This is a genomic window from Streptomyces sp. NPDC057438 (genome assembly GCF_042802995.1).
Lineage (GTDB): Bacteria > Actinomycetota > Actinomycetes > Streptomycetales > Streptomycetaceae > Streptomyces.
The window spans coordinates 1-51,608 of record NZ_JBHVDD010000075.1; the positions used below are offsets into that span (position 1 = coordinate 1).

General features: G+C 73.7%; 45 protein-coding genes and 1 pseudogene. 27 read left to right on the plus strand and 19 right to left on the minus strand.

The window, feature by feature from the left end; translation table 11 throughout:
- Positions 1-93: 93 nt before the first annotated feature.
- Positions 94-909 carry an SAM-dependent methyltransferase gene (locus tag ACFU5F_RS31450; protein WP_383894551.1) on the minus strand — a complete coding sequence of 272 codons (816 nt, stop codon included), beginning with the start codon at positions 907-909 and terminating at the stop codon, positions 94-96.
- A 254-nt stretch (positions 910-1,163) separates the two neighbouring features.
- On the opposite strand from ACFU5F_RS31450, the gene ACFU5F_RS31455 reads away from it, so the two are divergent.
- The 4 genes from ACFU5F_RS31455 to ACFU5F_RS31470 all read left to right on the plus strand — a co-directional run bounded on the left by ACFU5F_RS31455 (position 1,164) and on the right by ACFU5F_RS31470 (position 4,218).
- Complete coding sequence (locus ACFU5F_RS31455) at positions 1,164-1,382, plus strand: hypothetical protein (protein ID WP_383894554.1); 219 nt, start codon at positions 1,164-1,166, stop codon at positions 1,380-1,382.
- A 41-nt stretch (positions 1,383-1,423) separates the two neighbouring features.
- Positions 1,424-2,278 (plus strand): class I SAM-dependent methyltransferase, encoded by an 855-nt coding sequence (locus ACFU5F_RS31460; RefSeq protein ID WP_383894557.1) that lies wholly within the window; start codon positions 1,424-1,426, stop codon positions 2,276-2,278.
- 219 nt (positions 2,279-2,497) lie between these two features.
- Positions 2,498-3,550, plus strand: coding sequence for an enoyl-CoA hydratase/isomerase family protein (locus ACFU5F_RS31465; protein WP_383894559.1), 1,053 nt, complete (start codon positions 2,498-2,500; stop codon positions 3,548-3,550).
- 137 nt (positions 3,551-3,687) lie between these two features.
- A complete protein-coding gene (locus ACFU5F_RS31470) occupies positions 3,688-4,218 on the plus strand; it encodes a GNAT family N-acetyltransferase (RefSeq protein WP_383894561.1) in 531 nt (176 codons plus the stop codon).
- Positions 4,219-4,252: 34 nt separating this feature from the next.
- Here the strand turns inward: ACFU5F_RS31470 and hemC are convergent, their stop codons facing one another.
- The 3 genes from hemC to ACFU5F_RS31485 all read right to left on the minus strand — a co-directional run bounded on the left by hemC (position 4,253) and on the right by ACFU5F_RS31485 (position 6,033).
- Positions 4,253-5,185: a hydroxymethylbilane synthase gene (hemC, locus tag ACFU5F_RS31475; RefSeq protein WP_383894563.1), complete on the minus strand. Its 933-nt coding sequence runs from the start codon at positions 5,183-5,185 to the stop codon at positions 4,253-4,255.
- A 201-nt stretch (positions 5,186-5,386) separates the two neighbouring features.
- Entirely contained in the window at positions 5,387-5,752 is a 366-nt protein-coding gene (locus tag ACFU5F_RS31480; RefSeq protein WP_383894566.1) for an ABC transporter substrate-binding protein, read from the minus strand.
- Positions 5,731-6,033, minus strand: a complete 303-nt coding sequence (locus ACFU5F_RS31485) for a hypothetical protein (RefSeq protein ID WP_383894569.1) — start codon at positions 6,031-6,033, stop codon at positions 5,731-5,733. Before ACFU5F_RS31485 ends, ACFU5F_RS31480 begins: the two co-directional genes overlap by 22 nt.
- Positions 6,034-6,044: 11 nt before the next feature.
- On the opposite strand from ACFU5F_RS31485, the gene ACFU5F_RS31490 reads away from it, so the two are divergent.
- The 3 genes from ACFU5F_RS31490 to ACFU5F_RS31500 all read left to right on the plus strand — a co-directional run bounded on the left by ACFU5F_RS31490 (position 6,045) and on the right by ACFU5F_RS31500 (position 7,111).
- The gene (locus tag ACFU5F_RS31490; RefSeq protein ID WP_383894572.1) at positions 6,045-6,341 is read left to right on the plus strand and encodes a hypothetical protein; all 297 of its coding nucleotides are present in this window, start codon (positions 6,045-6,047) and stop codon (positions 6,339-6,341) included.
- 316 nt (positions 6,342-6,657) lie between these two features.
- Positions 6,658-6,813: a hypothetical protein gene (locus ACFU5F_RS31495; protein WP_383894575.1), complete on the plus strand. Its 156-nt coding sequence runs from the start codon at positions 6,658-6,660 to the stop codon at positions 6,811-6,813.
- 169 nt (positions 6,814-6,982) lie between these two features.
- Entirely contained in the window at positions 6,983-7,111 is a 129-nt protein-coding gene (locus tag ACFU5F_RS31500) for a hypothetical protein (protein WP_383894577.1), read from the plus strand.
- Between the two features lie 25 nt (positions 7,112-7,136).
- Here ACFU5F_RS31500 and ACFU5F_RS31505 read toward each other — a convergent pair whose 3' ends face one another.
- From ACFU5F_RS31505 to ACFU5F_RS31525, 5 genes are all read right to left on the minus strand, one after another.
- Entirely contained in the window at positions 7,137-7,583 is a 447-nt protein-coding gene (locus ACFU5F_RS31505; RefSeq protein ID WP_383894579.1) for a hypothetical protein, read from the minus strand.
- A 105-nt stretch (positions 7,584-7,688) separates the two neighbouring features.
- Positions 7,689-9,884 carry a SpoIIE family protein phosphatase gene (locus ACFU5F_RS31510; RefSeq protein WP_383894581.1) on the minus strand — a complete coding sequence of 732 codons (2,196 nt, stop codon included), beginning with the start codon at positions 9,882-9,884 and terminating at the stop codon, positions 7,689-7,691.
- Positions 9,885-10,002: 118 nt separating this feature from the next.
- A complete protein-coding gene (locus tag ACFU5F_RS31515) occupies positions 10,003-10,344 on the minus strand; it encodes a VOC family protein (RefSeq protein ID WP_383894583.1) in 342 nt (113 codons plus the stop codon).
- 71 nt (positions 10,345-10,415) lie between these two features.
- Positions 10,416-10,892 (minus strand): iron chaperone, encoded by a 477-nt coding sequence (locus ACFU5F_RS31520; RefSeq protein WP_383894586.1) that lies wholly within the window; start codon positions 10,890-10,892, stop codon positions 10,416-10,418.
- Between the two features lie 105 nt (positions 10,893-10,997).
- Entirely contained in the window at positions 10,998-11,465 is a 468-nt protein-coding gene (locus ACFU5F_RS31525; RefSeq protein WP_383894589.1) for a pyridoxamine 5'-phosphate oxidase family protein, read from the minus strand.
- Between the two features lie 163 nt (positions 11,466-11,628).
- Between ACFU5F_RS31525 and ACFU5F_RS31530 the strand changes: the two genes are divergently transcribed.
- Positions 11,629-14,658 (plus strand): ATP-binding protein, encoded by a 3,030-nt coding sequence (locus ACFU5F_RS31530; RefSeq protein WP_383894592.1) that lies wholly within the window; start codon positions 11,629-11,631, stop codon positions 14,656-14,658.
- Between the two features lie 16 nt (positions 14,659-14,674).
- Here ACFU5F_RS31530 and ACFU5F_RS31535 read toward each other — a convergent pair whose 3' ends face one another.
- From ACFU5F_RS31535 to ACFU5F_RS31560, 6 genes are all read right to left on the minus strand, one after another.
- Positions 14,675-16,093, minus strand: coding sequence for a DEAD/DEAH box helicase (locus tag ACFU5F_RS31535; RefSeq protein ID WP_383894595.1), 1,419 nt, complete (start codon positions 16,091-16,093; stop codon positions 14,675-14,677).
- Between the two features lie 213 nt (positions 16,094-16,306).
- Entirely contained in the window at positions 16,307-17,233 is a 927-nt protein-coding gene (locus ACFU5F_RS31540) for an AAA family ATPase (RefSeq protein ID WP_383894598.1), read from the minus strand.
- Positions 17,234-17,235: 2 nt separating this feature from the next.
- Positions 17,236-18,444, minus strand: coding sequence for a T4 RnlA family RNA ligase (locus tag ACFU5F_RS31545; protein WP_383894601.1), 1,209 nt, complete (start codon positions 18,442-18,444; stop codon positions 17,236-17,238).
- A 114-nt stretch (positions 18,445-18,558) separates the two neighbouring features.
- On the minus strand, positions 18,559-20,220 hold the full coding sequence (locus ACFU5F_RS31550) for an ATP-binding cassette domain-containing protein (protein ID WP_383894604.1): 1,662 nt from the start codon (positions 20,218-20,220) through the stop codon (positions 18,559-18,561).
- 278 nt (positions 20,221-20,498) lie between these two features.
- The gene (locus tag ACFU5F_RS31555) at positions 20,499-21,590 is read right to left on the minus strand and encodes a DUF5937 family protein (RefSeq protein ID WP_383894607.1); all 1,092 of its coding nucleotides are present in this window, start codon (positions 21,588-21,590) and stop codon (positions 20,499-20,501) included.
- A gap of 21 nt (positions 21,591-21,611) precedes the next feature.
- Complete coding sequence (locus ACFU5F_RS31560) at positions 21,612-23,186, minus strand: AbgT family transporter (RefSeq protein WP_383894610.1); 1,575 nt, start codon at positions 23,184-23,186, stop codon at positions 21,612-21,614.
- Between the two features lie 255 nt (positions 23,187-23,441).
- On the opposite strand from ACFU5F_RS31560, the gene ACFU5F_RS31565 reads away from it, so the two are divergent.
- Complete coding sequence (locus ACFU5F_RS31565; RefSeq protein WP_383894613.1) at positions 23,442-25,379, plus strand: CocE/NonD family hydrolase; 1,938 nt, start codon at positions 23,442-23,444, stop codon at positions 25,377-25,379.
- Positions 25,380-25,394: 15 nt separating this feature from the next.
- Here the strand turns inward: ACFU5F_RS31565 and ACFU5F_RS31570 are convergent, their stop codons facing one another.
- Both ACFU5F_RS31570 and ACFU5F_RS31575 read right to left on the minus strand, forming a co-directional pair.
- A complete protein-coding gene (locus ACFU5F_RS31570; protein WP_383894616.1) occupies positions 25,395-26,057 on the minus strand; it encodes a lysophospholipid acyltransferase family protein in 663 nt (220 codons plus the stop codon).
- 74 nt (positions 26,058-26,131) lie between these two features.
- A pseudogene (locus ACFU5F_RS31575) lies at positions 26,132-26,386 on the minus strand (SAM-dependent methyltransferase); the annotation flags it as partial.
- Between the two features lie 693 nt (positions 26,387-27,079).
- Between ACFU5F_RS31575 and ACFU5F_RS31580 the strand changes: the two are divergent.
- The 3 genes from ACFU5F_RS31580 to ACFU5F_RS31590 are packed head-to-tail and all read left to right on the plus strand — an operon-like array spanning position 27,080 to position 28,280.
- On the plus strand, positions 27,080-27,577 hold the full coding sequence (locus ACFU5F_RS31580) for a DUF2975 domain-containing protein (protein ID WP_383894618.1): 498 nt from the start codon (positions 27,080-27,082) through the stop codon (positions 27,575-27,577).
- Positions 27,577-27,780, plus strand: a complete 204-nt coding sequence (locus ACFU5F_RS31585; protein WP_383894621.1) for a helix-turn-helix domain-containing protein — start codon at positions 27,577-27,579, stop codon at positions 27,778-27,780. Before ACFU5F_RS31580 ends, ACFU5F_RS31585 begins: the two co-directional genes overlap by 1 nt.
- Entirely contained in the window at positions 27,777-28,280 is a 504-nt protein-coding gene (locus tag ACFU5F_RS31590) for a hypothetical protein (protein WP_383894624.1), read from the plus strand. The genes ACFU5F_RS31585 and ACFU5F_RS31590 overlap by 4 nt, the downstream gene beginning before the upstream one ends.
- Positions 28,281-28,447: 167 nt before the next feature.
- Here ACFU5F_RS31590 and ACFU5F_RS31595 read toward each other — a convergent pair whose 3' ends face one another.
- Positions 28,448-28,741 (minus strand): RICIN domain-containing protein, encoded by a 294-nt coding sequence (locus ACFU5F_RS31595; RefSeq protein ID WP_383894627.1) that lies wholly within the window; start codon positions 28,739-28,741, stop codon positions 28,448-28,450.
- A 364-nt stretch (positions 28,742-29,105) separates the two neighbouring features.
- On the opposite strand from ACFU5F_RS31595, the gene ACFU5F_RS31600 reads away from it, so the two are divergent.
- The 13 genes from ACFU5F_RS31600 (at position 29,106) to ACFU5F_RS31660 (ending at position 47,323) form a co-directional block, all read left to right on the plus strand.
- Entirely contained in the window at positions 29,106-30,803 is a 1,698-nt protein-coding gene (locus ACFU5F_RS31600) for a TIGR02677 family protein (RefSeq protein ID WP_383894666.1), read from the plus strand.
- Entirely contained in the window at positions 30,800-32,125 is a 1,326-nt protein-coding gene (locus ACFU5F_RS31605) for a TIGR02678 family protein (RefSeq protein WP_383894630.1), read from the plus strand. Before ACFU5F_RS31600 ends, ACFU5F_RS31605 begins: the two co-directional genes overlap by 4 nt.
- Positions 32,122-36,333: a TIGR02680 family protein gene (locus ACFU5F_RS31610; protein ID WP_383894633.1), complete on the plus strand. Its 4,212-nt coding sequence runs from the start codon at positions 32,122-32,124 to the stop codon at positions 36,331-36,333. The genes ACFU5F_RS31605 and ACFU5F_RS31610 overlap by 4 nt, the downstream gene beginning before the upstream one ends.
- 636 nt (positions 36,334-36,969) lie before the next feature.
- Positions 36,970-37,059 carry a K(+)-transporting ATPase subunit F gene (gene kdpF, locus ACFU5F_RS31615; RefSeq protein WP_032746149.1) on the plus strand — a complete coding sequence of 30 codons (90 nt, stop codon included), beginning with the start codon at positions 36,970-36,972 and terminating at the stop codon, positions 37,057-37,059.
- A 7-nt stretch (positions 37,060-37,066) separates the two neighbouring features.
- Positions 37,067-38,731, plus strand: coding sequence for a potassium-transporting ATPase subunit KdpA (kdpA, locus tag ACFU5F_RS31620; protein WP_383894636.1), 1,665 nt, complete (start codon positions 37,067-37,069; stop codon positions 38,729-38,731).
- The gene (gene kdpB, locus ACFU5F_RS31625; protein ID WP_383894640.1) at positions 38,728-40,848 is read left to right on the plus strand and encodes a potassium-transporting ATPase subunit KdpB; all 2,121 of its coding nucleotides are present in this window, start codon (positions 38,728-38,730) and stop codon (positions 40,846-40,848) included. The genes kdpA and kdpB overlap by 4 nt, the downstream gene beginning before the upstream one ends.
- Before the next feature lie 5 nt (positions 40,849-40,853).
- A complete protein-coding gene (locus ACFU5F_RS31630; protein ID WP_383894643.1) occupies positions 40,854-41,486 on the plus strand; it encodes a potassium-transporting ATPase subunit C in 633 nt (210 codons plus the stop codon).
- 88 nt (positions 41,487-41,574) lie between these two features.
- Complete coding sequence (locus ACFU5F_RS31635; RefSeq protein ID WP_383894669.1) at positions 41,575-42,117, plus strand: RNA polymerase sigma factor; 543 nt, start codon at positions 41,575-41,577, stop codon at positions 42,115-42,117.
- Positions 42,114-42,968 carry a zf-HC2 domain-containing protein gene (locus tag ACFU5F_RS31640; RefSeq protein WP_383894646.1) on the plus strand — a complete coding sequence of 285 codons (855 nt, stop codon included), beginning with the start codon at positions 42,114-42,116 and terminating at the stop codon, positions 42,966-42,968. Before ACFU5F_RS31635 ends, ACFU5F_RS31640 begins: the two co-directional genes overlap by 4 nt.
- Positions 42,965-43,831 carry an ABC transporter ATP-binding protein gene (locus ACFU5F_RS31645; protein WP_383894649.1) on the plus strand — a complete coding sequence of 289 codons (867 nt, stop codon included), beginning with the start codon at positions 42,965-42,967 and terminating at the stop codon, positions 43,829-43,831. Before ACFU5F_RS31640 ends, ACFU5F_RS31645 begins: the two co-directional genes overlap by 4 nt.
- Positions 43,828-45,360, plus strand: coding sequence for an ABC transporter permease (locus ACFU5F_RS31650; RefSeq protein WP_383894652.1), 1,533 nt, complete (start codon positions 43,828-43,830; stop codon positions 45,358-45,360). The genes ACFU5F_RS31645 and ACFU5F_RS31650 overlap by 4 nt, the downstream gene beginning before the upstream one ends.
- The gene (locus ACFU5F_RS31655) at positions 45,357-46,043 is read left to right on the plus strand and encodes an ABC transporter (RefSeq protein WP_383894654.1); all 687 of its coding nucleotides are present in this window, start codon (positions 45,357-45,359) and stop codon (positions 46,041-46,043) included. The genes ACFU5F_RS31650 and ACFU5F_RS31655 overlap by 4 nt, the downstream gene beginning before the upstream one ends.
- 353 nt (positions 46,044-46,396) lie before the next feature.
- Positions 46,397-47,323 carry an alpha/beta hydrolase gene (locus ACFU5F_RS31660; protein WP_383894657.1) on the plus strand — a complete coding sequence of 309 codons (927 nt, stop codon included), beginning with the start codon at positions 46,397-46,399 and terminating at the stop codon, positions 47,321-47,323.
- A 150-nt stretch (positions 47,324-47,473) separates the two neighbouring features.
- Here ACFU5F_RS31660 and ACFU5F_RS31665 read toward each other — a convergent pair whose 3' ends face one another.
- Positions 47,474-48,397 (minus strand): PfkB family carbohydrate kinase, encoded by a 924-nt coding sequence (locus tag ACFU5F_RS31665; protein ID WP_383894659.1) that lies wholly within the window; start codon positions 48,395-48,397, stop codon positions 47,474-47,476.
- A 345-nt stretch (positions 48,398-48,742) separates the two neighbouring features.
- Here ACFU5F_RS31665 and ACFU5F_RS31670 point away from each other — a divergent pair, with 345 nt between their 5' ends.
- Both ACFU5F_RS31670 and ACFU5F_RS31675 read left to right on the plus strand, forming a co-directional pair.
- A complete protein-coding gene (locus ACFU5F_RS31670) occupies positions 48,743-51,130 on the plus strand; it encodes a SpoIIE family protein phosphatase (protein ID WP_383894662.1) in 2,388 nt (795 codons plus the stop codon).
- Between the two features lie 230 nt (positions 51,131-51,360).
- The coding region (locus ACFU5F_RS31675; protein WP_319666862.1) for an alcohol dehydrogenase catalytic domain-containing protein at positions 51,361-51,608 on the plus strand (248 nt) is incomplete at its 3' end.

The following is a 51,608-nucleotide window of genomic DNA, read 5'->3' on the forward strand; positions in this document are numbered from 1 at the left end:
CCCCCGACGGGGACGGGCGCCCGGTGCTGTGGGGCCGCAGGCGTTACGCGGGCGGCGCCACGACGGGTGACATCACGGCGTGTACGACGCTCGTCACGGCTTGCGGGCGAGGCCGCCGTGCTCGGCGATGACCTCCGGGGCGGGGTCGGTGGCGTCCGGGCGCCAGAGGGGGACCGAGACCACGCCGGGGTCCAGCAGTTCCAGGCCGTCGAAGAACGAGGTGATCTCCTCGACCGTGCGCAGGTTGTAGGGCACGGCGCCGCTCTCGTTGTACCCGTCCTGGGCCCGCTCGAAGACCGGGTCGATGCCCCGGGAGCCGTCGTTGATGGACAGGTAGCTGCCGGACGGCAGCGCCCCCAGCAACCGGTCGATGATGGAACGGGCCTGGTCGTGGTCGGCGACGTGGCCCAGGATGTTGCTGAGGATCAGGGCGGTGGGCCGGCTCAGGTCGAGGGTCTCGGCGGCCGCCGCGAGGATGTCGTCCGGGTCGAGCACGTTCGACTCGACGTAGGCGGTCGCCCCCTGCGGGGTTGAGTGGAGGAGGGCCCGGGCGTGGGCCAGGACCAGCGGATCGTTGTCCACGTAGACGATGCGCGTCTCGGGGGCGATCCGCTGGGCGACCTCATGGGTGTTGTCCGCGGTCGGCAGGCCCGTTCCGACGTCGAGGAACTGGCGGATGCCCGCCTCGGCGACCAGGTAGGTGATGTTGCGGCGCAGGAACGCGCGGCTGCTGCGGGCGATGGTCACGATGCCGGGGAACACGGCGGTGTACGCGTCGCCGGCCTGCTCGTCGACGGGGTAGTTGTCCTTCCCGCCCAGCCAGTAGTTCCAGATACGGGCCGAGTGCGGCACCGAGGTGTCGATCTTCTGTTGCGCCGCCGGTCCGGGGGTGGTCGCGTGGTCGGTCATGTCTACCGTCCGTCTTTCAGCCGAAGCGAGGAGTTCCGGACACAATTTACGTCCCGACACCCTTTCCCCGTACGCCAGTTCAGATTTCTGGCGGACCTGGGCGGAAAGACCGGGCGGGGGCGGACCGGTCGGCGGGGGCTCGGGGCGGTCCGGGGTGGGGCGGCCTCGCGCGGGCGTGGGAACTTCTCGGCCCGAACAGGCGTCCCTACTGGTGAGGCTGGACCGCACCCGGTGCGCGACGGAAGTGGGTTGCCATGACGACGATCGACCCGACCACGTTCGAGACCACGCTGGCCGACGGCCGCCGTATGACCCTGTCGCTGCCTCCGACGGACGCGGGATGGGCCACCGAGGGCATCAAGACCCTCCGCCCCGTCCCGCCCACTCACACCGGACGGGGCCAGGACCCGCCCGCCCTCCCCGAGCGCCCCGCGCTTCCTCTCGAAGTCGCCCTGCTGGGGTTCGCGCTCTAGCGGGCGCCGCTCACCGAAGTCGGCGCGGGAGCGGGGACGGCATGCCTGACGGATGGCAGTGGGACCGGACGCTCTTCCGGGGCAGCGCGGCCCACTACGCGCGAGGCCGGCTCCCGTACGCCCCGGGCTTTCCCGAGACGCTCGCCGGTGCCCTCGGTCTGGACGGCCGGGGCAGACTCCTCGACGTCGGCTGTGGTCCCGGCACCGTGCTGTTGCCGATGGCGCGGTTCTTCGCCGAGGTGGTCGGTGTCGATCCGGACGAGGACATGCTGGCCGAGGCCCGGCGGCAGGCCGGACGGCGCGGGGTGACCCATGCGCGCTGGGTGGCCGCCCGCGCCGAGGACCTGCCCGCGGGCCTGGGGGAGTTCCGGGCCGTGGTGTTCGCGCAGTCCTTCCACTGGACGCACCGTGACCGGGTCGCGGCCGTCGTGCGGGAGATGCTGGAACCGGGCGGCGCGTTCGTCCACGTGAGCGAACTGCAGGACCCGCCCCCCGCCCCCGCGCCGCCACCGTCGCCCGCGCCGCCGTACGAACGCATCCGTGAGCTGGTGCGCCGGTACCTGGGCCCCGTGCGCCGCGCGGGGCAGGGTGTGCTGGTCGACGGCACGCCGGGCGGGGAGGAACTGGTCGTCGCGCGCGCCGGCTTCGTGCACTTCGCCCGCCATGTGGTGCCGGGCGGCGATGTCGTCACCCGCACCACGGACGACCTCGTCGCGTGGACGTTCTCCCGGTCCGACGCGGCGCCGCACCTGTTCGGCGACAGGCGGGAGGAGTTCGAGCGGGACCTGCGGGCGCTGCTGGAGGAGACGGCTCCCGGCCTGCACCCGTTCGCGGAGCGTCTTCCGGCCACCGAGATCAGGATCTGGCGGAAACCCCCGGAGCGGGGACGGGCGTAGGCGGCGGCCGGCGGCGCCGTCGGGACGCCCCCGTAAGGCGAAGGACCGGCCCCGGCTCGTCCGCCAGGGCCCTTACGTCGTCCACGGGGCCCTGGGGTCGGCAGGGGTGTGCGGGAAGAGGTCGGGTACGCTCGGCGGGCTCAGCGGCGGCGACCCGAAAGGAACCGGCGAGATCATGCGCGTCAGCGTGGCCCGAGGTCCGACGACGGGGGCCTGCCGGTGACCGGCGGCGGGGAGGAGCCCGTCCTGCTGCGCACCGCCGGCCGGGCCGCCCACATCGTCCTCAACCGCCCGAGGGCCCTCAACGCCCTCAACCACACCATGGTGCGGCGCATCGACGAGGCGCTGACCGCCTGGGAGCACGACCCGGCCGTGGACACCGTCGTCATCACCGGCGCGGGGGAGCGGGGCCTGTGCGCGGGCGGCGACATCCGGGTCGTCCACGACGACGCCCGCGACGGGGACGGGTCCGCCTCGGCCGCGTTCTGGCGCGACGAGTACCGCCTCAACGCCCGCATCGCCCGCTGCCCCAAGCCGTACGTCGCCGTCATGGACGGCATCGTGATGGGCGGCGGAGTCGGCGTCTCCGCGCACGGCAGCGTCCGCGTCGTCACCGAGCGGTCGAGGATCGCCATGCCCGAGACCGGCATCGGCTTCGTACCGGACGTCGGCGGCACCCGCCTGCTGGCTCTCGCGCCGGGTGAACTCGGCACCCTCCTCGCCCTGACGGGCGCACCCGTCGGCGCCGGGGACGCCCTGCTGTGCGGCCTCGCCGACCACTACGTACCCTCCGCCTCCCTCGGTCACCTCCTCGACGACCTGGCCGAACTGCCCGCGGAGGAAGCGGTCTCCCGGCATGTGCGGCGGCCACCGCCCGGCGAGCTGGCCGCCCGCCGGGAGTGGATCGACTCCTGCTTCGCCGCCGGCACGGCCGAGGAGATCGTCGACCGGCTCCTCGCCCACGGCGACCCGGCGGCGAAGGAGACCGCCGAGACGCTGCTCGCCAAGTCGCCCACCGCCGTCAAGGTCACGCTCACCGCCGTGCGCCGCGCCCGGCGGCTGGACTCCCTGGAACGCGTGCTGGAGCAGGAGTACCGCGTCTCCTGCGCGGCCCTGGCCACCGCCGACCTCGTCGAGGGCATCCGCGCCCAGGTCATCGACAAGGACCGCGCTCCGCGCTGGTCCCCGGCCACCCTCGCCGACGTCACCGACGACGCCGTGGAGCGCTACTTCCAGCCGCTCGGTGACCGCGAACTCGACCTCCGCCCGTAGGACACCCTCACGCAGGACATCTTCACCCGGGACATCTTCACCCGGGACATCTTCGCGCGGGACGCCCCCGGGCAAGATGCCCCCAGGTGCACGACACCCCCACGCAGGTCACGCCGCACCCCCACTAGACTTCCACCGTGACCCACACCCCCCACGGCATACGCATCCGCCCCGGCGGGCCGGACGACGCCCCGGCCGTCCTCGCCATGCTCGACGGGGCGGTGGCCTGGATGAACGAGAACGGCAACACCGAGCAGTGGGGCACGATCCCGTACTCGCGGCGAGCCGACGGTCCGGCACGGGTCGAGCGGTACACCACCGAGAACACCCCGTACATCGCCGAGCTGGGCGGAACTCCCGTCGGAGCGCTGATCCTGGACACGGGCCCCAGCCCGCAGCTGCCGATCGCCCCGGCGGGAGAACCCGAGCGGTACGTCCGCCTGCTGGTCTCCGACCGACGGCAGGCCGGCCGGGGCATCGGCGCGGCCCTGCTGGCCCATGCCGCCGAGGAGACCCGCCGGGCGGGCGTCCGGCTCCTCCGGGTCGACTGCTGGGCGGGCGGCGGCGGCCGGCTCGTCAGGTTCTACGAACGCAACGGCTTCACCGCCACCGAGCCCTTCCGCTCCGGCACCTGGCCGGGCCAGGTACTGACCCGGCGCGTCGCCTGACGTGACGTACGCACCGCCCTCGCGGACGCGAGGTTCAGTGCGCGATGCCGTCGATGAGGTCGCGGGCACCCTGGCGGAGCAGGGCGACGGCGACCGAGGTGCCCAGGGTGGCGGGGTCGAGGCGGCCGGCCCATTCGTGGGCGTTGAGGACCGTCTTGCCGTCGGGGGTGAACACGGAGGCGCGCAGGGAGAGTTCGCCGCCGCGGTCCGTGCGGGCGAAACCGGCGATGGGGCTGTTGCAGTGGCCCTGGAGGACGTGCAGGAACATCCGTTCGGCGAGGGTCTCGCGATGGGTGTCCGGGTCACCGAGCCCGCTGACGGTGTCGATCGTGAGCGCGTCGCCCTCCTGGCACTGCAGTGCCAGGACACCCGCGCCGATCGGCGGCATCATCGTCTCCACGGACAGGATCTCGCTGATCACGTCCGCCCGGCCGATCCGCTCCAGCCCGGACACGGCCAGCAGCAGCGCGTCCGCCTCGCCCGCGGCGAGCTTCTCCAGCCGGCGGTTGGCGTTGCCGCGGAACGGTACGCACTCCAGGTGCGGGTGCGACGCGGCGAGTTGAGCGGTGCGCCGTACGGAGGAGGTGCCGATCCGGGTTCCCGCGGGCAGCTCGTCGAGGGTGCGGCCGGCGGGGTCAACGAGCGCGTCGCGGATGTCGTCCCGCTTCAGGAACGCAGCGAACATGGTGCCCGCCGGGAGGGGCCGGTCGGCGGGAATGTCCTTCACGCAGTGCACGGCGAGATCCGCCTCGCCGGCGACGAGCGCGGCGTCGACCTCCTTGGTGAACGCCCCCTTGCCCTCGACCTGGGAGAGATCGCCCATCCACTTGTCCCCGGTCGTCTTCACGGGAACCACTTCGGTGCGCAGCGCCGGGTGCAGCACGGCGAGTTCGGCGCGTACACGCTCCACCTGGGCCAGGGCCATGGGCGAGTCTCGGGAAACGATACGAATCAGGTCCTGCGACATGAAGGCACGATAGCCCCTCGGACCCGGCGCCGTTGACCACCCGCGGCCCCGGCCCCCGCCCCGCCGCTGACCCTGTCCGTGCCCGCACCCCCGACGACCGGCCCGGACGCACCCGTCCCACACGTCCGCCCGCTGGTACTGCCCGTGAAAGTCGAACTCCCGGCCGACCACGCGGAACAGGTACAGCGCGTCGTGGTGGCATCACGGGTCCGCGGTGTGGGCGACGGTCCGGCTGACACCCTTGTAGGTCACTTCACGCATCCGGCGTACGATCGCGCCCCGTTCCGTCAACACCGCGCCCCCGCTGACACACGCCTCGGCCAGGAACAGCACCGCGTCGTACGCCTCCGCCGCGTACCAGCCGGGACGCTCCCCGTACCGCGCCTCGTACGCCTCGCTGAAACCGCGGGCCGCGGGGTGGCCGTCTCGGACGCGATGCTTGACTCCCTCCCGGAGCGGCCCGGCGCCCGCTCCATGAAGGTGCGGAGCGACCAGGCGAAGTCGCCCGCGGCGCGGTCGTCGACCAGGAAGCCAGCGACGTATTCTCAGTGGCCAGGTCCGGGCCAATTCTTGCGCGCTGCGATTTTAGCTGTGGATACTCCCTTGCTTATTGCTTCGTTCATGACGATCGAGGTCGTGATGAGAACTAGAGAATTGCATTCTGCCTTTTTCATCTGCTGCACGGGCGTGCGGTCGGGCAGTGACCTGCAGTAGGCCTCAGATTTTTCGACATGCCAATTCAAGCTTTTGGGTGCGGCTGCCGCCGGAGTTGTTGCCGATACGGTTGCCGCAAGGATGGTCACCCCCATCGATAGCCCGGCGGAAAGCGTCCTTACGTGCTTCTTCACTTGATGCCTCCGTGGTCAATGTGTATTCGCTCGGTTTCCTTGTGCTTGACCTGGGCATCATTGCATGCCGGTTCCGTTTGCTTCGGATTGGATTGAGCCATTCAATGTATGAGATCCAGTCGCGACTTGGAGGTTTGCGGAGCTTTGTCCTGTTGATCGAAAGGCCATTAGGTCAATCTCTCTCGCGTGCCGTAGTGGAACTCGGCGCTCCGGAAACTGTGAAGTTTTTCACTTCGACGCTTATTCTTTCCCATATTCTCATCGGCCTGGTCTTTTCTCTGGTGATTGGACTTGGTGAGTTCAGGTGATACCTGGGTCGAGGTGTAGCCTCTATCGGCACAAGCTGGCGATTCGGGTTCGTTGCAGTGATCTGCTCATTTGTTTCTGTCCTCGGGAGCTGGGTGTACCTTCCCCGGCAAGTTCGAATCGAAGGCCCACTTCGCTGCCCGCGGGTCAGGTCCGGGCGCTGCCTCCCGACACACCCGCGACCGCGTCATGCAGGGCGCTCTCGACTGTCTCGTCCGCAACCGCCACGGCGCGACCACCGCGCGGGCGATGAGAGCCCGGGCTGGCGACTTCCGCACGGAGTGATCTACTGCTTCGCGGACTTGGACGAGGTTTCTGGTGGCGGCGCTGGAACGGACCAGCGGAGCCCGGATCGACCGGTTCCGGGCCGAGCGGGCCGGCCTCGACCGCGCGGTGCCCACGATCGCGTGCCTGCGCGAGCTGTACGACGAGGACACTGCGACCGGCCACATCGCCGCGGTCCAGGAGCTGTAGGCGGGCGCGCGCTCCGGAACGCGCCTGGCCGCCCAACTGGCCCTCGAGACAAGGAAGTGGGAGGACCTGGCCGAAGGGCGGCTCGTGATCCTGCTGCGCGGCAAACCCCTCGGGTCGGTGGTCCGGGTCCGTTGCACTCGCCGGCGCGGCGGTCGCCCTCTACCTCGGCATGAAGACCCTCACTCACCTCGACGCCGACCGCTCCCGCCCGGCCACCCTCTTCACCCAGGCGGCCCGCCTCGCCGCGGTCTTCGACCGCGTACCGCGCCTGAAGAGACGGGCGCCCGGGGGGAGCTGAACGAGCCGGCCTGCCGCGGGCGGGCTCAGGCCGTCTCGATCCTGCCCTGCTTCACCAGGAAGTGGGCGGGATCGGAGCAGCCGAGCGACGGAGTGAGCAGCAGGCTCACCGTCAGGGGGGCGGGCTCGGTACTAGCCGTCGAGAGCTGACAGACCGCGCCCTTGCCGGTGAGGGGGTACCAGAACCAGCCGTTGACGTCCCCGACGGTCACCCGGTCCGACTCCTTCCAGGCGTCGCCGGACCGGGTGAAGACCCGCAGGCGCACGGAGGCGGCGTACTCGTCCTCCGTCGAGCGCAGCGCGGTCAGCGTGATCCGGTAGTCGGAGCCCAGGGTGGACGAGGCGATCTCGCGGGTCTGCTGCCGCGGGGCGGTGTCCGCGCTCGACGCGCCGGCTCCGGCGGCGCCGAGCGTGGCCGCCAGCAGGACGGTGAGAACCGCGGTGATGCCGCGGCGGGTGCGATGGGCGTTCATGTGCTCCCCCGTTGGAACGAGTCGGTACAAAGGGTCGGTTTGTTCCGTTCGGTGAGGAAGACCGGTCGAACGCCGCACAGGTTGTACGGCGACCGCGGCCTTCTCTCACGTCGGGTGGATGAGCAGCAGCGCGATGTCGTCGCTGCGCGGCGCGGAGCGACGGGCATGCTGGACGAGGGTGTCGGCGACGGCGTCCAGGGAGCGGGGCCCGGCCGGATCGGCACGGGCGAGTGCGCGGGCCAGGCCGTCGACCGCGTCGTCGATGTCGACGCCAGGGGCCTCCACGAGCCCGTCCGTGTAGAGCGCCAGGACGGAGCCGGGCGGCAGCGGGATCTCGGTGGACGCGTAGCCTGCGTCGGGGTCGATACCGAGCAGGAGGCCCGGCGGCAGACGGAGGGCCTCGGTGCGGCCGTCGGGGTGGCGCAGCAGCGGGGGCGGGTGCCCGGCGGTGGCCAGACAGGCGGTGTGCGCGCCCAGGTCGAGGTGGGCGTAGAGGCAGCTGGTGAACAGGTCCGGGTCGAGGTCGGTGAGCAGCCGGTTGGTCCGGGTCAGGACCTCGTCGGGGGCCGCGCCCGCGGTCGCGTGGACGGCGGTGCGGACCTGCCCCATCAGGGCGGCGGCGTTCACGTTGTGCCCCTGCACGTCGCCGATGGCGGCGGCGGCCGTGGTGGAGTCGAGACGGATGAGGTCGTAGAAGTCGCCGCCGATCTCCATGCCGAGGGTGGCCGGGAGATAGCGGGCGGCCACGTCCAGACCGACGACCCGGGGCAGTGTGTGGGGGAGCAGCCCGGCCTGGAGGTTGCGGGCGAGCTGGTGCTTGGCGTCGTACAGCCGGGCCCGGTCCAGGGCCTGCGCGATCAGCCCGGCGGCGGAGATGAGGACGCCGCGCTCCTCCGCGGTGAAGGGGTGGGGCCGGTCGTAGGCGAGGACGAGGGAGCCGACCGGGCGCCCCGAGGTGATCAGCGGGAGGAAGGCCCAGGCGGCCCGGGCGTCCTGGTGCACCGCGGGCGGGTACGCGCGCTTGAGGTCGGCGAAGGTGGCGAAGAACGCCGGCACACCGGTGGTCAGCGCGCGTACGGCCGGGGTGTCCGAGGTGAGCGGGGCCGCGTCGAAGCGTTCTATCAGCTCGGCGGTGTAGCCGCGGTAGCCGATGATCCGCAGCCGGCCGTCCTCCGCCGTCATCAGTGCCAGGGCCGAGGCGCCGAAGGCGGGCAGCACCTGGTCGGCGACCTGGTCGACCACGTCCCGCACACCGACGGCCTCGGTGAGCGTGGCGGCCAGATGCATGAGCTGGTAGAGCGTGGTGGCGCGTCCCGGTGCGGCGGGGGAGGAGGGACGCGACACGCCGGGGGCCGTCACCGGGGCGTGGGCGTGGGCCGAGTGGGTCGGTGCGATGTGGACGCTGATGCCGGAGGCGTCCGGCACGAGACTGAAGGACAGCCACCGGTCGGGCGGGCGCAGGGCGAGGTAGGACACGGGTTCCTGGCTGAGCACGGCCGCCCGGTAGCTGTCCTCGGCGGTCGGCTCGTCGAGCCAGCGCAACGCCTCCCACGGCTTGGCCCCGAGCAGGTCCTCGATGCCGGCGCCGAGCAGTTCGGCGGCCGTGGTGCTGACGAAGGAGATCCGTCCGTCGACCCCGAGGGAGCAGCAGCCGCCCGGCAGGCGTTCGGCGAAGTCCACCGCGGCCTGCGCCTCCTCGGGGCCGGCGGTCCGCTTCCGGGGCGGGGGCAGCATCACCGGCTCGGCGGCGGGAAGTACCGGGTGGCCGTCCTCGGCCGCCGTCCGCAGGAGCCGTCCCAGTCGGTGACAGGCTTCGGTGATCTTCTCCCGTTCCCGCGGGCTCGGTCGCGGGGGATGCGCGGCCGGCCACTGCAGCACCAGGCCACCCCAGACGTCCTGGCCCGTGGTGATCGGTACGGCGACCAGGGTGAAGCGGTACGGCACGACCAGCGCCAGCCGGGGATACCGCCGCGCCAGCTCCTCCTGCCCGCTCACCGAGACCAACCGGCGCTCCCGGACGGCGTCGGACACCGGGGAGGACGCCTTCAGCGCCACCCGCGCCCAGGGCATGGAGATCTCCCAGGGGATCCCGCCCAGCACGGCCAGCTGCAGCACCGGCTCGTCCGGTGCCGGCAGATACGCCGCCGTGGCCGACGTGCCGCACTCCCGGGCGACCTCGGTCAGCACGGACTCCAGCGTCTCCGGACCGACGGCGCCGGCACCGGGCACGCCCTCACCCGCCCCGGACCGGCGGCGCGACCGTGCCCCGAACACCCCGAACGTCACCCATATGCGGACCATACGCCTCCGCCGTGACGCCGGCACGCCGATCCGGACCAGCTGCCGTGCACGGGGCCTGCGCGGGGCCGGCGCATCCGGCCGGGGTCGGGCCCGGCAGGTCCGGGGTCCGGAGGGCCGGTCAGCCCGGGCCGCCGCCGAAGCCGATCTCGTTCCCGTCCGGGTCCTCGTACGTGACCTTGCGTACACCGTTCGCGTACGTCTCGCGGGTGCGGGGTTCCAGACCCCGGCCGGAGATCCCGGCGACGCGGGCGTCCAGGTCGTCGACGAAGACGGTCTGCAGGGCGTGGCCGCCGCGCCCCGGGCGGTGCTCGATGTACACATAGCGGTGCTCGGCCAGCTCCCACACCGCCTCCGCGTCGTTCGGGAAGAACGTCGGCGGGGAACCGAACAGCCGCTCGTACCAGGAGAGCGCCGCTGTGTAGTCGTTCACCGGGATACCTGCGAAGAGGACGACGGGCATGGTCCCATCGTAGGTGCGGCGAGGGAGCCGGACACCGGTCCCGGCGACGACGGCCGCGTCTCGGCCCCGTCTCAGCCGGCGGCCCGCCCGATCAGCTCGCCGATCCGGGCCTCCGTCTCGGCGGTCGGTTCGGTGAGGGCGTACGTGGTGGGCCACAGCGTGCCCTCGTCGAGACGTGCCTGGTCGCTGAAACCGAGCGTGGCGTACCGTGACTTGAACTTCTGCGCGCTCTGGAAGAAGCAGACGACCTTGCCGTCCCGGGCGTACGCGGGCATGCCGTACCAGAGCCTCGGCGCGAGATCCGGCGCGACGGTCCGTACGATCTCGTGCACCCGTTCGGCGAGAACGCGGTCCGCGTCCGCCATCGCGGCGATCTTCGCGAGCACGTCGCCCTCCCCGTCCGCCGCGGCCTTGCGCGGGCCGCGCCGGGCGGACGTCTTCAGCTCCTGGGCGTGCTCCTTCATCGCCTCGCGTTCCTCGGCGGTGAACCCCTCGAACTTCGCCTCGGCCGTGCCGGCGCTCCTGGTGGGCTTGCGTGCGGTGGTCATGGTGGGTTTCCTTCCTCGCGCTGTCGGTGTGTCAGTTCGTCGGTTCATCGGTTCGTCGGTTTGTTCTGCCGGGCGTGGCCCGGGGGGACGTGCCCGACAGATGGCTCAGCCGAGCCAGCGGCCGTCGCGCATCAGCTCACGCCCCGGCAATTCGTCCGCCTCGCGCCACGCCTGGACGCGGCGCGGGGTGATGCGGAACCAGAGGTACGACGTGGCCGACATCCGGGGGTCGAAGCCGGTGCGCGCGGCGAACCGGTCCCCGCGTTCCCGCGGCGGCGCGTCGATCGGGAGCACCTCGACCCGGCCCTCAATCATGGACACGTCACGGGTCGCGCCCAGTCCCAGCCGTGTGGTCCGGTTCGCGGCCAGGTTCCGGCCGGTCGGGCTGTCGGCCGGGGTGGCCACCAGCAGGGTCTCGCCGTCCCAGTCGAAGGACAGCGGCACCAGATACGGCACACCGTCCGCCGAGGCGCTGGCCACCCAGACGTCGACGTCGTGGGCGAGCCGGTGCTCGGTGTCCGTGCGCCGCCGCGTACGGGGGCGTGGGGCGGTGGACGAACCCGTCTTCGTCACTGTCTGCTCCTCGGTTCGGTGGGGCGGGCCGCGACCCTCCCGGCGGTGTCCGCCCGGTGCGATCGCCGTGGTCAACAGCTTGTCCCCGGGGGGCCGTCGCCCGCCTCCGTGGTGAGCACGGAATCCACCACGGAGACGCCACGGAGCAGCGGATAATGGTGCGATGTCCAGTCCGGCGGTCTCGGCCCGGGAAGCCGAAGTGCTCGCGTTGCTCGGTGAGCACCTCAGCAACGCGGAGATCTCCGCGCGGCTGTTCATCTCCGTACGCACGGTCGAGTCGCACGTCTCCGCCCTGCTGCGCAAGCTCGGCGAGCCGGACCGGCGGGCGCTCTCCCGCCGCGCGGCCGACATGGCGCGTGCGGAGCGGCCCCGCCCGGCACCCGCCCTCCCGGCCCCGCTGACCGCGTTCATCGGCCGGGCCCGCGAGCGCGCCGAGCTGGCGGAGGCGGTGAAGACGCGCCGTCAGGTGACCGCGGTCGGTCCCGGCGGAGTGGGCAAGACCCGTCTCGCGCTGGCGGTGGCGGCCGACGCGGCGGGCGACTTCGCCGACGGGGTGTGGTTCGTCGACCTGGCCCCGGTCACCGACCCGGCGCGGGTGGGGGCCGCGATCGCGGCGGCCGTGGGGGTGGGCGAACAGCCCGGGCGCGGCGTCGACGAGTCGGTGCTGACCGCCCTGGCGGACCGTCAGGTGCTCCTGGTGCTGGACAACTGCGAGCAGATACGCGACGGGGTCGCGCCGTTCCTGGAACGGCTGTTGGTCGCCTGCCCGCGACTACGGGTCCTCGCGACGAGCCGCGCCCGGATGCTGGTGCCCTTCGAGTGGGTGTTCCCCGTGCCGCCGCTGTCCTGGGACGGCGGCGCCGAGTCGGACGCCGTGACCCTGTTCCTGGAACGGGCCGCGGCGTTCGGCCGGCCACCGGAACCGGCCGAACGGAACCGGATCGCGGCCGTCTGCGAACGGCTCGACGGTATGGCGCTCGCCATCGAACTCGCGGCCGCGCGGTGGCCCACCCTCGGCCTGGACGGTCTCACCGCCGGCCTCTCCGACCAGCTGCGGATCCTCTCCGGAGGGCCCCGCGCGGAGGACCGGCACCGGTCGGTGCGGGCGGCGCTGGACTGGAGCCACGAGCTGCTGGAGCCGCCGGACCGGGCGCTGCTGCGCCGGATCTCGGTCTTCGTCGTGCCGTTCACCGCCGAGGCGGCCGCGGCCGTCGCCGGATTCGCCCCGCTGGACGCGGCCGAGGTCACCGACGGGCTCGGCCGGCTCGCCGAACAGAGCCTGCTGACCGCGACACCGACCGCGACCGGCACCCGCTACCAGGCGCTGGAGACCATCCGCCAGTACGGCACCGAGCGGCTCGCCGCCGCCGCCGAGCTGACGGACGTCCGGTCCCGTCACCTGGACCGGTGTCTGGCCGAAGCGGCCGCGCTCACCGGCACCGGGGGCGCGGACTGGCGCGCCCGTTTCGACGCCGTGGCCGACGACCTGCGCGCCGCCCTCGCCCTGGCCGCCGACCGCCCGGAGCACCGCCCGAAGGCCCACCGCCTGGCCCTCTCCCTGGCCGGACTTGCCTTCACCCGCAACCTGCCGGGCGAGTCCCAGCAGCGGTACGAGCAGGCGGCGGCGCTCGCGAGTGCTGTCGGCGCGGAGGGTGGGGTGGGCTCGGCCGGTGACGCGGCCGGTGCCGCCGCCGCTGCCGAGGCGCTGCGGGAGGCCGCCGCGGTGGCCGGTTGCCGCAGGCTCGGCGACGACATGTTCCGCCTCCACCGCGCTGCCGCCGAGGCCGCAGGGCGGGCCGGTGACACCGCCGGTGCGGCGTGCGACCTGGCGGCGGCCGCCACCGTCGCCTACCGCTTCTCCAGCGAGTTCGCCCGGCTCCCGTCCGTGGACGAGGTCACCGCCCTGCTCACGCGGGCCCGCCGCCGGTCGTCCGCCACCGACCCTGCGCCGGACGCGAAGGCGTACCTGCCGCCGGACGCTGGAACCGGCCTGCCGGTCGTGGCCCCCGCCGGCGGGGGCGAGCCGTCGGCTGCGGTTGCCGCGGATGCTTCCGGCACGGTCCGTGGGGAGGCTGATCCGTCGCTCGTGACCCCGGGGTTCGTCTCGCCCGCCGCCGCCCCGCGACGAGCTGCCGCCGCAGCCACGGCCGCCCTCGCCCTCGCCGAGGCAGCGGTCGTCGCGGATGCCTTCGGCGCGGTGCAGGGGGATGTGGACAACACCGCGCAGGAGACGGTCGGTTACGCGGAACGCGCCGTCGATCTCGCCCGACGGGTGGGTGACCCGGTGGCCGAGTCCGCCGCCCTCGACGCGCTCTCCGGCGCCCGCACCTGGGCCGGTGACTCCTTCGGCGCGGCGGCCGCCGCCCGGCGCCGGATCGAGGTCCTCGCCCCGGTGCCACCCACCCCCGCCCGCACGCACGAGAGGATGGACGCCCTGGCCATGGCCGCCGGGACCGCCCTCGGCGTGGGCCGGCTGCCGCAGGCCCGCGGCTGGGCCCGGCAGCTCGCCGACCAGCACCTGTTCGCCGAGGTGCAGCACCACGCCACGTCCTGGCTGCTGGTCGTGGACGCCTTCGCGGGCAACGCCGCCGACGTCCTCACCGGCAGCGAGCGCTTCCTCGACGCCTGGCGGCGCAGCGACCGTAAACGCTCCTTCTCGCTCGGCCCGGCCGCCGCGTCGGTCGCCCTGATCCACGGCCTGCGCGGCGACCACGACGCCCGGGAGACGTGGCTGGGCATCGTCACGGAGGCGGGCACCGCGGCGGAGCACCACCACGGCTACGGCGCGGTCTTCGACGCCATGGTCCTGCTCCACCACGGCGACGCGGAGGCGGCCCTGGTACGGCTCGCTCCGGCTCCGGACCAGGTGTGGAAGTGGGTCTCCTGGATCTGGCGGCACTGGTACGTGGGCCTGCGGGCGGAGGCGTCGGTCCTCACCGGCCACCCCGAGGCCCGCGAACGGGTCGCCGCAGGCCGTGCCCTGGTCGCCGGGAACCCCGTCGTCACGGCCCAACTGGACCGCGCGCAGGCCCTCCTGGACGGTGACCTGTCCCACCGGCTCGCCGTCGCGAAGGCGTTCGACGCGGCGGGCTGCCCCTACCAGTCGGCCCGTACGCTGCTGCTCGCCGCAGACGGCCACACCGCCGCCGGCACGTCGGCCCTCGCCCGCCTCGGCCTCGCGCCCGGCACCTGAGCCCGGACCGCCCGGGTCAGCGGCTCTTGCGCACCCGGGCCGCCGCGCGGGCCTCCGCCGCCTTGCGTGCCTCGGCGGCCTTGCGGGACTCCTTCGCGGGGCGGCCGGGGCGGGTGCCCATGCCGCGGAAGGGCGCGTTGCCGCCGCTCGCCTTCGGCGCGGCCGGCGGCCGCCTCGCCCCGGTGATCGCGGTCAACTGCGCCTCGCCGGACCGTACTTGGGTGACCGTTGGGCGGATCCCGGCGTCCGACATCATCCGGTTCACGTCGCGCCGCTGGTTGGGCGTGACCAGCGTGACCACCTTCCCGGACTCGCCGGCACGGGCCGTGCGCCCGCCCCGGTGCAGATAGTCCTTGGCGTCCGCGGGCGGGTCGACGTTGACGACGAGATCGAGCGCGTCGATGTGGATGCCCCGCGCCGCGACGTTGGTCGCCACCAGTACGGTGATCTGGCCGTCCCTGAACTGGCCGAGCGTGTGCGTGCGCTGCGGCTGCGACTTCCCGCTGTGCAGGGCACCGGCCCGTACGCCGCTGGCCCGCAGATGGCGGGTGAACTGGTCGACGCCGGCCTTGGTGTCCAGGAACATGAGCACCCGGCCGTCGCGCGCGGCGATCTCGGTGGCGGTCGCGTACTTGTCGGCGCCGTGGATGTTCAGCACATGGTGTTCCATCGTGGTGACCGAGCCCGCGACCCGGTCGACGGAGGCAAGCACCGGATCATGCAGATGGTCGCGCACCAGCTGGTCGACGTCGCGGTCGAGGGTGGCGGAGAACAGCAGCCGCTGTCCGTCGGAGGGGACCTGCTCCAGGATCTCCGAGACCTGCGGCAGGAAGCCCAGATCGCACATCTGGTCCGCCTCGTCCAGCACCGTGATCCGTACCTGGTTCAGCACGCAGTCCCGGCGCGACACCAGGTCGGCGAGCCGCCCCGGCGTCGCCACGACCACCTCGGCGCCGGCCCGCAGCGCGGCCTGCTGCTTGTTGATGGACAGCCCGCCCACCACCGTCGCCAGCCGTACCCCCAGCGTGCCCGCGTACGGCGTCAGCGCGTCGGTCACCTGCTGCGCGAGTTCCCGGGTCGGCACCAGGACCAGGGCGAGCGGACGCTTCGACTCCGCCCGCCGGCCCGCCGAGCGGACGAGCAGCGCGAGGCCGAACGCCAGCGTCTTGCCCGACCCGGTCCGCGCGCGGCCGAGGATGTCGCGGCCGGCCAGCGCGTTCGGCAGTGTCGCCGCCTGGATCGGGAAGGGTTCCGTCACGCCGAGGCCGGTCATGGCCCGCAGCAGCTCCGGCGGCAGCCCGAGCGCGTCGAAGGACCCGGCCGGCGGCAGATCCCCGGCGGCCGCGTCCGGCGCCGGTGGCTCACCCTGCGGCCCGGAGGCCCGTCCGGATGTGCCGGCGGAGGAGGGCCCGGAGGCCGGCGGCTTCGCGTTCATGGGGGAACCTTTCCTGGTCTGGCGCCCGGAACGCGCCGGGGCCCGTACCCCTCGGTACGGGCCCCAACGCTGACGAAGCGCGCCCCCATTTTACCAGCGGACGCCCACCGGCCCGCCCGCGTCACCTCCCGGGCCCGCGTCACCTCCCGGGCCCGCATCACCTCCCGGGCCCGCGTCACCCCCCGGCCCGCGTCACCTCCCCGTACGCGTCGGCTAGAAGCTGCCGTAGTTGACCTGCCAGGTGGGCAGCCCCATCCGGCGCCACACGGCGACCACCCGGTCGCGGTCGTCGAGGGAGACCCGCACCGCGTAGCGGTGGCGTACGTGCCGGTCGAAGAGTTCCGCCTTCACCACGTCGTCGCGGCGCTGGTCACCGGCGGCCCGCATCCACAGCTCGTCGTACGGCACCTCGTGCGCCCGCAGCCACGCCTCCGTCCGCTCCCGGTGCTCCTCCCCGCGCCCGGAGAGCAGGACGACGGCGTCGCCGTCGGCACCGCGGAAGGCGCGCAGCGCGCCGCGCACCGACACGTTCAGCAGATCCTCCTCGCAGCGGGTGAAGTCGTAGGCGCCCCGGTCGCCCCGGAGGGCGAGGGTGCCGTCGATGTCGCACATGACCGCGGAGGGGAGCGCGGGGTCGGCGGTGTACGGCTCGACGGGCGGCTGGTCGTTGAACCACTCCGCGGTGAGCCGCCAGCCACCCCGGCGGGACTTCTCGTGCTTGTCCGCCAGGATCCGGATGATCTCCTCGCCGACCGGCCGCTCCCGCGCGGCGTCGCGCCGCAGGCACTCCTCCACCGGTACGTCGGTGAAGTCGTGCACGACGAACGTGGCCTGCCCCGCGACGGCCGCCTTCAGCCGCTTCGGGATGTGCGGTGTCATATGGGTGTTGTCCACCACGACGTCGAAGCCGTCGTCCACGGCCGCCCGCACGGCCGCGTCCTGGATCGCCAGCACGGTCTGCTCGTGCGCGTACGACCGGCGCCCGGCCCCCTCCGGCAGCGGGACGTCGAGCATCGCCCGCAGATCGTCGAGGTTGACGCGGCGCATCCGCCCCTCCGCCTCCGCCTCCGCCTGCAGCCTGCGCGCGGCCGTCGTCTTCCCGGAGGCGGGAAGGCCCGTCATGACGTGTACCACGGGCACGGTCAGTTCTCCTCGTCGTTCTTGAAGGGGTCGGACGCCTCCGGCCGGGTGGAACGGTACGTCACGAGTTCGGTGGTTCGGTCGTCCAGGCGCAGGAACATGGCGGGGCGTACGGCCGCGTCGGGCAGCTCCCGCACCGCGCGGGCGAAGGCCCCGCGGTCGCCGGCGAGCGGGGCGAGGGACCGGAACGCCTCGTCGATCGCCCGCTCGCGGTCCTCCACCTGCTTCTCGATGCCCGCGACGACCCCGCGCACCCAGGCGTCGAACTCGTCGGGCACCTGCTCCAGCAGCGCGTCCAGGGGCCGGCCGCCGGACGCGACGACGTCCGCGGCCGAGCAGTTCAGCGCCTGCGCCACCTGCTTGGCGGGCAGGCCGGCGAACCGCTGGATGCCGTGACCGCGCCAGATGTCCCGCTCGGTCACCCCGGTGAGCACCTTGTGCAGCCGTACGTACTCGGCGAACTTGGCCTTGGCCCGGACACCCGAGGCGAAGCGCAGCACGAAGCCCTCCGCGTCGGTCCCGGTGGCGGCCCCGCCGTCCGGGAGCCGGTTGCCGTCCGTCAGGGCCAGCAGTTCGGTGAGCGGCAGGGCGGGCCGGACGGTGACGACCGAGCCGATGCCGTGCCAGCCGGCCGCGGCCTCCGCCAGGGCGACCTCGGTGCCGTCCTTGGCGAACGCGGCCAGCAGCACCACGTCGCGCCGGTCGCCGTAGTCCACGACGATCCGGTTCTCCGGGTACAGGATCTCGGCGAGGTAGGTCACCCCCGGTACGAGTCCGGAGGTGTCCTTCCGGTCGAGCAGCCGCTGCGCCCAGGTGGCCTGCACACTGACGAACGACCCCTTGGACGCGACCCGCCACCGGCCGGCGTAGTGGAAGACCACCGCCAGGCTGCCGTCGACCTTGTCGTACACCTCGAACGGCTCGTCGGGGAGGCTGGGGGCGTACGGCTGACCGGCCTCGTGCTCCCCGACGTTGAAGAACTTCGGCAGCGGCAGCGCGACGATCTCACCGGTGGTGTCGTCGGCCACGAGACCGCGGCAACGGGTGGTCACCCGGTTCCACACCCGCTCGTACTGGCATGTCCTCGTGTACGTGTAGAGGGACAGCGGCAGTTCCGGGTGTGCCTTGCGCGTGACGTGCCCCGCGTCGAGCGCTGCCGCCAGCTCGTGCGGCGGCAGCAGCTCATGAAGAGTCAGGTGGTCCTGGCTCATGTGTTCCTCCCCTGGGTGGTCCCTGATTGTCAGATGGGAGAGGCCGTTTCCGGTAACGGATTTCGTGCGTCGTGCCGTACGCCCCGAGGAGGGGAGCCTCTTCGAAAGCCACGCTCACCGGCCGCCCGGCGCCCGGCTGAGCGTCGCCTCCTGCGGGGGCAGCGCGAGATGCGGCCAGGAGTGGATGTCGCGTCGCAGCTGACGGTCGTGCGTGGCGACGACGACGGCCGCTCCGGTGGCGTGCAGGGCGTCGGTGAGTTCGTCGACGAGGGCGATGGAGAGATGGTTGGTCGGCTCGTCCAACAACAGGACGTGCGGTCGGGCGGCCAGTGCCAGGGCGAGATCGAGACGGCGCTGCTGCCCCGTCGACAGCTCCGCCACCGGTTTCGCCTCGTCGCGGGTGCCGAGCAGACCCAGCGTCCCGAGCCCCACGGCCTCGTCCTCCTTGAGGACCCCGGCGCTCACCAGCCGCGCGAGGTGCGCCTCGTAGAGGTCCCGCGCCCGTTGCCGGGTCGTGTGCGGCGACTCCTGCCCCAGCAGACGCAGCCGTACCGCGCGCGCCCGGTGCACCCGGCCCGTGGAGGGCGCCACCTGCCCGGCCAGCACGGACAGGAGGGTGGACTTGCCGGCCCCGTTCGCTCCGGTGACGGCCAGCCGGTCGCCGGACGCCATCGCCAGGGTGGTCGGCCGACGCAGCCGGCCGACCACGCTCACCTCGTGCGCGCGCAGCAGCGGGACGCCGGACCGGGTGGGGAGTTCGGGCATGCGGAAGCGCCGCGGCGGTACGGGGGCGGTGACCTCGTGACGTTCCAGCTGTTCCTGGCGGCGGTGCACGGAACGGGCCAGGGCGCCGGCCCGGGTGGCGCGTTGGTGCCTGGCGGTGCCCTTGTCCGGACGCCAGCCCGTGCTCAGCCGGTTCTGCGCCTCCGACAGGGCCTGCGCGAGACGGGCCTGTTCCGTCCGCTGCTGCTCGTACTCGGCCTCCCAGCGCACGAGTTCGGCCTCCCGGCCCTCGCGGTAGCCGGCGTACCCGCCGCCGTGGACCCGCGGACTGCCGTCGCGGGTGGGGTCGAGGTCGAGGACCGTGGTCGCCACGTCCGTCAGCAGCGCCCGGTCGTGGCTGACCACGACCACGCCTCCGCCGTGGGCGCGCAGCCGGGCCGTCAGGAACTCCAGCCCCGACAGGTCGAGGTGGTTGGTCGGCTCGTCCAGCAGCAGGAAGTCGTACTCGGCGCCCAGCAGGCAGGCCAGCCGGACGCGGTAGCGCTGACCGACGGACAGGCCGGCGAGCCGGCGGCCGCGGTCGCGGACCGCGTCGAGTCCGGCGAGGGCGACGTCGACGCGGCGGTCGGCGTCCCAGGCGTCGAGCGCCTGCGCGGCCTCCAGCGCGGCGGCGTACTCATCGGCCGCTTCGGGCCGTTCCCCGGCCAGGGCGGCCGCCGCGTCGTCGAGACGCCGCAGCGCGGCACGGGCGTCGGCGAGGTGCTCGTCGACGACGTCGCCGACCGTGCGCCCGTCCCGTGCCGGCATCTCCTGTTCGGCGAGCGCGAGCGTGCCGACCCGGTGGACCTCCCCCTCGTCGGGGGCCAGCGCTCCGGCCAGGACGTGCAGCAGGGTCGACTTGCCGCGTCCGTTCTCCCCGACCACGCCCCAGCGCGATCCGGGGGACACCGTCATCCCGACGTCGAACAGCACGGTACGGCCACCGCGGTCGACACGGACACCGGCGCAGGTCAGCTGAGCCCGGTCACGGGCGGGCAGGGCAGGGGCAGTCACGTCTTCTCCTCCGGAAGGAGGCACACCTCACCCCTGGGATCACAGGGGGAGCGCACCGTCTCTGACGAACGACCCGGCCCGGCGCTAGGCGGAGCGGGGTCGCGGGCGTATGCGCGGCTCCCGGCCCTGCAGGCCCGTGCGGTCACACGGGCGAGGGGGCGGAGCGCGGTGGCCCGGTCAGATGTAGAAGACGTAACTCATGGGCCGACCCTAACAACGGGCCCGAGCGCACGGCCACCGAAATAGGACCCGGACGCCGGGGCGCGCGGGAGAACGTCTCACCGTGCCACGGTCGCCAGGACGTCGTGGCCGAGGCGTTGGACGACATCCGTGGCGAGCCGGTGGCGTACCAGCTTGCCGTCCCGGGTGGAGCGCACCAGGCCCGCGTCGCGCAGGGTGCGCAGGGCGCGGGAGACCTGGGGTTCGGTGGAGCCGAGTCGGGCGGCGAGTTCCGAGGTGGTGATGGGCTCGCCCAGCAGATGGCGGCACAGCTCCATGCGGGCCGGCGAGTTCAGTGCCATCAGCCGGTCGTGGAGGTCCCGCAAGGTCAGTTCCCCGGACGGTGTGGTGCCGCGCGCCGCGTACTGCACCACCACGCACGACCCGCGCTCGTTCTTGATCGTCAGATGCGGCCACACCCGGGCGGACGGCACCAGGACGAGGGCGCGCGGGGCCACCTTCACCTCGTCGATCTGGAGCTTGTCCAGCCGGACCCGCTCCCCGGGCCCGACCCGCGCCGCCGTCGGCAGCAGCTCGGTGAGCACCTCGGCGGGCGAACGCGCCGCCAGCCGGCGCCGGACGGTCCGGGCGTGCTCCTCCAGGGCCGGCCGCAGCGTGCGCCAGTCCTCGGCGAAGAACGCGGTGTCGGCCGCCCGTACCACCGTCAGCAGCCGGTCCCGCAGTTCCAGCGGCGCCTCCACCAGCTGACGCGCCAACTCCCCGCGGGCGTGTGAGCGGCGCCGGCAGCGGCGTACGTAGTCCTCCGCCTCCGGAGTGCCGGGGCGCAGTCCGCGGGCCGTCGGTACGGGCTGCGCGTTGGTGCCGAGGACGCCCGGTGCCACCAGCCGCAGGACGTCCTCCGCCGGCAGCTCCGCGACCGCCGCCAGTTCCTGCTCCAGATCCGCCGTCGGCGGCAGTGTGCGGGGAAAGAACAGGCGGCAGCGGTAGCGGGCCCACAGGGGCGCGAAGACGGACAGCTCGTCGTACAGGCCGGGCTCGGCCGCGGCGGCGCGGGCCGTCCAGGCGGCGGCCTCGGGGTGGTGCTCCGGTTCGGCGAGGACGTGCAGGCTCGCCATCAGTTCCGACAGAGCGGAAGGCCCGACCGCGAGGTCCGCGGGGCCGAGCCCTCCGAGGTCGAGGACGATGCTCACGCTGTCAGCGTACGGCGGGCGTCACCGCACCGGGGCGCCCGGACCGAGCGGCACCCCCAGCGCGTACCAGGCGAAGAACAGCAGCGTCCACACCACCAGCATGACCATGGCGATCGGCAGGGTGAAGGAGACCAGGGTGCCGATGCCGGCCTTGCGGCGCAGGGTCTGCAGATAGCCGACGCAGAGCATGAACGACGTGCTCATGGGCGTGATCGAGTTCGTGCAGGAGTCGGCGATGCGGTAGAGCGCCATGGTGGTGGCCGGGCTGGTGCCCAGCAGCATCAGCATCGGCACCAGGGCGGGGGCGACCAGGGTCCACAGGGCGGAGCCGGAGGTGATGACCAGGTTCATCGACGCGACCGTGACGATCAGCAGGGCGAACAGCAGCAGGGTGGGCGCGCCCAGCCCCCTGAGGAAGTCGGCGCCCTCGACCGCGACGACCGTGGCGATGTTCGTCCACCGGAACAGGGCGAGGAACTGGGACACGGCGAAGAACAGCACCAGCAGCGGCGCGATGGAGCGCACACCCTCCGCCATGAACTCCGGTATCGCGCGGCTGCCCCGGATCTGCCCGGTGAGCCGTCCGTACACGGCGCCGACGAGCAGGAAGAACACGGTGAGGAAGACGGCGATGGCGTTCATGAACGTGGACTCCACGATCGCGCCCCCCTCGCCTCGCAGCGGTGACGAGGCGGGCAGCATCGCGAGCACGAGCAGCGTGGCGTAGCCGAGCACGGCCAGCCCGGTCGCCCGCAGGGCGCGCAGTTCGGTGGTGTCGTCGACGTGGGCGGCGACCACCTGCCGGGCCGCGACGGCCTCCAGGTCCGCGTCGGGCGTCAGATGGTGCTCGCGCCGGGCGAGGAACCTGTCCACGACCAGGGCGATGGTGCCGGCCAGCACGAACGCGGAGACGGTGGTGAAGTACATGTTGTCCGTCGCGCGGACCACCACGTCCTTGTCGACGAGCCGTGCGGCCTCGGTGGCCACGGCCGCGTACAGCGCGTCGCCGGGCGCGATCAGCGGATTGGCGTCACCGGCGGCGTTGATGGAGACGAACGCGACGATCATGCCGAGCATGGGCGAGCGGCCCACCGCCCGGAAGGCCACCGCGCCGAGCGGGATGAGGACCACGTACGCCGAGTCCGACAGGAACTTGCCGAGCACGCCGCCCAGGGCGACACCGAGGACCACCGACCGCGGGGAGAGCCCCGACAGCAGACGGCGGGCCAGCGCCTCGAACAGCCCCGACCGCTCGGCCACCGCGACCCCCAGCATCACCATCAGCACCGTGCCGAGCGGGCCGAAGGTGACGAAGGAGTCCTGCGCCCCGGCGACCAGGTCCCGGACGGCGTCCGCCGACAGGGCGCTGCGCACGCCGACCGGGTCACCCGACGCGGGGTCCTCGACCCGCAGGCCGGAGGCGTCGAGTGCCCAGCTGGCGAAGGCGACGAGCGCGCCCAGGATCCAGAACAGCCAGAACGGGTGCGGCAGGGCGTTGCCCGCGCGCTCGACCAGGTCCAGGAGCCGGGAGCCACGGCTCCCCACGCCGGTCTCGGTGTCCCGCACCTCCTCGGCGCGGCTGTCGGGTGTTCTCATGGCGGCCTCCTGTGCGGACGGGACGGGAACGGAGGGAAGGGTGTGGGCGGGAACGAGGGCACGGCGCGGCGGCGCCGCGAGGGTGCGAGGGGGGTCCGGAGCCGCGCAGGACCCGCCGTGGAGGGCACGCGGGGCGCTGCCCGGTTGCGCTGCACAGTAGGTCCCGTGGCCGGTCGCGTCACCGTCCGGCGGAACACTTGACCGGATGGGGTCAAGTGATCGCCATGGTCCGGGCCCCTGCCTAGCGTCACGGTCGTGACCCGGTATGACACCTCCCTCACCCCCCGCCCCGAACGCCTGCGCGGCGGCGCCCTGTGGCGCCGCGTTCTGCGCATCCCCATGCGGGACGGCGTCCGGCTCGTCGCCGACCTGTACTCCGCCTCCGCCGAGCCGGAGACGACGGCGCTCCCGGCTCTCCCCGTCCTCCTCGAACGCACCCCGTACGGCCGGCGCACACCGCGCGGCTCGGACCAGGACCGGGCCGGTGCGCCCGTGCCGCGGCCCGAGGAGATCGCCCGGCATTTCACCGAGGCCCGCTACCACGTCGTACGACAGGACTGCCGGGGCCGGGGCGACTCCGGCGGCACGTTCGTGAAGTACCTGGGCGAGGGCCCGGACGGGGTGGACACGATCGCCTGGCTCAGGGACCAGCCGTGGTGCGACGGCCGGGTGGTGATGACGGGGGTGTCCTACTCCGCCCACGTCCAGGCGGCCGCGGCGGCCGAGGGCACGGCCGGCCCGGACGCCATGTTCCAGGACTCGGGCGGCCTCTCGTGCGCCTACGACGCGGGGATGCGGATGGGCGGGGCCTTCGAGCTGAAGCAGGTCACGTGGGCACTGCGGCAGGCCCTGCGGAGCCCGGAGGCGGCGGCGGATCCGGTGCTGTCCGAGCACCTGCAGAAGGTGGACGTGCCGGGCTGGTTCGGAGCGATGCCGTGGCGGCCGGGCTGCACCCCGTTGCGGCATCTGTCGGCCTACGAGGACTACCTCCTGGAGCAGTGGCGCCAGGACGCCTTCGGCGACTACTACCGCAACCCGGCGCTCTACGGGCGGGGCTTCTACGAGCGGTTCCCGGACGCGCCGAGCCTGCACATGGGCAGCTGGTACGACCCCTACGTCCGTTCCACTATCGAGAACTTCACCGCCCTGCGGAGACTGAAGAGGGCTCCCGCCCACCTGGTCATGGGCCCCTGGACGCACGGGCACCGTTGCGAGACGTACGCGGGAGACGTGGACTTCGGCCCGCGGGCGACCCTCGACGGCAACCTGGCCCCGTCGTACCTGGAGTTCCGCCGCCGCTGGTTCGACCGGGCGCTGGGACGGGGGGCGACCGCCGACGGCGACGATGACCTGCCCGTCGTCCGGTACTTCCTGATGGGCGGCGGGGACGGGCTGCGGGACGCGGCGGGACGGATGCGGCACGGCGGCACGTGGCGCACCGACACCCGCTGGCCGCCGGCGTCGACGGCCCCCGTCGCGCTCTACCTGACGGCGGAGGGCGTCCTCACCACGAGCCCGCCCGCCACCGCGGCCGCGTCGGTGAGCTATGACTTCGACCCACGCGACCCGGTGCCCACGCTGGGCGGACAGGTCACCTCGGGCGAGCCGGTGATGACGGGCGGCGCCTACGACCAGAACGCCCCGGACGCCCGGGTCTACGGGGCCCGTGCGCCGTACCTGCCACTGGACTCCCGCCCCGACGTGATCAGCCTGAGCACCCCGCCGCTGGAGCGGGACGTGGTGCTCGCCGGACCGGTGTCGGCGAGGCTGTACATCTCCACGACCGCCCCCGACACCGACTTCACCGTCAAGCTGATCGACGTCCACCCGCCCAACGCCGACTATCCGCACGGCTTCGCGATGAACCTCACCGACGGCATCGTCCGCTGCCGCTTCCACCGCTCCTACGAGGAGCCGGAGTCACTCGTCCCGGGGGAGGTCTACGAGGTCGAGGTCACCGCCCCCGACACGGCGAACCGCTTCGGCGCCGGCCACCGCATCCGGCTCGACGTCTCCTCCAGCAACTTCCCCCGCTTCGACGTCAACACCAACACCGCGGAGCCGGAGGCCGGGGCCCGCCGTACCGCCCGGGCCGTCAACACCGTGCACATGGACGCCGTACGCCCCTCTCGTCTGCGGGTGTGGGTGGAGGGGGGTACGGCCGCGCTCGGTCGGCCGGACCGGGGGGCGTGAGGCCCGGCGCGTCCGTCAGGCGGCGAGCGCGGCCGGTTCGCCGAGGTGGGCGGCCGCCGTGCGCCAGGCGGCCGTCACCGCGGCATGCGCCTGCCGGGTGTCCGCGGTGTGGCCGCCGGTGAGGGTGAGCGGTGTGCCGACGTGGACGTGCAGGTCCGGGCGGCGCAGCGGGGCGGTGACCAGTCCCGCGAGCTGCTTGGCCGTGCTTCCGGACGTGATCCGGCGGGCGCCGGCCTGGCCGACCGGGACGACGGGCGCACCGGTCCGTGCGGCGAGGCGGGCCAGGCCGCTGCGGAAGGTCCGGGGCGCGGCCTCGGCGGAGTCCGGGCGCGAGGGGATCCCGCCCTCGGCGTAGATGAGGACCGTCCGCCCGCTCTCCAGCGCGGCGGCGGCGAGGTCGAGCGCGTCGGCGGCGCGCGGGTCGCCCCGGTACACGGGCACGTACCCCTCGCGGGAGAGCGCGCGGCCGAGCAGGGGGATGCGCCACAGGCCCGCGGCGCCCAGGGCGACCGGCTGGACGCCGAGACGGTGCAGCGCGGCGAGCACGACGGCGGGATCGGCGAGCGAGGTGTGGTTGGCGACGACGATGCTGCCCGGCGCCACCGCGGTACCGGCGTCGACGGTCACCGTGAGGCGTCCGACGGCGGGGACGAGGACATCGGCGAGGCGGCTGAACATGAGGTCTCCCGGGCTTGACGAGGCAGGACCCCATCCTCGGTCGCGCCTGCCGCACCGATCCTGAGTGCCCGTACTCAGTCGTCGGTGTGCCGGTACCCAGACGGCACCGGCCTGCGTCCCCAGGCCGAGACCATCGGGGAGGTCGCGAGCTCCAGATCGCCCGCCGCGACGTGGGCGAGGTGAGTGTCGATCTCTGCGGGTGTCGCGTGGCCCCCGGCCACCAGCCGGTCGCGGACCTGCCGCACGGTGGCCGCCTCCAGCGCCGAGCAGGCCGGGCCGGAGACGGGGAAGTAGGCGCCGGCCCGTACGTCGGTCAGCCCCGGCACTCGGCGACCGCGCCCGACCAGGCCGACATCGACGCCGACCTCCAGGAGCTGGGCGTCCGGACGGCCGCCGAGCTGCTGGCGAAGTGTCGAGGAGATATCCGTCGTCCGTGTGTCCGGCATCCGTATGTCCGTCGTCCGCGCTCTGGCTCATCCTCGATCATGGCACCGCCCGTTCGGGCGGGGTCTTCGATCACATGCTCACGCGGGCCGTGGACGATCCGGTCGACGATCGCGTGACGCACGGGCCGATGCCGAAGAGGCTCAGGAGGACGGTGTGGCGATGGTCCGTCCGCCTCCCGGGGCCGTCCCCGTGAACAGGTCTTCGAGACAGGGGCCGCCGGCGTGGCCCGCCGCGACCGGGAGGCCCGGCCCGTCATCGGCCACCCGTCGCCACCGTCCCGCGTGAGGGCGAGTCCGACGGGCCGGGCGCGGCCGGCCAGCACCTCGGCCACGGCCCGGTCGACGGCGTCGAACACCGTCTGGTGCAGGTCCCGTTCGCCGGTCGAGCCGACGTACATACCGGGCCGCTTCCGGATGGCCTCCCGTCCCTCCAGCACCTCGATGTGCGTGGCGTCGTACCCGCTGGTCCCGTCCGTCACCGAGCCCCCTCCGATGGGTGTCAGCAGAGGCCGACCGCTTGCCAGAGGTATCGATTTTCGATAGATTCCTATCGTTGCTCGGTCGTGGGAGGGTGTCATGGGGAAGCTGACGGTGCTGGCGTTGCGTGCCGTGATCGTGGGGCTGTTCGTCGGTTCGCTGTTGGTGCAGGGGGTGATGGTGCCTCTGCTGGCCGCGGATCTGGACGGGCTCGACGCGGAAGTGGCGCACGTGCGCACGCCGGTCCTCGTGATCGTGGTCCTGGGGGTGGTGACGGTCCAGGTCGTGCTGGTCTGCGTGTGGCGGCTGGTGACGATGGTCCGGCGGGACACGGTCTTCTCCCACGCCGCCTTCCGGTACGTGCACGGGGTGATCGGCGCGATGGTGGCGGCGGCGGTCCTGGTGTTCGCGCTCGGCGTGGTCCTCGCGCCCGGCGAGGCCGTGGCCCCGGGCGTCGTGCTCCTGCTGGGCGGCGTGTCCCTCGCGGTGCTGGGGATGGCGCTCATCGTCCTCGTCCTGCGCATGCTGCTCGCCAAGGCCGTCACCCGCGACATCGAGGCCACGCATCTGCGGGCCGAGCTGGCCGAGGTGATCTGATGCCGATCGCCGTCGACATCGACGTGATGCTGGCGAAACGGAAGATGTCCGTGGGCGAGCTCTCGGAACGCGTGGGGATCACCCCCGCCAATCTGGCGGTGCTCAAGAACGGCCGGGCCAAGGCGGTCCGCTTCACCACCCTCGCCGCGCTCTGCGAGGTGCTCGAATGCCAGCCGGGGGACCTGCTGCGGTGGGAGACATGACCGGCGGCGGGGGACGCCCGCTGCTCTTCCTGGACGTCGACGGAACACTCCTGCCCTACGGCGGCGGGCGGCTCCCCTCGGCGCCCGAGGAGTGGGTCGCCTGGCAGCACACGTCCAATCCCCAGCTGGCGAGGATCGACCTCACCCACGGCCCCCGCCTGCTGCGGCTGCCCTGCGAGCTGATGTGGGCCACCGCGTGGATGGACGACGCCAACGAGGTGATAGCCCCGCTGCTCGGACTGCCGGCGCTCCCCGTCGTGGACCTGCCGGAGTGCCCGGAGGAGGACAACGCCGATCTGCTGCACTGGAAGACCCGCGCCCTCGTCCGGGAGGCGGCCGGGCGCCCGTTCATCTGGGTCGACGACGAGATCACCGGCCTCGACCGCGCCTGGGTGGCACGCCACCATCCGGGACGGGCCCTCCTGCACCGCGTCGCGTCCGAGGTGGGGATGACCCCCGCCGACTTCACCGTGCTCCAGACGTGGGCGGCCGCCGGGTAGAGCGGGACGCCGCCCGCCCCCGGGGCGCACGTGCCGGAGGGCGCGGGCTCCGTCGTACGGAGCGCGCGCCCTCGGGTCGCCCCGTGATCCCGCTAGGGAACGAGCGCCCTGGGAGCCGTCCGTGGTCGCGTTCTGCAGGGTGAGGGGTGCGTCGGGGGACGCGCCGGTCAGCACAGGCTCTTGTTCTTGGCCGACTGCAGCTTGACGTGACCGTTCGCGGACTGGATGACGTTCCACGTGCCCGTGGCGCTGTCGTCGACCCACTGGCCGATCCGCTGTCCGGCCGTCGCGTTGCCCGTCCAGACGGACGCCGCCCGGCCGCCCGACTTGTTGAGCAGGGTCACACCGCCGTCGGACTTGGTGGTGACGTGCCACCGACGTGCCTTTCCGGTGGCCGGGTCGAAGCCGACATAGTCGTTCTCGTCGGAGTAGAAACAGACGAGCTTGTTCTTGCGCACCATCAGGTACCGCTCCCACAGGGCCACCTGCTTGTACGTGTTCGCCTGGCGATGCTCTGCCCGACCGCGCCCGCGCTGCCGCCCTGCCAGCCACCGGGCGCGACCGGACGACGTTGACGACCTTCCAGGTCGCGCCGTTGTCGGTGCTGGAGTCAGTCGAGGGTGGCGTCGGCGGCGACGTACAGCGCGGGGACGGCCCCGGCCTCCCGCGCCCCCGGTCCGCGCACCGGGACCGGCCGCAGCCCGCCGGATGAAACCGCTGCCGGACGCTCGTTTCTGATTGACCGTGCCGCCCTCTACGGTGGGGATCCGGATGCCGGCGAGGCGGTGGGGAAGGACGACGGGCGTGCGCAGGGTTCCACCCGAGATGTTCCGGTTCACGACGGGGGAGCGCTCCGATCTGGACGGGGCGGTCCTGGACGCCTTCGGCGCGGCCGGCGAGCAGTTGGAGACGGCGCTCGGGCCGGACGCGGTCCGTGAGTGGCTGCGCGGGACGGGCCGGGCGGCGACCGTCGAGGACGAGGAACTGCACGAGACATTGGTCAGACTCGTGCGGTGGGAGCTGCTGGACGTCGTGCACGACCACGCGGAACACCCCCGCACGGCCGAGCAGCACGAGCGGCGCACCCCGCGGTACTCGCTGACCCGCCGGGGCGAGGCCGCCCTCGCCGGAGTCCGGCACGCGCTGGAGGTCCTCTCCTCCACGGGGGCGTTGCAGACGGCCGTGCTGGAGGCGATCGCCGACCGGCTGGACGAACTGTGCCACCTGTCCGGCGAACCCGCCTCGGCCGACCGCCGGATCTTCACCGCGCTGCGCGAGCTGGAGGGGCACCAGGAGGCCCTGGTGGACAACACCAGGGCGTTCAACGGCGAACTGCAGCGGCTGTTGCGCGCGGAGCGTGCCGACCCGGAGGTGTTCCGCGAGGTCAAGGCCGCCACCGTCGCCTACCTCCAGGAGTTCCTGGTCGACCTCGACCGGCGCGGACAGAAGGTCGCCGCCGCCGTGGCCCGGGTCGAGGAACGGGGAAGCGCCGGCCTGCGCGAGCGGGCGCTGCGCGGGGCCGACCTGCCGCCGATGGCCGGTCAGGACCCCGCGGCCGGCTGGCTGGAGAGCCGCCGCGCCCGGTGGGCGGGGCTGCGGTCGTGGTTCTGGCCGCAGGACGGGGCACGGCCCCGGATCGAGCAGCTGCACGACATCGCCCGCCGGGCCATCGTCTCGCTGCTGGGGGCCCTGGAGCGGATCAACGAGTCGCGCCGCCCCTCCTTTGGCGCCGCGCAGGACTTCCGGGAACTGGCGCGCTGGTTCGCCGCCGCCCCGGCGGAGGAGGACCTGCACCGGCTGTGGTCGGCGGCCTTCGGGCTCGGCCCGGCACGCCACGCGCACCTCGCCCACCCCGACCCGGAACTGATCCCCTCGTCCCGGTCCTGGGCCGAGACCCCGCCCGTGGAGGTGTCGGCGCTCCTGCGGACCAGCGGGCGCACGGAGCGCTTCACCCGGACGGCCAGGGTGCGCGACGTCGCGGCGGTCAGGGCGCGGCGTGCCGAACGGGCCCGCGAGGAACGGGCCGAACTCGCCCTCGCCCGGCGCACGTTGGAGACCCGCGGTCCGGTGCGGCTGTCCGCCTTCGGCGAGCTGGAACCCGCGGTCTTCGACCACCTGCTGGACCTGCTCGGCCGCGCCCTGTCCGCCCGCCCGGACACGGCCGGACTGCGGCGCGCCACCACGGGCGACGGCCGGGTGGAGATCGCCCTGGCCCCGCACCCCGACGGCGGCACCGCCCTGCTGCGCACGGCGAAGGGCACGCTCGCCGGACCGGACTACGTCGTCCACATCACGGAGGCCGCCGCGGCCGCCACACCACCGGCCCCGCGGCCGGCACAACCGGCACCTGCCCGACAGCCCTGGGCCCCGCCCTCGGTACGGCCCGGGCGGACCGCACCGCCGCCGCGAGGCACCCACCCCGGACCGCCGCCGGCCCCCGACCCCCTGCCACCGTCCCCCAGGGCGTCGGTGGCCGCCTCGCCCGCCGGCCCCTCGTCCGCCCCCCGGGGGACGGCCGGATGAGCACCCTCGCCAACCAACTGGCCGCCGCCGAACGGGAGGAGGTCTCCCGCGCCGTCCGCCTCCTGCTCGCCCGCCCCCTGCTCACCGAGACCTCCGACCCGGCCGGCTTCGACCTGGTACGTCGCCGCCGCGAGCCGCTGACCCGCTGGTTCGACCACACCTGCGGCTGGAGCCTGGTGGTGGAACCGCGCCGCGGATACGCCCGCCTCGCCAAGGTCCGCGCCGACCCGGACGGCTCCCGCCCGGCGCGCACGGCGCGTGCGGGCCGGGCCCCGTTCGACCGCCGGCGCTATGTGCTGCTGTGCGTGACCGCGGCCGAGCTGCTGTCGACGCCGACGACGACCCTCGGCATGCTCGCCGACCGTGTCGTCCGGGCCACGGCCGCCGACCCGGCCCTGCCCGCGTTCGACCCGGCCCACCGCGCGGAGCGGACGGCGCTCGTGGACGTGCTGAGGCTGCTGGAGTCGTACGACGTGCTGCGCGCGACGGACGGGACGACCGAGGCGTACGTCGCGTCCCCGGAGGCCAAGGTCCTCTACCGCGTGGACACCACGCTGCTGCTGCGCCTGCCCGCGGCGCCCGTCGGCGCCTCCCGCCTCGCCGTCCCCCCTGACGAGATGCCCGCCCGGTTCGGTGAACTCCTCACGGGGCTGGTGCGCGAAGGCCACCACGGCGACCCGGTCACCGGCGACGGCACGGCCGACGACGAGCACGCGGAGCCGGCCGGCACGGACGCCCGGCGCACTCTGCGGCTGCGGCACTCGGTGCTGCGCCGTCTCTTCGACGACCCGGTCCTGTACCGGTCGGACCTCACCGACGACGAACTGGCCTACGTCACCTCCCTGGCCGGGCGTCAGACCCTGCGCCGCTCGGCCGAACAGGCCGGCTTCCTCCTGGAGGACCGCGCCGAGGGCTTCCTGCTCGTCGACCCGGACGCGCTGGCCACCGACGTCCGCTTCCCCGACGACACCTCCACCGCCCGGGTCGCCGCGCTGCTCCTCCTGGAACCCCTGTGCGCCGCGCCCGCCGGGCTCCTGCCCGAGCAGCTCGCCGAGGCCGGCGCCGACCTGCTGCGCCGCTTCCCCCGCTGGGCCAGGGCCTACCGGTCCGAGGACGGCGGGGTCCGCCTGTCCGACGAGGCCGTGGGCGTGCTGTGCGACATGGGTCTGGCCCACCGGGCCGGCACCCGCGTCCACGCGCGCCCGGCCGCACACCGCTACCGCCTGACGGGGACGACGCATTCGGCACCGGGCGCACCAGGCGCACCAGGCGCACCGGAAACAGAGAAGTCAGAGAAAGCAACCGAGGAAGACGAGCAGTGAGCCTGACAGAGCTTCCCCTGCTTCGGCGGCCCGAGGCCACCGAGCCCGCGCGCACACCGGCGCGAGCGGCGCGGACACCCGGCAGCCGCTGGCAGCCGCACCGCGCGGGCATCCTCAACGTCTGGCGCTACTACGACGAGACGTTCACCTTCCACCAGGGCCGCCTGCTGCTGCGCGGCCAGAACGGCTCGGGCAAGTCCAAGGCCCTCGAACTGCTGCTGCCCTTCCTCTTCGACGCCAGCCTCCGCCCCAACCGCCTCTCCACGTTCGGCGGTGCGGAGCGCACCATGCACTGGAACCTGCTCGGCGAGGGCGCCACCGGCAAGACCCGCGTCGGGTACGTCTGGATGGAGTTCCGCCGCGTCGACGACGACGGCACCGAGCGATTCTTCGGCTGCGGGGCCCGTCTGCAGGCGAGCGTGCACACCACCGACGTGCACGCCGACTACTTCACCACCGGCGCCCGGATCGCCCACCCCGACGGCGTGCTCCTCGTCAACGAGGCGGGACAGCCGCTGACCCGCGCCGCCCTCCGCGAAGCCCTGGGAGACCGGGGCGACGTCCATGCCTCGGCCACCGACCACCGCACCGCCGTACGCCGTGCGCTGTTCCCCGGGATGGGGGAGCAGCGCTACGAGTCGCTGCTGTCCGCCCTGCTCCAGCTGCGCCAGCCCAAGCTGTCCGAACGCCTCGACCCGTCGCTGCTCTCCGCCCTGCTGTCCCGAGCCCTGCCGCCGCTGGGCGAGGGCGAGATCGCCGAACTCGCCGAGGGCTTCGAACAGCTGGACCGTCAGCGCGAACACCTCCGACGGCTCGACGCCGAGGTGGCGGCCGCCGAGACCGTCGCCACACGGCAGCGGGCCTACGCGCGACGGGTCCTGCGTGCCGGTGCGGCCGCGCTGATCTCGGCCACCACCGAGCTGGACGACCTCACCCGCGCCGCCCGGCAGAGCGCGGGCGAGGTCGAACAGGCCCTCGCGCAACGCGAGTCGGCCCGGGCCCTGCGCGAGGAGCAGGAGCTGCGCGCACGCGCCCTGGAGGAGACCGTCGAGGGCCTGCGGGAGAGCGAGGCCTACCAGCGGGGCGAGGAGCTGGACCGGCTCCGCCGCCGCACCGAGGACACGGCGGCGGCCGCCGCGCGGCAGCGCGCTCTCGCCCGGACCGCTCGTGCGGGGGCCGAGCAGGACCGCCGGCACGCCGACGAGGCGGCGGGCCGGGCCCGCACCCTCGACGGACACGCGCGCGAAGCCGCCGAGGCGGCTCGCGGATCGGCCCGGGCGGCCGGCCTGGAGTCCGTGTTCCACGAGGCGGACTCCCTCCTCGCCGCCGGCGCCCCTCGGCGGGCCGCGGACGACGGAAAGGCGCCGGAGAGCTCCGGCGTCGGCCTCCCGGCGGGCGAGAGCACGGTCCGGCAGGCCCGCCGGCTGTTGCGGGGCGCCGTCACCGGCCGACGGCAGCAGCTCGCCGTCGTCACCGCGGCGATGGACGAACACGATCGCGCGGTACGCGACCGGGGCGCCGCGGAGGATCTGCTGGACGGAGCCCGGGCCCGGCTCGCGGAGGCGGTCACCCGGCGGGACGAGGCCGCCGGAGCCTGGGACGACGCCCTGGCCGCACAGGGAGAACGGCTGCTCGCCTGGGCCGGGAGCTGTACGGAACTGCGGATCGCCGACCCCGGGGAACTCGCGGCGAGAGCGGCGAGCGAGTCCGAGGTGACGGCCCTGGTCGAAGCGGCCGTGCGCCCGCCGGAACGGGAGATCGCGACGGCGGAGGCTGCCGCACGGGCCGCCCGTCCTGGCCTGTGGGACGAGCGGGGCAGGCTCGTGGAGGAGGTGCAGCGGCTCAGCGGCGGCGCCGATCTGCCGCCCCCGGCCCCGTCCACCCGCACGACCGTCCGCACGGCGACCGCCGGTGCACCCCTGTGGCGGCTCATCGCCTTCCGCGACGGCGTCCCGACGCCCGTCCAGGCCGCGGTGGAGGCCGCGCTGGAGGCGTCGGGCCTCCTGGACGCCTGGGTGGGCCCCTACGGAGGGATCACGCTGCCGGGTCATGACAGCCGCGCCGATTCCGCCCTGGCCGTCGCCGCCCCGGGGCCCAGCCTGCTGGCGGTGCTGAGGCCAGAGGACGGCATCCCGGTCCCCGTCGACACCGTGACCAGGATCCTCGCCGGTGTCGCGTTCGGAGCCGGCCTGCCCGACGGCCACGCCGCGGCCGTGTCCGCCCAGGGTGCCTGGCGTCTCGCTCTGGCCACCGGCTCCTGGAGCAAGCCGGAACCGGCCTACATCGGTGCCGCCGCCCGGCAGCGGGCCCGGCAGCGCGCGATCGCCGAGCTCAGCGACGGCATCGCCCGGACGAACGCCTCCCTCGCCGCGCTCGACGACCGTTCGCGCGACCTCGCCGCCCGCCGGGCCCGGCTGGACGCCGACCGCGCCGCCCGCCCCGACCACGGGGAACTCGACGCGCGGCGCCGCGACCGGGACCGGGCCGAGGAGGCGGTGGCGGCCCGCGACGACGCCGTACGCGATGCCGCCGGGCGGCTGGCGCGCTGCGAGGACGAGGTGGCCGCCGCCCTGCGCACGCTCACCCGCCGGGCCGCGGAACACGCGCTGCCCACCGATCGCGGCCGGCTGCGGGCGCTCGCCGCCGATCTCGACGAGTTCCTGGACACCGCCGACGGCTGGGTGGACGCCCGCCTCACCGCGGACGCCGCGGCCGGCACGGCCCGGCGGTCGGCCGAGCGGGCGGACCGCTCGCGGCGGGCAGCCGACGAGCAGGCCGAGGACGCGACGGCCGCCGAGGCGGAGGCGGCGGGGCTGCGGGCCCGCGTGGAGGCGGTGGAGGGCACGGCCGCCGCGGACCACCGGCAGGTCGTCGCACGGGTCGCCGAGGCGCGCGAGGAACTGCGCCGCTGCCGGGAGGCGGCCGCCCGGGCGACAGATCTCCTGCTCCGGCTGGAGGGCCGTGTCGGCGGGCTGCGGGCCGTCGGCGGACGGGACGCCGCACGACGCGAGCAGGCCGTCCTGCTCCGGGACCGCGCGGCGCATCGGCTCCGGCACCTGTGCCTGGCCGGGCTGGCCGAGGACGCCGGTTTCACACCGGAACGGGATCCCGGTTTCGCCCCCGAATCGGATCCCGACCTCGCCCCCGCACCGGAAGCCGGTATCGCACGCGAACCGGAGGCCGGGGACGGCACCAGGGGCATCCTGGAGGCGGCCCGTGCCGTCGTGGCGAAGTGGCCCGCGATCCCGCACACTCCGCGCGACCTGGGTGACGCGGCGACCCGCCTCTCGGAGGCGGTCCACGAGGCGCGCCGGTGCCTGGGTGCCCGGGCCGACCTGGACCTGGAACCCGACGACGACGTCCAGATCTTCACCGCCGACCTGGACGGCGTACGGATGGGGGCGACGGGCCTGCTCGGCACGCTCGCCCGGCAGCGCGACACCAGCCGTGAGGACATCACCGGCGGCGAGCGGCGCCTGTTCGACCAGATCCTCACCGGCGACATCGGCCGTCACCTCGCGGTCCGCATCCGCCGGGCCGGCGAACTCGTCGACCGCATGAACGGGCACCTGGAGCGGGTCCGTACCGCGTCCGACGTGGCCGTACAGCTCGTCTGGGACGTCCGGCCGGACCTCCCGGACAGCACCCGCACAGCCCGGCAGCTGCTGCTGAAGGACCCCGGCCGGGTCACCGAGTCCGACCGGGAGGCCCTGCACGCCTTCCTCCGCGCCCGTATCGGGGAGGCCGAGGGCAGCGACACGGCCGCGACCTGGGAGGAGCAGCTCGCCGAGGTGCTCGACTACACCGCCTGGCACCGCTTCACCGTGCGGCTCGACCGGGCCGGCGGCGCCGGCTGGCAGCCGCTGACGAAGAAGCTGCACGGCGCGCTCTCCGGCGGCGAGAAGGCCATCGCCCTGCACCTGCCGCTGTTCGCCGCCGTCGCCGCGCACTACGAGGCGGTACCCCTGGCGCCCCGGCCGATCCTGCTGGACGAGGTCTTCGTCGGCGTCGACACCGTCAACCGCGGACAGGTCTTCGCCCTGCTCACCGCACTCGACCTGGACCTGATGGTCACCTCCGACCACGAGTGGTGCACCTACGGCGAGCTGCCCGGCATCGCCGTCCACCAACTCCTCACGGACGCGCACGACGACGCGGTCACCAGCGCCCGTTTCGTCTGGAACGGCGCGGACCTACAGACGGGATGACCCGCCGGGCCACGGTGGCCCTGGGAGAGGGGCTCATGTCAGTTCCTCACTGAGGGTCTTGTGGAACGTTCTGCTTTTGAAACGACTCAACTACGAGGCGGGGCGCGCTCTGCGTCAACGAATGCGGTCAGATGAATGCGGTCCGGCGCGTGGTCGGCCCGCGGGACGCTCTCGCCGCATCAGCGTAGGCAACGGGTGATGCCCCAGGCCATGGGGAACGGGCCCGGGCGTCAAGACCTCGTTAAGGTCTTCGTCGGCCGGTGCCCCGCCTGCGGCGGCGCGCCGAGCGGGCACGCACGGTGGCGCGTGGGGCATTGCGCGCGAGGTGCGCGGCGGTGTTCGGGGCATGCGCGTGCGGCGAGCGGGAGGGGCGCGCGAGGCGTCAGGGGGCGCGCAGGCGTCCGGGAGGAGCGCGCGGGGGGTGCGTCAGAGGTCCGTCAAAGCCGGCGGCATCGCCGTCAGGGATGTGTCAAGGACAGCCGATTCCGGCCGTCGGGGAGGTTCCCTCGACGTGTCCGGTTCTCTTTCGCATCCCTTCCCGTTCTAGGAGTTCGCGATGGCCGACATGGCCTTCGTCGTCGTCACGGTCGCGGTGTTCGCGCTGGTGGCTCTCATCGCCAAGGGGGTGACCCGGCTGTGACCGTCGAGAACGTCGTCGGCCTCGTCGTGGCCGTCTCCCTGCTGGGCTATCTCGTCCTCGCCCTGCTCTTCCCGGAGAGGTTCTGAGAGCCTCATGGGTCCTGTACTCGCCGGCATCCTCCAGTTGCTGGCCCTCATGGCGGCGCTCGCGCTCGCCTACGTCCCCCTCGGCACCTACATGGCCCGGGTCTACTCCTCCGACCGGCACGGGAGGGTCGAGACGTGGGTCTACCGGTGCGTCGGCGCCGACCCCGACACCGAGATGCGCTGGCCCGCGTATCTGCGCGGTGTCCTCGCCTTCTCCGCGGTCGGCGTCCTCTTCCTCTACCTCCTCCAGCGGCTGCAGGGCGTGCTGCCCGGCTCGCTCGGCTTCGACTCGGTCGACCCGGCACAGTCGTTCGGCACGGCGGTGTCCTTCGTGACCAACACCAACTGGCAGTCTTACTACGGCGAGCAGACCATGGGGCCGCTCGTGCAGACAGCCGGTCTCGCCGTGCAGAACTTCGTGTCGGCGGCCGTCGGCATCGCCGTGGCGGTGGCGCTCGTACGAGGATTCGCCCGCTCGCGTACCGGTGAACTCGGCAACTTCTGGGCCGACCTGGTGCGCGGCACGCTGAGGATCCTGGTGCCGGGTGCGCTGGTCGCGGCGATCGTGCTCGTCGCGTGCGGGGCGATCCAGAACTTCTCCGGCATCCACGAGGTCGGACAGTTCATGGGCGGTTCGCAGCAGTGGAACGGGGGCGCGGTCGCCTCGCAGGAGGCGATCAAGGAGCTGGGCACCAACGGCGGTGGCTACTTCAACGCCAACTCCGCCCATCCGTTCGAGAATCCGACGCCGTTCACCAACCTCTTCGAGATCTTCCTGATGCTCGTGATTCCGTTCGCGCTGACCCGGACCTTCGGTGTGATGGTCGGCTCGGTGAGACAGGGGTACGCGATCCTGGCGACCATGGCCACCATCTGGGTCGGCTTCGTCGCCCTGATGATGTGGGCCGAATTCGCCCACCACGGACCGGCGTTGCAGATCGCGGGCGGGGCGATGGAGGGCAAGGAGGTCCGGTTCGGGGTCGGTTCCTCGTCGATCTTCGCGGTGTCCACGACCCTGACATCGACCGGGGCGGTGGACTCCTTCCACTCCTCCTTCACCGGCCTCGGCGGCGCTGTCACCATGCTGGGCATGATGCTGGGCGAGATCGCGCCCGGCGGCACCGGCTCCGGCCTCTACGGCATGCTGATCATGGCGGTGATCTCCGTGTTCATCGCCGGACTGATGGTGGGCCGAACCCCCGAGTACCTGGGCAAGAAGATCGGCACCCGTGAGATCAAGCTCGCCGCCTGCTACCTCCTCATCACGCCGGCGCTGGTGCTCGTCCTCGCCGCGATCTCCATGGCGCTGCCCACCCCGCCGCACTCGATGCTCAACTCCGGTGCGCACGGGTTCTCCGAGGTTCTCTACGCGTTCACCTCCGCCGCCAACAACAACGGCTCGGCGTTCGCCGGCCTGAACGCGAACACCGACTGGTTCAACACCATGCTCGGTGTGGCGATGCTGCTGGGCCGTCTGCTGCCGATGGTGTTCGTCCTCGCGCTGGCCGGATCACTCGGCGAGCAGACACCGGTGCCGGTCACCGCGGGCACACTGCGCACCGAGAAGCCGCTGTTCACCGGGTTGCTGGTGGGCGCGATCCTCATCATCACCGGTCTGACGTACTTCCCGGCACTCGCGCTGGGCCCGCTGGCCGAGGGGCTGGCGTCATGACCACCCGCACGGAAAGCGACGAGATGTCCACTCCCACCCTCGCGCCGCACCAGAACGCGCCCGCCGGGCACAGGGCCCCCGAGAGCCGCGTCGGTGCCGGCCTCTTCGCCCCCGGGCAGCTGCTGAAGGCACTGCCGGACGCCGTCCGCAAGCTCGACCCGCGCGTGATGGTCACGTCGCCCGTGATGTTCGTGGTGTGGATCGGATCCGTGCTGACCACGGTGTTCTCCTTCCGGGACCCGGGGGACTGGTTCGGCTGGACCATCAGTGCCTGGCTGTGGCTGACCGTCGTGTTCGCCAACCTCGCGGAGGCGGTCGCCGAGGGGCGCGGCAAGGCGCAGGCCGACACGCTCCGCAGGGCCAGGACCGGCACGGTGGCGCGCAGGTTGGTGCGCTCGTCGGAGGAGCGGGTGCCCGGCACCGAGTTGAAGGTCGGCGACCTGGTCGTCTGCGAGGCCGGCGACATCATCCCGGGCGACGGTGACGTCGTGGAGGGCGTGGCCTCCGTCGACGAGTCGGCGATCACCGGTGAGTCGGCCCCGGTCATCCGGGAGTCCGGCGGTGACCGCAGCGCGGTGACCGGTGGCACGAAGGTGCTCTCGGACCGGATCGTCATCCGGATCACCACCAGGCCGGGCGAGACCTTCATCGACCGGATGATCAACCTGGTCGAGGGTGCGGCCCGGCAGAAGACACCCAACGAGATCGCCCTGAACATCCTGCTGGCCTCGCTGACCGTCGTGTTCCTGCTCGCGGTGGCGACCCTGCCCCCGTTCGCCGACTACGCGGGCACCCACCTCACGATGGTCGTCCTGGTGGCGCTGCTGGTCTGCCTCATCCCGACCACCATCGGCGCGCTCCTGTCCGCCATCGGCATCGCGGGCATGGACCGGCTGGTCCAGCGCAACGTCCTCGCGATGTCCGGCCGCGCGGTCGAGGCCGCCGGTGACGTGTCGACGCTTCTGCTCGACAAGACCGGCACCATCACCCTCGGCAACCGTCGGGCGGCCGAGTTCGTACCGGTGAGCGGGGTGACGCAGGCCGAACTCGCCCACGCGGCTCAGCTGTCGTCGCTGGCGGACGAGACACCCGAGGGCCGCTCCGTCGTCGTACTGGCGAAGGAGAAGTACGGGCTGCGCGAGCGTCGGCAGGATGAACTCGTCGGTGCCGACTGGATCGAGTTCACCGCGCGGACCCGGATGTCCGGAGTCGACGTGGACGGGCTCAGGATCCGCAAGGGCGCGGCCGGTTCGGTCGTCCGGTGGGTCGAGGAGCACGGCGGCACGGTCGCCGAGGACGCGCCCGCGGTCGCCGACCGGATCTCGAAGGCCGGAGGCACTCCGCTGCTCGTGGCCGCGGAGGACACCGACGGCGCCCGCGTCCTCGGCGTCATCCACCTCAAGGACGTCGTCAAGGAGGGCATGCGGGAGCGGTTCGACGAGCTGCGCCGCATGGGCATCAGAACCGTCATGATCACGGGCGACAACCCGCTGACCGCGAAGGCGATCGCTGACGAGGCGGGCGTCGACGACTTCCTCGCCGAGGCCACCCCCGAGGACAAGATGGCCCTCATCGAACGGGAGCAGGCCGGGGGCAAGCTCGTTGCGATGACCGGCGACGGCACCAACGACGCGCCCGCGCTGGCCCAGGCGGACGTCGGGGTGGCGATGAACACCGGGACCTCCGCCGCCAAGGAGGCCGGCAACATGGTCGACCTCGACTCCGACCCGACCAAACTCATCGAGATCGTCGAGATCGGCAAGCAGCTCCTCATCACCCGGGGCGCGCTCACCACGTTCTCCATCGCCAACGACGTCGCGAAGTACTTCGCGATCATCCCGGCGCTGTTCGCGGCCGTGTACCCCGGCCTCGACCGGCTCAACATCATGCGGCTGTCCTCGCCGGACTCCGCGATCCTCTCGGCGGTCGTCTTCAACGCGCTGATCATCATCGCCCTGGTACCGCTCGCGCTGCGCGGAGTGCGGTACCGGCCGATGAGCGCCGACCGGCTGCTGCGCCGCAACCTCGCCGTCTACGGACTCGGCGGTCTGATCGCCCCCTTCGTCGGCATCAAACTCATCGACCTGCTCATCTCCCTGATCCCCGGGATCGGTTGAACACCATGAACAACTCCTTCGTGAACACCGGCCGGCTGCTGGGCGCGGCCCTGCGGGCCCTGCTCGTCCTGACCCTGCTGACGGGTGTCGTCTATCCGCTGGCCGTGACGGGCATCGCCCAGGCGTTCTTCCCGGACAAGGCCGACGGTTCGCAGATCCGGGCGGACGGCAGGGGGGTCGGGTCCGCGCTGATCGGCCAACAGGACTACGGACTCGACTACTTCCAGCCCCGGCCGGCCCGCGGCCTGGGAGAGAACACCGTCAACACGCGGTACAAGCTGATCCTGTCCGGCGCCACCAACCGTTCCGCCGACAGTCCCGAGCTGGTCAGGTGGGTCGAGGAGGCCAAGGCGAAAGTCGTCGAGGACAACTCCACCGCCGGGTACCGCGTCAAGCCCGCCCAGGTCCCCGCCGACGCGGTCACCTCCTCCGGCTCCGGACTGGACCCCGACATCTCCCCGCAGTACGCCGACCTCCAGGTGCACCGGGTGGCGGCACGGAACGGACTGTCCGTGGGCCGGGTGCGCAGGCTCGTCGACGAGCACACCGTCGGCCGTACCCTCGGCTTCATCGGTGAGCCCCGGGTGAACGTCCTCGAACTCAACATCGCGCTCAGGGCACTCGCCGCCAGGGACTGACGGCGCCGCCCGCCCCGTGCGTCCCGGACTTCCCTCCCGCGGTGTGAACCGCGTGGGGGGTCTCGTCCGATGAGGGGGTGTGAGCGAGATGAAGCGGGGGAGTCCGGGCGACGCCGAGCTGATGCGGGCGGTCGCCGACGGGGACCGGCGGGCGTTCGAGGAGCTGTACCGGAGGTACGCGCCGTGGCTCGTGCTGCGGCTGCGCGGACGGTGCGCCGACCCGGTGCTCGTCGACGACGTCGTCCAGGAGACGTTCCTCGACGTGTGGCGGGGAGCTGCCCGCTACCGGCGCGAGGGCGACGTGGCGGGCTGGTTGTGGCGGATCGGATCGCGCCGTCTGGTGGACGCGCTGCGGGGCGACGGCGCCCGCGGCCGACTGCGGCAGGCGCTCGCCCGGCTGCGGCAGCGCGAGGAGGTGTCGGCCGAGGAACAGGTACTGGCCCGGGTGCGGCACGGCGATCTGGCGGGCTCGCTGGCCGCCCTCTCGCCGGAGCTGCGGGCCGTACTGCAGGCCACGGTCATCGACGGCCTGACGACCCGTGAGGCGGCGGTCCTGCTCGGCATTCCCCCGGGCACGGTCAAGACCCGGGCCATGCGCGCCCGGAAGCAACTGCGGGAGGCCCTGACATGAGCTGGCACGCCGACGACGGGGACCTGCGGGATTACGCCAGGGGAACGCTGACGGCCCCCCGGCTGTGGTCCGTCGAGACGCACCTCGCGGCCTGCGCCGACTGCCGGGCCGCGCTCGCGGCCCATGTCCCGCCCGCCGAGATCAGCGCGGGCTGGGCCCGGCTGGAGGACGAACTGGACGCCCCGCGGCCGGGCCTCGCCGAGTCACTGCTGCTCCGGCTGGGCGTCACCGACCACACCGCGCGGCTGCTCGCGGCGACCCCCGTGCTGCGCCGCTCCTGGCTCGGCGCCGTGGCCCTCACCCTGCTGCTCGCGGCCGGCGTGGCACTGGTCGCCTCGCCGCTGATGCTCCTGGCCACGGCCCCGCTGCTGCCGCTGGCGGGGGTGGCGCTGTCGTTCGGACCGGCGCTCGACCCGACGTACGAGATCGCCGTGGTCGCGCCGATGCACACGTTCCGTCTGCTGATGGTGCGCACGGTCGCGGTGCTGTCGACGACGACCCTGCTGAGCGGACTGGCGAGCCTCGCGCTGCCCTCGCTCGGCCTGGCGGCGCTCGGCTGGCTGCTGCCGGCCCTCGCCCTGACCACGACGGGCGTCGCGCTGACGGCCCGGCTCGGCCCCGTGATCGCGCCGGCGCTGGTCGGGGCCGGGTGGACCGCACTGGTCGCGCTGAGCCGTCTGCTGGCGTCCGGCACACCGCTCCCCTTCACCGCCGAGGGACAGGGCGCGGCCGCGGCGGTCGCGACGGTGGCGACGGTGGTGCTGGTCGCGGCGCGGGACCGCTTCGACACCGGCCGCGCCCTCGGCCCTTCCCACCGGTACCTTCGATTCGCAGCCAGGAGGCTGTCATGACACGACCCACGGTCTCGGCCGCCGGGCTGACCCTGAGCTTTCGCGGTACCCCGGCGGTGGACGACGTGACGCTGCGGCTCTCCGAGGGCGTCACGGGCCTGCTCGGCCCCAACGGCGCGGGCAAGACCACCCTGCTGCGCGTCCTGGCGACGGCCACACCCCCGGACAACGGCGCCTTCACCGTCCTCGGTCACGACCCGAGCACGGTCCACGGACGGCAGGACGTACGACGGGTCCTCGGCTATCTGCCGCAGAACCCCGGATTCCACCCGGACTTCACCGCCTTCGAGTTCATCGACTACGTGGCGATCCTCAAGGAGCTGACCGACCGGCGGGCCCGGCACGCCGAGACCCGCCGGGTCCTCGACGCGGTCGGCCTCGCGGAGGTACGGGGCAAGCGGATACGGCGGCTCTCCGGCGGTATGCGCCAGCGCGTGGCGCTCGCGGCGGCCCTCGTCGGCGATCCGGGCTTCCTGGTCCTGGACGAGCCGACGGTCGGCCTCGACCCCGAACAGCGCATGCGCTTCCGGGAGTTGATCGCGGGGGCCGGCGAGGGCCGGACGGTGCTGCTGTCCACCCACCAGACCGAGGACGTGGCGATGCTGTGCCACCGGGTGGTGGTGATGGACAAGGGCCGCATCCGGTTCGACGGCACCCCCGCGGAGCTGACGGCGGTGGCGGACGGCCGGGTGTGGAACAGCCGGGAGCGGCAGCCCGGCGCCCGGGCCGGGTGGCGCACCGGGTCGGGCGAGTTCCGCAACGTCGGGGACCCGCCCGCGGGCGCCCGGCTGGTCGAACCGACGCTGGAGGACGGGTACCTCCTGTCGCTCGGCGGCGATCCGGTCGCGGAGGTGGCCGCGTGACCACGATGACGGGGAGGCCGGTGGCCGCGTCGGAGCCGGCACAGCGACGGGTCCGCGGCGAGGCGCAGGCGGTGCTCGCGCTGGCCCGGACGGAGGCGCGGCGCCTGCTGCTGCACCCCCTGGTGCTGATCGCCCTCGTGACGTACGTGACCCTCCTCCTGCGGTCGGGCGACGCGCCGCAGGACGCCTATCCGGTGCTCCAGGACGTCGACCGCGAGACCCAGCTCGGACAGCTGCTGCTGGGGCTCGCGGTGCTGGTGGCCGTGAACCTGGCGGTGCTGCGCTCGCACCGGCGGGGCACGGAGGCGTACTTCGGGGTGCTGGTGCTGCAGCCCTCGCGGCGCACGGTCGCCCATCTGCTGTCGGCGCTGCCGATGGTCCTGGTGGCGGCCCTGATCGTGGCCGGGCAGTTCACAGCCGCGGCACTGAGGCCCGGGGCCGTCGGCCACGGCTCGGTGTCCGAGCTGGTGACCGGCCCGCTGCTGGTCCTCCTGTCGGCGGCGCTCGGCGTCCTGCTCGGCCGGGTCGCCCGGTCGGCGTTCGTGGCACCCCTGGCGGTGGTCGCCGTCGTGGCCGTCACCTTCGTCTTCGTCGCCGAAGCGCACAGCGCGGCCTGGCTGCGCGGGCTGGCCCTCGTGCGCTTCGACGAGGGCGCCCGGCCCCTGCCGTCCGACCTGGTGGGCCGGCCCGCCGCCTGGCACGCGCTGTACCTGCTGGCACTCGCGGTGCTCGTGGCGGCCGGCGCGGTGCTGACGAGCGGCGGCCGGACACGGGCCGTACGGGCCACCGCGCTGGCGGCGCTCGGCGCGGTCGTGACCGCCGTGGTCCTCCAGGGCACGGCACCGACGGACACGGTGCGCGAGGCGCGGGAGACGGCGACCCGCGACCCGGCGGCCGTACAGGACTGCGAGCGGCACGGAGCGACGACGTACTGCGCCTTCCCCGAGTTCACCCCCTGGACCGGCGAGTGGGCCCGGGTGACGGAGCAGGTCCGGTCGCTGGCCGGCGCACCGGACGCGACCCGCGCGCTGACCGTACGGCAGCGGGTCGCCGCGCTCGACGGACCGTCGGGCGGCACGGAGCCCACACCCGCCGCACCCGGCGAGGTCACGGCGACCACGGCCTGGGGCGGCGAGCGGGAGCTGGAGTTCGCCGCGAGCGTCGCCCGGGGGCTGGTCGTGGGGCACGAGCGGTACGAGGGGGTGCACTGCGACGCGCGGGGTGTCCTGATGGTCTGGCTGGCGGTCCGCGGGACCCGGGACGGCGAGGCGATGTTCGAGAGGATCGGCCAGGGACCCGACAGCCCCGGGGTGATTCTGGCCCCGGTGAACGCCCTTGTCCTGCGAGGTCGTGAACTCGCCGTGCTCCAGGCGTTGTTGGACCAGCCGCCCCAGGAGGTCGACCGCAGGGTGAAGGCGTCCTGGGCGGAGCTCTCCGCGTCGGGCACGACCACCGACCGCGCGGCCGCCCTGCTGGGCGTCACCGCTCCGCCCGAGACCGCCGACGACCGGGAGTACCAGTGCGCGTGACGCGAAGGCTGCCGCTGGTGGCGGCCCTGCTGCGGCCCACGGCACGGTCACTGCCGTGGACCGTGTTCGCCGCCGGCTGGGCACTGGGGCCGGCCGTCGCCGCCGTACCGGTGCTGTTCTCGATGGACACCCCGGCGGACGTACTGGTCAACCTGGCTCGGGTGGCCGCGTTGTCCGGGGCGGTGGGGACGGCGTTCGTGCTGGACGATCCGGCCCGGCACACCACCGGTGTCCCTCCGGTGCCGCGCCCGCTGCGGCAGGCGGTGCGCGCGGCCCTGGTCCTGCCGCCGGTGGCGGTCTGGTGGGCGGTCGTGCTGGGTGTCCTGCGGAGGGGTGCCGACGCCGAGGCGTGGGCCGCGTTCCCCTGGGGGGCGGTGACGGTCGAGGCCGGCGCGCTGTGCGCGCTGGCGCTCGCCCTGGCCGCGGCGGCGGTGCGGTTCACGGTGCGGAGTGTGCCGGGCCCGGCCGTGTCGGGCGCCGTGCTCGCCCTGCCCGTCATGGCCGGCGTACTCCTCCCGGACCGTTTCGCGCTGTTCGTACCGCCGGGCACCCCGGGCTGGGACGACGCCCATGTGCTGTGGGCGGGCGCCCTCGCCGCCCTGCTCGCCGTCTGGCTGGTGTGCGCCCCGGAGCCGCGCCGCCGGTTCGGGGGCGTCCGCGGGCGGCGCGGCGGGGGTGACTGACCGGCGGGGCGGGCCGGGGCTGATCCCCGGGTGACGTGGGCCGAGCCCCGCCGGATCGCCGGATCGCCGGATCGCCGGGTGACGTGGGCCGTGGCCCGGCCTGACGGTCAGGGACGCGGGCCGGGCTCGCCGGAAGGCCGGTGCGTCGGGGGGCGGGACCGCCGTCCGGCGCAGGCCCCGCTGCGCAGGGAGCCGGTCCACCCCGTGTGGCAGGCGGTCCCCGGGAACGGGGACGTCGGGCGGGAAAGGGGCCCCGGCCCGGCCCGGTGACGGGGCGCCTGCCCGTGGCGCTGCGGGTGCGGGCCGCCACCGGACGCGAGAGCCTGGGGCGCACCGCCCGGAGGAGGACGACCATGACCCGACCGGTCCACACTGCGTCGCCCGAGGTGCGCCGGATCATCCTGGACGCCGCGGGGGTGCCGCTGTCGGCCCTGCTCGCCGAGCCGGCGGACGGTCCCCCGCGTGCCGTCGTGGTCGCGGTGCACGGCGGGGGCATGAACGCGGGCTACTTCGACTGCCGGGCCCACCCCCAGCAGTCCCTGCTGACACTGGGGGCAGGCCTCGGCCACACCGTCCTCGCCGTGGACCGGCCGGGCTACCGGCACTCCGCCGCCCGGCTGCCTCGGGGGCAGGGGCTGGCGGAGCAGGCCCTGTCGCTGTGGGCCGCCCTGCGTGACTTCACCTCCCGCCACGCCACGGGCGGGGGCCTGTTCCTGCTCGCCCACTCCTACGGCGGCAAGGTGGCCCTCACCGCCGCCGCCGGCTCAGGTCCGCCGCACCTGCTCGGGATCGACATCTCCGGCTGCGGCCATCGCTACGCCGTCGGGCCGCACGAACTGCCCACCGCCGCCGACGACGCCGGCCGACTGCGCAGGAGCTGGGGGCCGCTCGGTCTGTATCCCTCGGGCACCTTCCGGGAGAGCGGCTCCATCGTCGAACCCGTGCCCGCGCTGGAACGGGCCGAACTGGCCCGCTGGCCGCGACTCTTCCGTGCCACCGCGCCCCGCGTCCGCGTGCCGGTACGGCTGACCTTCGCCGAACACGAGGCCTGGTGGCGCCACGACGACGAGGCCCTCCGTGAGCTGGCCGCCCACTTCACGGCCGCCCCGCACGTGAGCGTCGAGCGCCAGCCGGCGGCCGGGCACAACATCAGCCTCGGCCGGGCCGCCCGCCCTTACCATCTGCGTGCCCTCGCCTTCCTGGAGGACTGCCTGGCGGCCCGAGCAAGGGCCCTCACCCCCGGCGCGGTCCACCCCGCGCCGCCCGCGGTGGTCTCCTGACCCGTACGGACAGCGGGGCCCGAGCGGACTGCGATGAGACGGTCCGCCGGCACGGCGGTGGCCGCCGACGGCATTCCACACGCATGGCGGTACCCCCGAAGAACGCCGCCGGACGGGGAAGCCTCCGCTGGGGCGGGGGCCCGGGGCGGCTCACCCGTCCCGCATCCACGCCCGCGTCCCGAACGAGGCACACGCGCGCGAGGCCACCGCGGCCGCCGCGCGCAGGGACTCGGCGAAACCCTCCGACGTCAGGACGTCCCGGCCCGCGAGCCCATGGGTGAGCGCCCCGTGCAGGACGTCCCCCGCGCCCAGGGTGTCCACCACCCGTACGGCGGGGACCTCCACCGTGCCCCCGTCGTCGGGGCCCGCCCAGACCAGCGGCCCCGCGCCCCTGCTGACCGCGGCCCACGGGACCCCGTGGTCCCGCAGACGACGCAGGGTGCCGTCGGGCTCGGTCCATGAGGCGTGCGTACCGGGCGGGCGGAAGTCCTCCGAGGCGACCGCCACGTCGATCGACGGCAGCAGCCTCTCCGTACCCTCCTTCCAGCTGCCGCCGTCGAACACCGTGCGACGGCCGGCCGCTCGCGCCGCACGGGCGGTGATCACGGCCAGGCCCATGTGGTGGCCGTCGAACTCCACGATGTCGCAGGCCGCGACCAAGGCGTCCAGACCGTCCGGCGGGGTGAGCCGGTGGCCCGTCGCGTTGGTCGAGGCGACGGCCCGGTCACCGCCGGCCGCGGTCACCAGCACGGACGACACCGTCGGCGGCTCGGCCGAACCGGCCGCCAGGTCCACCACCGTCACGCCCAACCGGTCCAGGTCCGCCGCGACGGCGACCCCCAGGGGATGGCGGCCGATCGCCGTGAGCAGCGTGGCGGCACCGCCCAGGTGGGCGAACGTGACCGCCGCGTTCGCCGCGGGCCCGCCCGCGGCCACCACCTGCTCATGCGCCGTCAGCTTCTCGTTCGCCCCCGGCACACGGTCGACGAGTTGCACGACGTCCAGCGTGCACAACCCGACGAACAGCCCCCGAGGGCGTCCGCGCGCTCCCGCCCGGTTCCCGGACTTCACCATGGTCTCCCCACTCTCCGTCGCCCGGCCGGACGCCGGACCGCCCGCACCGGCAGCCACGACCTCTGCCGGCGCCACGCGCGGACGGCTGCCCCGGTCCCCGCAGGACGGACGCTACGTCCACCGGGCGACGGACGAACGTCACGCGGCCCCGCGACTCCGTGCGCGGGCGCTCGCGAAAGCGGGCGCCCGCGGGGGTGCGGCGTGGCAGGGTGGAGGCTTGGGAGATCCGGGTGATCGCGCGCCACGCACGGGGTGCACGGCGCACAATGAACCCTGGAAGCAGTGCCTTGTCGTCGATCTGTGAGCCCATGGACGACGGCTCCGGTCGTACGGAGAGAAGGAACGATGGGCGAGCACGGTGTCGCCTCGGCCGCGGTCGACGCCAGGGGGCTGGTCACCGCGTGGAGTGCGGGCGCCCGGAGGGTCCTCGGATACGAGCACGGCGAAGTGGTCGGCAGCCGGGCGGCCGACCTGCTGGCCGCCGGCCTCCCCGCCTCGGCCCGCGGCGCTCTCGCCGAGCCCGCGGACTGGCGGGGCTCCGTCCACGCGCGGCACCGGGACGGCCACGGGGTGGAGCTGGAGCTGCAGGCCCACCCGCTCCTCGACGCTGCGGGGGACGCCCAGTGGTTCGTGACGGCCACGGTGCCGGAGCCGGCCGTGCGGCTGCGGCGCTGGGCCCTGGACCAGCTCCCCGTACCCATCGCGCTCTTCGACCAGGACGGACTCGCGGTGTCCGCGAACTCCGCGATGGAGAAGGTGATGGGCAGGTCACAGCGGGACCTGCTCGGCCGACGGGTGGGCGTGTCGGTCGACGGACGGCGACGGCTCCCGGGCTTCGAGGGCCTCGACGAGGCCGTGCGCAACGTCCTGAGCACGGGTGAGCCGATGCCGTTCGAGGCCTGGCTGCGCGCACCGGGTGAGACCCGTGAGCACGCGTGGCTGGTCTCGCTCAGCCCGTTGCGGGACGGCTCCGGAGACGTACGGGGCATGTGCCTGGCCGCGATCGACAGCACGGAGCAGTTCCTGGCCCGCCGACGGCTGAGCATGCTCAACGAGTCCGGCGACCGGATCGGCTCCACCCTGGACGTCACGCGCACCGCCGAGGAGCTCGCGGAGGTGTGCACGGACCATCTGGCCGACTTCGTCATCGTCGACCTGCTGGACTCCGTCCGGGCGGGCGAGGAGGCCACGGTCTCGCCCGGCACCGATCCCCTCGTCTTCCGGCGGACCGCTCAGCGGTCCGTCCTGGAGGGCTGCCCCGAGGCCGTGATCCCGGTCGGCAGCAGACACGGCTACGTCGCCGGGTCCCCGCCGGACCGAGCGCTGGCCACCGGCCGGGCCGTGCTGTTCGAGGTGGACGACGCCACCGGCCGGCTGTGGGCGGGCTCGGCGGAGCGCGCCCACAGCATCGAGGCGCACGGCATCCACTCGATCATGGCCGTGCCCCTGCGGGCCCGGGGCATCACGCTCGGCCTGTCGATCCTCTCCCGCCACCGCACGGCCGAGCCCTTCGGCGAGGACGACCTGCTGCTCGCCGAGGAGCTCGCGGCCCGCGCCGCGGTCTGTGTCGACAACGCCCGCCGCTACACCCGCGAACGTGCCATTGCCCTCGAACTGCAGCGCAGTCTCCTTCCGCACCGCGCGCCCCATCAGGCCGCCGTCGAGGTCGCCTCCCGCTACCAGCCGGCCAGCACCCGCGCCGGGATCGGCGGCGACTGGTTCGACGTCATCCCCCTGTCCGGTGCCAGGGTGGGCCTCGTCGTGGGCGACGTCGTCGGCCACGGTGTGCAGGCGTCCGCCACCATGGGCCGGCTGCGCACGGCCGTGCGCACCCTGGCCGACGTGGACCTCGCGCCGGACGAACTGCTCACTCAGCTCGACGACATCGTCCTGCGCCTGGACTCCGAGCGCACGGCGGACGAGGCCGAGGACGCGCACAGTCCGGGAGAGATCGGGGCCACCTGTCTCTACGCCGTCTACGACCCCGTCTCCCGCCGCTGCTCCATGGCCAGGGCCGGCCACCCGCCACCGGCGCTGATCGGCCCGGACGGCGAGGCCACCTTCCTCGACCTGCCGATCGGGCCGCCGCTCGGCGTGGGCGGTCTGCCCTTCGAGACGGCGGAGTTCGACGTCCCCGAGGGCAGCGTGTTCGCCCTGTACACCGACGGCCTGGTCCAGTCACCGGACCGCGACCTGGACGACGGACTCGCGCGACTGCGCCACGCCCTGTGCGGCACGGACCGAGCCCTGGAGGAGACCTGTGACGGAGTGCTGCGGAGCCTGCTGACGGACCGCCCCGCCGACGACGTGGCCCTGCTCCTGGCCCGGACCCGCGCGCTGGACGCCGACCGGGTCGCCACCTGGGAGGTGCCCGCCGACCCCGCGTTCGTGGGGCAGGCCCGCAAGCTGGCCTGCGACCAGCTGACCGCCTGGCGGCTGGAGGAGGTCTCCTTCGTCACCGAGCTGATCGTGAGCGAACTGGTCACCAACGCCATTCGGTACGGCGGGTCCCCGATCCAGCTGCGGCTGATCCGGGAGAACACGCTCATCTGCGAGGTCTCGGACTCCAGCAGCACCGCGCCCCACATGCGCCGGGCGCGGGCCTTCGACGAGGGCGGCCGAGGGCTGCTGCTCGTCGCCCAGCTCACCCAGCGCTGGGGAAGCCGCCACACCCGCACCGGCAAGACCATCTGGGCCGAGCAGGCCCTTCCCGACCGGGCGCGGGACTTCTAGACCACCGGTTTCCCCCACGGGTCGAGCCGCCGGGCGGCTCGACCCGTCCGTGACGAGCGGTGACCGGCACCGGTCCGCCCACGACGGGCCGCGCGTCGTGCTGTCCGATCGGCTGCCCGACGGATCCTTGACCCCGGCTCGGCACTCCACGATGCTGTGTTGCGTTACACGCGATGAGTACCGCGATAAGAAACATCGAACTCAGCTCTCGAACCAGCCGAGGAGTGGTCATGGCTCACCAGGTCCGTGCTGTCGTCGCGCGGGGCAAAGGTGCCCCTGTCAGCCTGGAAACGATCGTCGTGCCCGACCCCGGGCCGGGTGAGGCGCTGGTGAAGGTGCAGGCGTGCGGCGTGTGCCACACCGACCTGCACTACCGCGAGGGCGGCATCAGCGACGACTTTCCCTTCCTCCTCGGTCATGAGGCGGCGGGTGTGGTGGAGTCGGTGGGGGAGGGTGTCACGGATGTGGCCCCCGGTGA

Excerpts from the sequence above, each read along its gene's own strand:
- ACFU5F_RS31455 (WP_383894554.1), top strand. The coding sequence starts at position 1,164 with ATGACGACGATCGACCCGACCACGTTCGAGACCACGCTGGCCGACGGC.
- ACFU5F_RS31600 (WP_383894666.1), top strand. The coding sequence starts at position 29,106 with ATGTTCCGGTTCACGACGGGGGAGCGCTCCGATCTGGACGGGGCGGTC.
- ACFU5F_RS31630 (WP_383894643.1), top strand. The coding sequence starts at position 40,854 with ATGAACAACTCCTTCGTGAACACCGGCCGGCTGCTGGGCGCGGCCCTG.
- ACFU5F_RS31645 (WP_383894649.1), top strand. The coding sequence starts at position 42,965 with ATGACACGACCCACGGTCTCGGCCGCCGGGCTGACCCTGAGCTTTCGC.
- ACFU5F_RS31590 (WP_383894624.1), top strand. The coding sequence starts at position 27,777 with ATGACCGGCGGCGGGGGACGCCCGCTGCTCTTCCTGGACGTCGACGGA.
- ACFU5F_RS31535 (WP_383894595.1), bottom strand. The coding sequence starts at position 16,093 with ATGAACGCGAAGCCGCCGGCCTCCGGGCCCTCCTCCGCCGGCACATCC.
- ACFU5F_RS31660 (WP_383894657.1), top strand. The coding sequence starts at position 46,397 with ATGACCCGACCGGTCCACACTGCGTCGCCCGAGGTGCGCCGGATCATC.
- ACFU5F_RS31515 (WP_383894583.1), bottom strand. The coding sequence starts at position 10,344 with ATGCCCGTCGTCCTCTTCGCAGGTATCCCGGTGAACGACTACACAGCG.
- kdpA (WP_383894636.1), top strand. The coding sequence starts at position 37,067 with ATGGGTCCTGTACTCGCCGGCATCCTCCAGTTGCTGGCCCTCATGGCG.
- ACFU5F_RS31510 (WP_383894581.1), bottom strand. The coding sequence starts at position 9,884 with ATGGTCCGCATATGGGTGACGTTCGGGGTGTTCGGGGCACGGTCGCGC.
- ACFU5F_RS31570 (WP_383894616.1), bottom strand. The coding sequence starts at position 26,057 with ATGTTCAGCCGCCTCGCCGATGTCCTCGTCCCCGCCGTCGGACGCCTC.
- ACFU5F_RS31585 (WP_383894621.1), top strand. The coding sequence starts at position 27,577 with ATGCCGATCGCCGTCGACATCGACGTGATGCTGGCGAAACGGAAGATG.
- ACFU5F_RS31580 (WP_383894618.1), top strand. The coding sequence starts at position 27,080 with ATGGGGAAGCTGACGGTGCTGGCGTTGCGTGCCGTGATCGTGGGGCTG.
- ACFU5F_RS31545 (WP_383894601.1), bottom strand. The coding sequence starts at position 18,444 with ATGAGCCAGGACCACCTGACTCTTCATGAGCTGCTGCCGCCGCACGAG.
- ACFU5F_RS31670 (WP_383894662.1), top strand. The coding sequence starts at position 48,743 with ATGGGCGAGCACGGTGTCGCCTCGGCCGCGGTCGACGCCAGGGGGCTG.
- hemC (WP_383894563.1), bottom strand. The coding sequence starts at position 5,185 with ATGTCGCAGGACCTGATTCGTATCGTTTCCCGAGACTCGCCCATGGCC.
- ACFU5F_RS31450 (WP_383894551.1), bottom strand. The coding sequence starts at position 909 with ATGACCGACCACGCGACCACCCCCGGACCGGCGGCGCAACAGAAGATC.
- ACFU5F_RS31505 (WP_383894579.1), bottom strand. The coding sequence starts at position 7,583 with ATGAACGCCCATCGCACCCGCCGCGGCATCACCGCGGTTCTCACCGTC.
- ACFU5F_RS31500 (WP_383894577.1), top strand. The coding sequence starts at position 6,983 with ATGAAGACCCTCACTCACCTCGACGCCGACCGCTCCCGCCCGGCCACC.
- ACFU5F_RS31665 (WP_383894659.1), bottom strand. The coding sequence starts at position 48,397 with ATGGTGAAGTCCGGGAACCGGGCGGGAGCGCGCGGACGCCCTCGGGGG.
- kdpB (WP_383894640.1), top strand. The coding sequence starts at position 38,728 with ATGACCACCCGCACGGAAAGCGACGAGATGTCCACTCCCACCCTCGCG.
- ACFU5F_RS31595 (WP_383894627.1), bottom strand. The coding sequence starts at position 28,741 with ATGGTGCGCAAGAACAAGCTCGTCTGTTTCTACTCCGACGAGAACGAC.
- ACFU5F_RS31530 (WP_383894592.1), top strand. The coding sequence starts at position 11,629 with ATGTCCAGTCCGGCGGTCTCGGCCCGGGAAGCCGAAGTGCTCGCGTTG.
- ACFU5F_RS31520 (WP_383894586.1), bottom strand. The coding sequence starts at position 10,892 with ATGACCACCGCACGCAAGCCCACCAGGAGCGCCGGCACGGCCGAGGCG.
- ACFU5F_RS31640 (WP_383894646.1), top strand. The coding sequence starts at position 42,114 with ATGAGCTGGCACGCCGACGACGGGGACCTGCGGGATTACGCCAGGGGA.
- ACFU5F_RS31605 (WP_383894630.1), top strand. The coding sequence starts at position 30,800 with ATGAGCACCCTCGCCAACCAACTGGCCGCCGCCGAACGGGAGGAGGTC.
- ACFU5F_RS31460 (WP_383894557.1), top strand. The coding sequence starts at position 1,424 with ATGCCTGACGGATGGCAGTGGGACCGGACGCTCTTCCGGGGCAGCGCG.
- ACFU5F_RS31560 (WP_383894610.1), bottom strand. The coding sequence starts at position 23,186 with ATGAGAACACCCGACAGCCGCGCCGAGGAGGTGCGGGACACCGAGACC.
- ACFU5F_RS31635 (WP_383894669.1), top strand. The coding sequence starts at position 41,575 with ATGAAGCGGGGGAGTCCGGGCGACGCCGAGCTGATGCGGGCGGTCGCC.